Below are 57,240 nucleotides of genomic sequence, written 5' to 3' on the forward strand. Positions count from 1 at the left end.
CTCACCTGCTCCCTTGTAATGCTTTAATTATACAAAAAAAAAGGTACATCCTCCTCATTTTATGAGTGAATGTACCTTTCTTGCCTCAAGGGGACTTTTTCAGTGGCCTCGCAAATTGCTGTTGCTTTTGTCCGTAATGGATTCGGATACATCGCCAAAGAGCTGGGGCTTCCTGACACCATATACCTGTTTCGCAGCAGTAATGATCAAGGTTTACATAGGCGGACGACCGGTGAACGGGTTCGCTCATTCCTAGAGGATCTGGGACCTACCTTCGTGAAGCTAGGCCAGATAGCCAGTATACGCCCAGACTTAATTCCGTCTGATATTATTGCCGAGTTGGAGCATCTTCAGGATCAGGTTATGCCATTCTCCTATCAGGAAGCTGCCTTGATTATAGAAGAAGAGCTGGGAGCACCTCCCGAGGCATTATTCGCTGAATTTAGCGAGCATCCACTGGCCTCTGCATCGATAGGGCAAGTATATCGCGCTAAGCTTCATGACGGCACAATAGTAGCAGTGAAGGTGCAGCGTCCGTCCATTCAGACGATGATTGATACGGATCTGGAGCTATTGTCTGAGCTTGCAAGAGTAGCGGAAGGCAAGCTGGAGTGGGCACGCAGCTATCGGCTCCGCGATATGATTGAAGAATTGGCCAAGGCGCTTCGTGCCGAGCTTGATTATGGTCTTGAGGCGCGTCATACAGAGAAATTCGCAGGGTTATCGAAGAAGCTTGAAGGCATCCATATTCCAGCTATTTATTGGGATTACTCCACGAGGCGGATGATCACGATGGAATTCATCGAAGGTATTAAGGTGTCCGATCGCGAGAGGCTGGATGAAGCTGGAATGGATCGCAAAGCGATTGCTGAGCGGTATGCTGGGACTATTTTTCATCAGGTGCTAATAGATGGCTTCTTCCATGGAGATCCTCATCCAGGCAATGTGCTGGCACTCGCAGATGGAAGCTTGGCCTTCTTGGATTTCGGAATGGAGGGCAGGCTGTCGGCGGAAATGAAGAAGCATTTTGCATCCTTTGTCATTGCTCTGCGGAATCAGAGTACGAACGGGGTTATTAGAGCGATATCGGGCATGGGCTTCATCCCGGACGAGACCGATAGAAAGCTATTGCGTGCGGATGTAGATGAAATGAGGGAGAAATATTATCAGGTTCCGCTTAGTGAAGTGAGCTTCGGGGATGCCATTCATGATCTATTAGCGCTGGCTTTTCGTCATCAGATCCGAATTCCTTCAGAGCTTACGCTGCTCGGCAAAACCTTCCTGATGATGGAAAGCGTAGTTACCACACTCGATCCTTCCTTCCGTGTATTCGATGTGGCGGAGCCAATCGGACGCAAGTTGATGCTGGAGCGATTCGATCTGAGGCGTATTATTCATCAATGGCGGGAGGATGCTCCTGAGTATGTTGGACTTCTGACGGAGCTGCCGCTGAGCTTGAAAAGCTTGATGAGCGCACTTCGAAAAGGGAAATTCGGATTCGAAATAACCGTACCTGAGCTTGGCGCTTTTCTGAATAAGATGGATCAAATTAGCAATCGGTTATCCCTTAGCATAGTGCTGCTGTCATTCAGCATCATTATGGTAGGCCTAATCATCGGTTCATCGATGGGGCATCAGAGTACGATTTTATGGCGGATTCCGGCTATTGAGATTGGGTTCAGCATCGCTGCGCTTCTGTTTCTATGGATTATATATGCGATCGTTCGATCAGGTCGATACTGAAATTTGGACAAGAGGTTGACAAAAGCTTGAGTTGTAACTATTATAGTTACAGGAAGAGAAACTCAACTAAATGGAGGTTATCATCATGAAAATAGCAGTTATTGGAGCAAGCGGCAAAGCAGGAAGCAATATCGTTAAAGAAGCACTAGATAGAGGTCATGAGGTTACAGCGATCGTAAGAGATGCAGCGAAGGTAGAGGGCAGCGGTGCCGCTGTGCTGGAGAAGGATGTATTCAGCGTTACTGCGGATGACCTTAAGGCGTTCGATGTTGTTGTCAATGCTTTTGGCGCACCATTCGGTTCTGAGCATCTGCATGTAGATGCAGGCAATGTCCTTATTCATGCTCTTACTGGCAGTGACACACGCTTAATCGTCGTTGGTGGAGCGGGCAGCCTCTACGTAGATCCGGAGAAAACAACTCGTGTCATCGATACGCCAGGATTCCCTGACTTCGTTAAGCCGACAGCTTCGAACCAAGGCAAGAACCTGGAGACTCTGCGTGAGTCTAGCAACCTCAAATGGACCTTCGTCAGCCCTTCAGCTGAGTTTGCACTTGGCAAGCGGACAGGCACTTACATTAAAGGTACGGAATTCCTGCTTGTGAACAGCAAAGGCGATAGCTATGTCAGCTACGAGGATTATGCGATTGCTATTGTGGATGAGATCGAGAACCCACAGCATGTTAACGAGCGCTTCACAGTAGCATCGGAGAAAGAGTAAGCTGCGGGACTGCTGCGCACTATGGATGTATAGGGGCTCGCACATTGCTGATGCTGCACAAAAGTCAGGATTAAGGGCTTCCGAGCTCTAGGAGTCCGGATAATGCTGCATAAAAGTCAGGATTAAGGGCTTCCGAGCTCTAGGAATCTGGATAATGCTGCACAAAAGTCAGGATTAAGGGCTATCGAGCTCTAGGAATCCAGATAATGCTGCACATAAGTCAGGAATGCCGTTGTCATTATTTTTATGTATATAAACAAAAGCAGTTCGACCGTTAATTCTGGTCGGACTGCTTTTGTGTGATTTTATAATCTCTTACGCTTATAGAAAGCGATGAATAGGCAAGCTAGTAGTAGAATGACGATTGAAACGCCTGCAGCAATAGCTTCGCTGGTGCTGCCTTGCGGCTGCTGAGTGCCTTGACCATCTGGTCCGCCGAATCCGAATCCGCCGCCACCCATACCGCCAGGCATGCCGCCACCGTCAAATCCACCGCCACCCATACCACCAGGGCCACCTTGCATGCCGCCCTGACCGCCTTGCGCATTGGTGCCAGCATCAGCGCCATCCGTTGGAGGCTGCTGGGCTTGACCGCCTTGCGCATTGGCGCCAGTATCAGTGCCATCCGTTGGAGGCTGCTGAGCCTGACCGCCTTGCGCAATAGCAGCAGCGTCAGTCTGATTACCCATCGCTGGGCGATCGCCGCCACCACCGAAGCCGCCCATGCCGCCCATGCCGCTCATATCGTTGCCGCTGCCGGAACCGTCTCCTGAGGAAGCGATTGTTCCATCAAGCTGCTGCGTATAGTTCTCGACAGTTGAGGCGTTGTACGATACTAACGAAGGAATAGCTGCTTCATATTCCTCATAGGTGTAGAATGACGATGGGTCAGCCTCCACATAAGGAGAGATCAGCTCTTGCAGCTCCTGTACCCGCGCTGCGAATACATCCTCTGACAAGTAGCCATTAAGGGCTTCAGCAATGATAGAATGGTACAGCTCCTTGTACTCATCAACAGCGAGCAGCTTAGCGATGAGTGGACGTTCAGCTAAAGCGCCTTGCGTTGGTTCATCAATGAGCAGGCTTGTTTTGCCTAGACCGCCGAAGGCCATGTTGTAGTCCCAGGGCAGAATAGAGAATACGCCGTCATCCTCATACAAATAATAATTTTGCTTATTGGATCCAAGGTAACTGTCTGTATTAGTCGCCGTTACATTAAGAGCAATGTATCCAAGCGCATCCTCAACATTAATGTATTTCCCGTAATCGGTGCCACTGTTCAGCTCATCCAGCATATCAATCAGAATATCGTCATTGGATTTCTCTGATTTCATTTCAAGTCCAGGATAAGAATCGGTATTGTCGTCTATCCACAGGAGATCGCTTCCTGTACTCATAATGCCTTTGTACAGCGCTCCATAGGAATTATCGAAATTACGCTCTAAGTAAGCTTCGCCTATTTGTTCTACAGCCAGATAAAAGCCGTACAACTCGTCGTTCACATAAACATTGACGAAGGAATACTTAGGGGTAGGCAGTCCCATTGATTCTGCTAACTCGTAGGTTAGAAATTCACGCATATAGCTGGCGTCGCTATAATTGTTGTTCAGATTGATTTTGCTAATGCCGCCGAGTGTCTGATTGACATATTCATCGAATGACAGCTTGAGGCTGTATCGATCCGAATCCTCCATGCTTACGACACTGCGCAGGCTTAGATTGCCTTTGGTCCGAACGCCGATATTGTCGAAGTGCTCTCCGTTGTAATCAACGGAAGCCATCTTGATCTCTTCAGCACTCGCATTATCCATCATGTCCTGAAAGTCTTCCTCGGCAAGCGTAATTTTGACATCGACTACTTTATCTTTGGGGAATACCGTTTCATCTATGAATTGCTCATCTTCCGAGGCAGCCGCCGTAGCCGCTGTGTCTCCATTCCCGGAGGAGGTGGAGTTTCCTGCGCATCCTGTCAGCCCTACGATCAGGACAATGGAGCAAAGGCATAGAAGAATGGCGGATAACTTCGCTTTCATCTTCAACACCATCCGATCGTTAAGATACATAATCTCCGCTGTAGCTGATTAGGACCGCATTTTTAACCCCTGCAATTCCTGATAGTTGATTAACGAACTTGCCTTCCTGGTCCTTCAAGCGTACTTCAAGCGTGATCTCAATATTGCCGGTCGTTACGGTTTTTTGCTTCACATTATAACGCTTCACAATAGCGCCCATTTGGTTGTGTACAGCTTGCTCGCTTGCATCTCCATCGCAGTTCACAACTAGCAGGTACGGCGTTTCAATGGAGCCGCCTTTGACGAAGAAGAACATGATCAGTCCAACGATAACCGAGCCGATGACAGCTAATGTGAAGAAGCCTGCGCCTGTCACGATACCTGCTGCTGCTGCCCAGAAGAGGAAGATCAGATCGGTTGGATCTTTGATCGGTGTTCTGAACCGTACGATGGAGAGTGCGCCGACCATACCGAGTGACAATACAAGGTTGGAATTGATCGCAATGATGACCATCGCTGTTACCATCGTCATACCGATTAGTGAAATGTTGAAGCTTTTGGAATACAGCACGCCGCTGAAGATTCGTTTGTACAGCGTGTAGATGAACAAGCCTACTACAAAAGCGACTGCGAATGTAATTAATATTTTGGAGATCGAGATGTCCGAGCTGAAATTGCCAATTACCGAGTCTTTCAGAATATCTGTGAAATTAGTGGCCGTATCTTCGGCTGCTGTCGTTGTTGGTGTCGTTTCCATCGTCTAAAAATCCTCCCAAGTGTTGAATTTAAGAAATTTACGGCAAATAACATACTTTGAAGCGGATTGCCGGTTCAAGCCTTCGAGCTGCAACGCAGTTTGAATATAGCCAGGGATATACTCATCGTATTTCACCTCAAGGATGATCAGATTGTTATCGATGGCGCGAACCGGTTCCAAATTCGGGTCGAAAATATCAACAGAATGAAGTCCTGTACGAAGCTCCTTGTCGAAGGTAATGCGCACATTGCCGTTGTGGCATACATAAGGCTCGCGAACGTAATCGACAATGACCTTCGGACGGAGCAGGTTGTGATTCATTTCGTTATACAATTCCATCATTAAGGGCTTGTCTGGCACATTAAGCACCTCGTAGTCGCCAGCCATGATTTTATCGTACATATCGCGGGTTAGAGAGAATTTCACCTTGGCAATATAATCTCGGAATTTGATTTTTTTCTCAAAATGAATGACCTTGTCCGAGACATTGTATACCCGAATACGATATTTCGACCGGTCGCGAATACCGCCTAGCTTCTCATGAAGTGCTTTGTTATTAATATCATCGAAGTACAAGCTTCGAATATGGTACTCACCTGTCGGCCCTACATTCTCATCCTGCTTCATCAAGTTTTTCAAGCGCTGCCGAATGGTGAAATATTGATGCTGGTTAATAAAAAACTTAAGCTCATGCCGATATTTCAAATTAGTAGTCATGTTACACCCCATTTCCAATTCAGAATGCTGCATTCGTGTTAATACTGCGTTTACAAATCGTTAACAATCGGTTTACAAATGCTATTGTATCTGTAATTACTGATACTTAAATTAATGCTGGCTGAAAGTACGCTGAATGCATTTGACTTCTATCGCAAGGGAGCTTTATCGTAATAAGCAAGACAGGAGGTTGTCAGGCATGATTAGAAAACGCAGAGATATTCTGTTGATAGCTGCCTTATGCGCAGTCATGATAGGTGTAGTGTTGGGGATAGAGTGGTTACAGGCAGATAGCGCGGACAAGCCGCAATCCTTGGTTACGACCTTCAAGGGAGATGCGCATACGAGCCGTGCTTTTACATGGCATACGAAGAACACGACCGCGAGCACTATTGTGCAATTGGTCGAGGGCCACCAAGGAGATGCAACTGTTTTTGACGGAGCGGAAGTTAAGACTACCGAGGGTGATTCTTCCATTGTGGATATAGGCAGCGGCAGCAAGCAAGGCGTTCATAAAGCGGAGGCGACTGGGCTTGAGCCGGGTACCACTTATTCTTATCGGGTAGGAAGCGGCAAGGATAAGGAATGGAGTGATATTGCGACGTTCAAGACCGAGGCGATCGGGACGGATCAATTCTCATTCATTAATGTAACGGATTCTCAAGGGGTCACCGAGCAAGACTTTGAGCTGTGGGGGAATACGCTGAGCCAAGCATTCAAGACATTCCCTAATGCCAGCTTTATCGTTCATAACGGAGACTTCACAGAGGAGCCGGGCGATGAGCTGGCATGGTACCATTTGTTCACGAAAGCACAAGCTTTTGTAACGACAATGCCTCTCATGCCTGTTACAGGCAACCATGATGAGGTGGACGGCAACACTGACCAGTATGTGTCCCACTTCAATGTACCGGATAATGGGGCGAAGGATTCCATCTCAGGAACCTCCTATTCATTCGATTACGGTACGGCTCATATTGTCGTTCTGAATACCGAATCGAATATTAAGGGGCAGACCAAGTGGCTCCAAGAGGATCTGGCAAATACGGATCAGCCGTGGCTGATTGCAGCTATTCATCGTCCCGCTTACGGAGGTAATTCATATAAGAAGATTGATGATTGGGTAGAGGTATTCGACGAGTATGGTGTTGATCTAGTGCTGCAGGGACATAACCATGAATATGCGCGATCTTATCCGATGGTAGACGGGGGAATTGCCGAGGATGGGAAGGGGACTGTATACGTGGTGACGAATACGGCAGGACCTAAATTCAATGACAAGAAGGAGGATCAGTTCTATCATGCGGTCCACTTCCAGAATGAGAAGCAGATGTACGCAGGGATTAGCGTGAAGGGTGATACGTTGACCTACGAGGCGTATGATGTGGATGGCAGCAAGCTCGATGAGTTCGTCATTCAGCATTAGCACAAGTGGGTAAGCAGTTTGGGTAAAAGAAAGGGATACTCTAGAAGCCAGGGTGGAAATCTGCTTCTGAAGTATCCCTTTTTGCTGCTAAGAGTCATCTCCGTCATTATTGGAGATGGCTTGCTGCATATCCTGCGAATCCTGTCTAAGAGGCAGCTGGACTAGGAATGTACTGCCGATTCCAATTTGGCTAATAATTTCAATCTGTCCTTCATGTGCGTCAATGATAGATTTCGTAATAGCGAGACCAAGCCCGGCACCCCCAGATTTGCGTGTCCGTGAGGATTCACTGCGATAGAATCGTTCGAACAGATGAGGGATATGCTCCTCCCTAATACCGCTGCCGTTATCCCTCACGACTAATTTGGCATAGTCGCCATCTGAACGGAGAGATAAGGTAATAGCGCCTTTGTCTGGATCCGTATGCTGAACAGCGTTGAGGAACAAATTCAAGATGACCTGCTTCATCTGGTCAGGCTGACATAGCACGGATACACGAGACACAATGTCGATATGGATCGTCCGGCTTCCTGCCAGCATATGAAGCTGAGCATCCATCTCATGGAGCAGCCTATCCAGCCGAGTTGGGCTGAGCGGCGCAGACGGGGCTTGATCCAGCTTCGCTAGCAGCAACAAATGCTCAACAAGCTTATTAATGCGCTTCGATTCCAGCTGCATGCTCGTTAAAGCGCGGTGCAGCTGTTCCGGATTGGCAGCAGCGGCACCACGCAGGAGCACCTCAAGAAAGCCTTGAATGGAGGTTAGCGGTGTGCGAAGCTCATGAGAGGCATCAGCGATGAAGCGCCGCATCTGCTCGGTTGTTCGGCGCTCGGTTTCGAATGAAGAATCCAGCCGCTCCAGCATGCTGTTGAATGCCTCAGATAACCGATCGATTTCAAGCTGCCCTTGATTAATAGGCAGGCGATCGGTCAGATTGCCTGCATCTGTCTGTCCAACAGCTTGAACGGTGCGTGATAGTGGCTGCAGCGTTCTGCGAAGGAGAGGGAGATACAGAGACAGTCCTCCTGTCAGAGCTAGGATGGATAAACCGATGAAGATAGCGAGCTGGGTCATCAACACGGTCTGCAGGGCAGAGGTTTCAGTGCCTGCTTGAACTAAACCATAAGAGCTGCCCGGAGGGCCAAGCAGCCGGAACACGAGAAGCTGCTCAACGCCATTACTGTCATGAGCAATTAGGTAACCTATTGGCCTATACTCGCTGAGCTCCAGCTTTATTTGCTCGTACTGCTGCTGTGGGAGCTGAGGGGACAGCATTTCATTGCCTGTCGTCATATCGGTGAAGCTGCTTCCGTCCGTATCCATAACAGCGAATGATAAGCCAGGCTGATAGAATATAGGGGATTGCGGAGGCATGCGTTCTGGCATTCCGCCGCTGCTGCTTGCCGTATCCTCATGTGGACGCCAGTCCTCCATCGCTTTGTTGAACCAATTAGGGGGCAATGATGAGAGCTGGGCCTCAAGCGCCTCGGCCTTATTGTTATAGAGGAAGTCCTTCATCAATACGTATTGGAGAATGCCAATCATAAGGAGCAGTACAGCCATCACAAGCAGTGTTCGCTGCAGCAGCTGATAGCGAAGCGACTTTGGCCTAAGGAAATAGCTTATCCGCTGGGCAATCGTCATTGTCATGGCATATCCATACGATAGCCCGCTCCGCGCAATGTACGGATCAGTCTATGGTCTTTGTCTCCGAGCTTATCGCGTAGAGAGCGGATATAGACCTCGACAATATTTTCTTCACCGCCGAATTGATAGCCCCATACCTTGTCCAGAATTAATGACTTGCTTAGAACGACACCGTTATTCATCACGATGAATTTGAGCAGCTCATACTCCGTAGGGGATAGCTCAAGCACGGTATCTCTATAAATAAGCTCTTTGCGCCGATCGTCGATTCGAAAAGGACCATAGGTCGCTTCGCTGAGAAGGGCTGGGAATTGGTTGCGCAGTCGTGCTTGAATACGTGCGAGCAGCTCATCGAAGCTGAACGGTTTAACGACATAATCATCAGCGCCAAGCGTAAGTCCCTTTACCCGATCCTCAACATCATCTTTGGCTGTGAGCATGATGACGGCAATGTTATCTCCCGTTTCTTTGAGCGCATGACATACCTCGAAGCCATTCAGCTCAGGCATCATAACGTCAAGTATGACAACTTGTGGCTTGAAAGTCCGGGCTTGCTGCAGCGCTGCCATGCCATCGGAGGCGGTGCTAATCTCAAAGCCTTCATTTATCAATCCAAGCTCAAGAAATTGCACAATATGAGGTTCATCATCAGCTATTAATATTCGTATGCCTTTCATTGCTGTCACTGTTCGAGCCTCCTTCACTTGCCTTGCTATCTCATTATCAGCTTTTTCGATGGAAGTTGCATCTATTATACCTGCTTATTCAGCAAACTTTCAGTATTCCTTCAGCCTATCCGCTGTCCTAAGCAGGTACAGCTATAATGAGAAACAGCAGTTCCTTGTGAATAGGAGGAACTGCTGTTTCTGAGTATCTAGCTTCTCTTAAATTGCACGAACTGCCACCGTGAAGCGGCTGTCTTTATTGCATTCCTGCCGTCAAGTGGATACGGATGCCGGAAGGATCGGTTGCGAATATAGCTCCATCTTGTCGGGCAGCAGCAGGCGTTCCAGCTGTCTCGAGCCGCTCAAGTGCAATACGAAGCTCTTCTTGATTAGGATATACAATAGTGAAATAGTCGAGCCCGGTTGATTGAGGAGATGGAGCGGGGGCTCCGATTCCAGCCCAGATATTCAATCCGATATGATGATGGTATCCTCCGGCGGATATGAATAGTGCTCTCATAGCCGTGTAATCCCCAACAATATCAAAGCCTAATAGGGTATGGTAAAAGGCACGGGATTCCGGTAGGCCGACGGTATGCAGATGAACATGCCCAATATTCGTACCTGCTGGCATACTGGCCACTAGCTGATCATCGGCTTGCTCCAGCAGATCTTCCCAATCCAGAGGATCAGTCGCCATCACATAGTCGCCGCTCGCTTCCCGCTTCCAAGTGGAGCGCGGACGATCAGCATAAATCTCGATACCATTGTTATCTGGATCTGAGATGTATAGTGCTTCACTTACCAGATGATCGGCTTGCCCAATGTGAATGTTTGAGGCAATCAGTCTTTTCAGAGCTGCGCCGAGAGATTGACGGCTTGGGAGCAGAATAGCGAAATGATACAATCCGCTCGTACTTCTTGGCTTAGCCACAATTGCATTAGGGATTTGCTCCAGCAGGACCAGTGGAGTTGCTCCGTCTGCTGTCAGGGCTGCTGTTGTGGCATCTTGCGTCAGTACCTTTAAGCCAACGACCTCCTCATAGAACTGGATGGAACGTGTTAATTGGCTTATTTTAAGCTTTACCGGTCCAAGGACGGTATCTGCGTGAATGGAATAAGTCATTGCAACAATCTCCTTTGGTTACTTTTTGTAATCAAATATAGATAATATATTGATGATTGTCAAGCTGATTACCAGTCAGGATATGTCACGGAATAACGGCTCTCTGCCATTTTGCAACAAATCGATTATTCCATCCGTCCGTTATAAGAATACATGCTGCTATTAGATACCTACCAGAAGGAGGATTCCATGCGAGTCAGATATAAGGTTCTTATTACTGTTCTTATAGCAGTTGTTATCCTCATAGCTGTACCTATTGTGCTCAGCTATTCGAATTATCAACATTATAAAGTAAACAATGACCATAGATCAGAGTTTGTGGACAGGCTCGATGAAGTGATTCAAGAGAAGGATACGTTCGAGATGACGGATCTTGCGCCATTCGAATGGGACAGGATGTATATGTTCCAGCCTTATACACCAAGAGAAAGTATGGAGCAGGCCGTTCAGAGCAAATGGCATACGAATGAATCTTATGTGGGATATTTGATTGATCAGGCTAGCTTAGGTGATCATCCACTCAGTGATGATAGTCTGCATAAGCTTGTTTTTGTCAAAGACGATAAGGTCGTTCTTGACGTCACATTGGATCGTTATAAGATAGACTTTACGTCCAGCAAGGCGATCACTGAACGCGGCCACTCTGGATATGTGGTTGATAGGACGGTGGAGAATACGATAATGGCCAGAAACGGAAACGGAGAGAGTTAACTGGAATGTATGGACGATTTGTCGAGGAGCTGCGTGGGATTGAAGATTAAAGGACAAACTGTCGGAGCAATTGCAAAGGCTATAGGCAGACAGGCTACAGCTTATAATGTTCGAACATCTTGGCTACATGCCGCTGCAGCTCAGCAAGCAATTCAGGAGAACCACTGACAGTAACATTACTGCTATAGCTTAGAATGGTCTGAATCGCACGTTCCATGGATGAATAATTCGCTGTTACAGATATAGACTTATCTGGATGTTCGTTTAAAGAGTCGTATCCGAATTCATCTCGCACTCTAGTTTTAACCGAAGGATCAAAGTGCAGCACGGCACTTACCCTGGCGAAATCCGCTTGACTCATGAATCTCTCCTCGACATCCTCAAAGTTCGAATGATCTGGCATTAGAGCAGTAGTTCTATCCATCAGATGATCAATATCTGAATGACTGTTGCGGAACGAGCCCCGCGTAATGCGGAACAAATGGAAGAGAAATCATCCATCGATAACATTTGTTTGTCTAACCGATAGCCAGGCATAATCTCATAACCTCCGTCGAATCCAGGGAATGACACGATTGGAATGCTAGCTAAATTAATCGCATCCATATCTCTGTAGATGGTTCGCAGAGAGACCTCGAATCGTTCAGCAAGATCAGTAGCACTTACCCTTGTCTGATTAAGCAATGTCATAGTAATCGCAAGCAGTCGATCCAGCTTCATGTGGAAGCCCTCCTTGTCCGTAGTCCGAAGATCCAACCTTTAACGGTGTAAGATAATAGTTCTACGTCGACTAATTAACGACCTTCTTGCTTACTTGATTGTTGGTGAAAATGAAGCTAGTCAGCACCTTGTTCATCTGAATACGATGTCATGGTCACTAGCATCAGCTGCGGCAAATTGCAGCAATCGAGTTCCTTCCTCTGCTAGAGCAGTCTGCTCCTGCTCGGAAAGTGCCGTGAAGGGCTCAATATACAATACGGCTCTGGAGCTTTCACGCTTGATGGACCATATTCCGGAGACGAAGCCATCAACAAGAATGGTAGGCTTGATTATACCGTTCACTGTAAATACCCGTTTATAGTAGCTCTTATCGAGAATACGCGTCCGATCTTCGTAGGATAACAGCATGTTGTCGAACTCGCCAAGGAATCTCGGTGGAGAGGGAGTATTCTCATCGGGGCGAGGAGCATCATGTAGATCGAATAACTCCGTACCGTGCTCATCCAAGAAAGTGACCAATCTGGGACGCAGTCGATCGATCACTTCCCGCAGACGAGTCATGCCCGACCATACCCGCATGTCTTTGATGGACGCTGGTCCGAATGCTCTCAGATATCGTACAAGGATTTGCTCAGCGTCAGCATTCAGCATGGCAGAACATGAATGACCTAACCAAGCTTCTATTGATGTATGGGAAGCTAGGCCGCTCTCGCCCCAAAGCCCGCGTGGTGGAATTTGGACGAGAGGTACCTCTGTTCGAATAGCCGCTGCCAGCGCAGCAGGATCACGATCCGGCCACTGCTCCTGCAGCTGCTTGCCGAGTTCACTGAAGGTAAGCGGAGCAGCTTCGACCAGACTGCGACCTGCTGCACGAAGCGCCTCAGCATTAATGCCAGCCAGAAGCTTTCCGAAGGTGCCCTTTAGGCTGCGTTCAAGAGCGGGCTGAAGCCAAGGTCGAAATTGCAGACAATCTTGTGCGGATACCAGATGTATAGTTGAACGCATCAATGCGATACGAACAGCCTTTCTCTCTTGCAGGAGGGAAGAAAGCTCAGCCTGCTTGAATCCTTCTATTCGTGTCCACAGAAAATAATAGGGAGCATTAGGAGCTTGTGCCTGTAGGCCAGCCAGCCGTTCAATGACTTCTAATGCTGGAAGCTGTAAGCGCCTTAACAGCATTTGCCTGGCTAGAAGAGCTCTATTTAACGCTCGAGGTCCAAGAACGGTAACGGGGGTGTTCTCACGAAGGGCTGTCTGGTCATTGCTCATAACTGAATTCTCCTCTAGTCTAGGGTATGGAGCCACCTATTTGAAGCGGCGGAAGAAGGCTTGAATATCGGCTGCAATTAATTCCGGTGCATCTAATGCTCCGAAGTGGGTACCACGATCGAACTCTGACCAGTGGACAATATTCGAGTTGTCACGCTCAGCGAAGCGTCGGATGGATTGGAAATCATAGGCGCATACGGCAACGCCAGTTACTGTCGTATTCGGACCTTGAGACGCTGATTGCTGCTTATGCGCTTCTTCATAATATAGACGTGCGGAAGATTCGAAGGTATTCGTTAACCAATAGAGAGAGACATTAGTTAGAAAAGCATCGCGATCAATGAAGTCGACATGATCACCGAAGCCGCAGAACAAATCAGCAATCCACGCTAGCTGACCTGTCGGGGAATCGGCTATTCCATAGGAGAGAGTTTGCGGACGAGTCTGCTGGATCGCATTATAGCCTGCTCGTTCATGGAAGCCTGCTAGAAACTGCAGTCTCTTCTGGTCATCCTCGGACAGATCCACCATCTCTGACGGATCACCAGAGGGGAAGGAGAACAGCTGCAGTACATGAATGCCGAGTAGTCCTTCTGGCTTCTGAATGCCTAATTCACGGGAGACAAGCGCTCCGCAATCACTGCCATGAGAACCATATTGCTCATAGCCCAATCGTTTCATTATTACATCCCAAGCTCTGGCAATACGAGAAATGTCCCAGCTGCTGTCAAGCGCCGGTCCAGAGAATCCAAAGCCAGGCAAAGATGGAATGACGACATGGAAGGCATTGGCTGGATCACCACCGTGAGACTTGGGATCCGTAAGCGGGCCAATGATGTCCCAGAACTCTACGATCGAGCTCGGCCATGCATGTGTCAGAATTAGCGGCATGGCATGGGGCTCTGGTGAACGGACATGCAGGAAGTGAATAGAGGCTCCGTCAATCATAGTCGTAAACTGTGGATACTCATTGAGCCTCGCTTCATGCTTACGCCACTCATATCCATTATTCCAATATTCCGCCAGTTCTTTCACATAATCTAGAGCAACGCCATATTTCCAGCCTGCATTCGCATGAGCTTCTGGCCAACGCGTATGAAATAGTCGGTAATGGAGATTATCCAGACTTGACTGCGGAATGGAAATGTGAAAAGGTACGATCTCTGTGCTTGCGCTTGAAGCATTGGAAGTCTGAAGCGATTGGTTAGACATGGTCATTAGGTTAGCCTCCTCTAATTTGTACTGCACTTGTTCTTCTCTACACTTCCTATGATAAACAATGTACCCTGACAGCATTATGTCAGGGTACATTGTTTATTATTGAAATTTATATTTGTACAGTCTTCGGTCCGAATGATGAGTGGCCATGCAAGCAATTGAAGCAGGAGGATCGTGTCTGCATGGTGAATTAACGATAATGGAGGCTCGTGCAGCAGTATTGCCGCTTATGCGGCTGGTCGTGCTGTCGATCAAGCTGCCGCTTGCGCTGTCTCGTGCAGCCGTCATGCTGCAGCAACCGCACATGTAGTTGGACATGGCGTTCACGCAGCTACCTATGCTGCCTGTTCAGACGATTAGGAATATTAGGAGGCGATCATGAATGGATTTAGGATTGCAAGGCAAGATAGCATTAATTACGGGTGGAAGTAAAGGGATCGGGCTGGCTACAGCCATTCAGATGGCTCAAGAGGGTGCACAGGTTGCTATCGTGGCTAGAGGCGAGGAGCAGCTTAAGGAGGCTGCTGCACTTGTGTTAGAGCAGACGGGGCAGGAGCTTTTGTACATCATCGCGGACGTATCGTCACAGGAACAATGCGAGCGAGCCGTTCAACGAACCGTTGAGCACTATGGACGACTTGATGTCTTGGTGAATAATGCGGGAACATCGGCAGCTAAGCCGTTCGAGCAGGTCGAGACAGAGGCATGGCTGTCTGATCTGGATCTGAAGGTATTCGGAGCTGTTCATATGGCGCGAGCTGCACTTCCTCATATGCGCAAAGCTGGAGGCGGGGCAATCGTTAATGTGACAGCAGTTGCGGGTAAAACACCATCGGCATCCTCACTTCCTACATCCGTTAGCCGTGCAGCAGGGCTGGCATTAACGAAAGCAATGAGCAAGGATCTGGCTTCCGATCAGATTAGGGTCAATGCGGTATGTATTGGATTAATCCGCAGTGATCAGATTGAGAAGAGCTGGAAGGCACTTCATCCAGAGCTGACATGGGAGCAATTCGCCGCCCATCCTCGCCATGATATACCGCTCGGAAGAATCGGACAAGCGGATGAAGCGGCGAAGGTGATAACCTTCTTAGCATCAGAGGCAGCCTCCTATGTGAGCGGTACTTCAGTAAATATTGACGGAGGCAAAGCAGCGGTTCTGTAGCATCCCAGTCCATAATGAATAAAGAATAGCCTGTGCGGTAAGCACAGGCTATTATTAAGTATGCCATATTCTACTTAATCAGCCCGGCATAGCGCAGGCCGTTGCGGATTCCGCCTTCATCCACATGAGTGGTAATATAATCTGCGAATGGCTTAAGCTCCTCATGAGAGTTGCCCATTGCAACCCCGAGCCCAACGACCTCAAGCATTTCCTTATCGTTCAATCCATCCCCGAAAGCGATCGCTTCTTCAGGCTTAATATCGACAAGCTTCAGCAGCGCTTCAATCCCTAGCGCCTTGGAGCCATCGCTCAAGAGCACATCCATTGCAGACTTATGCCAGCGGATTAGTCGAAGATCGGGTATAGCTTGACCATACAAATGCTCTTCCTCTGCTTCGCAGTGAAGGAATACTTGATAGACATCCTCCTTCTTCCAGAAGTCTGGATCATAGCCCGGCTGATCAACTCGCAGCGAAGAAACCGAATCGAATATATGGGGATGAGCTTCGCTATTCGCGAAGAAGGCAGCATGGCCTTCGAATACGAGGGAGTGATTGTTGGTCGCAGCATGATTCACCAGAGCTTCAAGGCTCGTGCGAGGTATCGGACGCTGGAAGATTGGTTTGCCTTTGTAGACCACATAAGCGCCATTAAGGCTGACGAATGAATCGATGCCGAGCTGTGCAGCAATTGGAGCGAAGAAATAGGGTGCTCTGCCGGTTGCAATAACCGCTTCAACACCATTCTCCTGAAGCTCGCGGATGGCATCAATCGTGTCCTGTGGAATCTGTTTCTCTTCATTAAGTAGAGTGCCGTCAATATCAAAAAAAGCAATTTTATAAGCCATTTGTACGTTCTCCTATCCTGTACGCTGTGCCGACCTGTATACGGCAAAGCCGATTATGCTTGATTGTGGTAATATACCACTCGTTCCGTCCATTAGGCAAGCTGTCTATCCGTTCAAAAAGATGACAATTTCAATTATTCTCTGTAAAGGAATAGGAACAACCTTGATAATGCGATATAATCTTTTTTGGGAAGCAACTTTATGGCGGAGACCCGCCAAATATTATAGGAATAAGGTGGATGTACGATGGAAAAAACGTTTATTTTCGGGCACAAAAATCCGGATACAGATACAATCTGTTCGGCGATTGCCTATGCTGAATTGAAATCAAAACTAGGTTTCGATGTTGAACCTGTCCGTCTAGGTGATGTGAACGGCGAGACTCAATATGCGCTTGACTATTTCAAGACAGAAGCTCCTAGATTGGTTGAATCCGTATCGAACGAAGTAAACAACGTTATTCTCGTTGACCATAACGAACGTCAGCAAAGTGCTTCTGATATTGACAAGGTTACTGTCGTAGAAGTAATCGATCACCACCGTATTGCTAACTTTGAGACAAGCGCTCCGCTCTACTTCCGCGCTGAGCCTGTTGGTTGTACAGCGACGATCCTTAACAAAATCTACAAAGAAAAAGGCGTAGAAATCCGTAAAGAAATTGCTGGTCTCATGCTGTCTGCAATTATCTCTGATTCCTTGTTGTTCAAATCACCAACCTGCACAGACGAAGACGTAGCAGCCGCTCGTGAGCTTGCTGAAACCGCTGGCGTTAACGCAGAAACATATGGTCTGGAGATGCTCAAAGCAGGAGCTGATCTGAGAGACAAAACGATCGAGCAGCTGATCTCCCTTGATGCAAAAGAATTCTCCATGGGCAGCTACAAAGTAGAAATCGCTCAAGTGAACGCGGTTGATACGAATGATGTTCTAGTACGCCAACCTGAGCTTGAAGCAGCTCTTAACCATATCATCGCAGAAAAAGGATTGGATCTGTTCGTATTCGTCGTAACGGACATCCTTAACAGTGATTCCGTAGCGCTGTCACTTGGCAGCGTAGCGAATGCAGTAGAGCAAGCTTACAACGTAAAGCTTGAAGATAACAAAGCGGTACTTAAAGGTGTTGTATCCCGCAAATCGCAGATCGTTCCTGTTCTAACAGAGACGCTTAGCAAGCTGTAGGATATACGGACAACCGTAATAACGAACAAGACCATCAAGTTTTCTCGAATAGAGAAGCTTGATGGTCTTGTTCGTTATAGAATAATGTCTATGTTCCATATTATAAATTTAAGAAGATACCGAATTCCGATGTCGCCGTGGATCTCGATCCAGATGAAGAAGTTCAGCTCGTTCCTGAAGCTGGAGGCGAAGGACGGCGACGTTGGTGCCTTCCCAATTGAACAGGTGAGGGCGATGATGGGATGGCCGAATCTGGACATCACCATACGAATTTACACCCCGAATGTCAGCGGAAAACCGTACATGGCGGTAAGACTTACGAAGGTTGAAACGAACTACGAATGAAAGAGAACGCCAATTTAGTTTCTGCAGGAGAATTGCTTCAAACGGGACTCTCATAAATTCGAAAGATTTGGTGAAACTATAAATTATACCAAAACACAAGATCTGGAGATGAGTATGGAGAATAAACCGATTCCCCTCGTAGGCTTCTTAGAACTTCATTTCGACCAAAGCGATGATTTCGTGAGCGAGAAGATGGAGACGAACGCCGGCCCATTGACTCTCTGTTATTTGAAAAGTTTGGCGGATGCCTCTAAAACTTCTGATTTAATGAGAAGGATTCGCGAGCTGAGCACGAACGAGGATTGGAACGAAGCCGCGTTGCAGCTAGAGGCCGAGAGCGATTTATCTGAACAAGAGGTGTTGGATGCAATCCTCTCTGGACGATTGATGTTAATTCACCGGACTGGCAACCTTTCTCTGAAACCGGCTTCCCGCTCTTTGCAGAGATCCATTGATACACCCCAAAGCGAAACCTCCATACAAGGAGCGTCGGATGCCTTCACGGAAAGTCTGGACTCAAATATCGGAATCTTAAGGATACATTTGCGTTCACAGAGACTTGCCGTCCGCCGGATAGAAATGGGAACAGCTAGAAAGCGGGCGATCGCGGTTTGTCACATGCAAAGTGAAACAAGCAGCACTATAGCGAGACGCATCGAGTCCCTGCTTGAGGAGCATAGGCGATCGGATGCCGGAAGTATTCAGGATCTCGCGCGAATATTGGGGCAGCGGAGGTGGAGTCCTGTCCCCTTATTTTACACGTCGGAATTGCCCGAGCAGGCAGCCGCGCTCCTATTGAGAGGGCGAGTTCTGCTGCTGCAGGATCAATTGCCTTACGCGCTGTTGGCTCCTCCGAAAATTTCGGACATATGGAATATTTACACCGATCGGAATATGCCGGGATCCGTAGCGCTCTTTCTTCAAGGGATGCGGATTCTGGGCCTGTTTGTGGCCCTTCTTCTCCCGGGACTCTATGTGGCGCTCGTCAGTGTTAATCCGGAATTATTCCGAATCGACATGGCCTTGTCCGTGGCCAAGAGCAGGGAAGGTGTGCCGTATCCGGCAGTCCTTGAAATACTACTCATGCTGGTCATCATCGAAATGATCGTCGAAGCAAGCGTGCGGCTTCCGAAAAGCATCGGGCCGACCATAACGATGGTCGGCGGCATTATCTTAGGACAAGCCGCCGTTCAGGCACAATTAGTAAGTAATCTCCTATTGATTGTCATATCCGCGTCGATCATCGCCAACTTTACGTTCGTCGGATTGCAGAATGCGTTAATGATTCGGTTGTTCAAATACGTGATCGTCATCCTTGGCTCGATTTTTGGAGTCATGGGGGTCTTCTCCGGCCTGGTTTGGCTGCTTTTTTATTTGTCATGCATCACGACGTTCCAGGTGCCTTATCTTAGCTTGAATCTAAACCCGGAGGATGGTCATGAGTAAAAACTGGAGTATAGCGATCACTTTTTTCGCGGTTCATCTCAGTTTGATTTTCTACCTGTATCCGGAGAACATGATTGAAATCGCACATTTTGGACAATGGGCTTACATCTTGACGGGTTTTGCTCTTGAGCTCCTCTTGCTTCGTATCTATTTGGCAGGACTCGCCGCCTTTCCCGGTGAAGACTTGACGGACATCGTTCGTAAATGCGGCATTTGGACCGCAAGGATATTGCTGCTGCCCCTCGTCGTTTATTTCTTTATGAGCTGTGTACTCTTAAATCGAAGCCATGCGGAAATGGTTACGGTCGTTTTCCTGCCAAAGACGCCGATTTGGGCGATACTGCTCGTTCTGATCGGAATCCCTCTTCAAGCGGCACTGCATGGCTTTAATGCCATACTGCGGGGGACAGTCATACTTATGGCTGTCGTCATGCCTCTCATCTTATTTTCCTTGATGGTCTGTTTTCAAAATACGAACTTGAACTTTATTTTTCCGATGGACGCCGACCCGTTCTTCTGGAGGAAGGGGAGTTTCCTGACGGGTCTGCTTGCGCACTCGGCTTTTTTGTTTCTTGGCATGACGACGGCGAGTTGCGATTTTTCTTCGGCACGCGTTCGACGGATGCTGTTTATTGCAATGGGGTTTTTGCTGCCTTTCTATTTTCTTGCGGTTTACATTCCTTTGATGTTGTATGCCCCTGGGACGATCGCTAGGTTCCCTTATCCGCTTCCGAATGCCATGGACACGATTAATTTAGAATGGCTTTTCGTCGACAGAATCACGATGTTTTATGTGGTGTCGACCTTATCCTTTATCTTTATCTATACCTCGATTTTAGTACGGATGACCGCATTGATGCTCGTCAAGCTGTATGCTCCGTACTCCATAAAAGTTCTCTGCTGGGTGGTAGCTTTGGCGGCGTATGTTGTCTGCGTATGGATTCCAGATTGGGAGACAATCGAACGGTTTATCTTATTGGACACTCCTTTACGGTTGTATAGCATCGGGTTTATTCCATTGCTGATCTATGTCGTTGGCATGACGAAGGGGAGGAGGGTTCGGACTTGAAACGTTGGGTGATGACCGTTCTCGCGGTTAGCGCGTTTCTCTTTGCATTAACCGGTTGTTGGGATTCAAAGTCAATCGATAAACGCTTGCTGCCCATCATATTGGGCATCGATCTGGGTGAAGACAAGAAGACTTATATCGTCAGCCTGAGAATTCCAGATCCGCAAAGCGGCAAGTTTTATGCTATTCATGCCGAGGCGCATACGATTAGTGAAGCACTGGACCGTATGCGAAAGGATGAGGAACGAAGCATCGATTTGCTCCACCTCTCGCTCATCCTGGTCAGTGAATCTTTCGCCAAGGAGGGAGTCGGCGACTTGTTCGATTACATCCTGCGGGCACGCGAAATTAAACCGAAGGCAGCGTTTGCCGTTGTAAAAGGCACGGTCAACGAATTGATAAGCGATCAGAGAAGTATGCGCAAAGAAAGCGGCACGGAGATGCTCGATCTATTTAATACGAGCGCGGGATGGACCCCTAACATTGCGCTTACTTACGCTTGGGAGGCGTTCCGGGATATTCATTCCACCACAGCGGATATGGCGGTGCCTATCATCAAGAAAGGCACCGAAAGCATGTTTCATATCGAAGGTTCGGCATTGTTTCACAATGATCGAATGGTCGGCACCATATCCACGGATGAAACGTTAATTTATAACCTGTTTCGCGGCCGATATATTAGCGGTATCGTCGAGGTCACGGAATCCGCCAGCCTGCAGATCGTGGAAGCACACATCAAACATCGGATTTCATGGGAGAACGGGTCGCCGAGAATGAAAAGCACGATGTATCTGAAAGCCATCGTTTTGGAAGCCAAAGAGGCAAGCGGATTGAATACGGAAGTCTTGAAGCGCGAGTTGGAGCAGCTTCTCGAGGAGCGGTTTCAACAGTTTTATGTAAAAGTAAGTCAAGGACGTTCGGACATTATGATGAGCGGCGTCATTTTTCGCAGAAAGCTCTCTCCCGAGCAAGTGAACGATTGGGAATCCATTCTATTTCCGAAGCTGGTCATTGATTTTCAGGCGGTTGCGGACATCCGGAATACAGGCAATTTAAAAATGGGGAAATAAGATCATGCCACAGGGGCGTACTACAAGGGTTTTCGTATGCTAACCATGGGCTGGACGGATGGACATTCCTTTGTTCCGGTTGGCTCGATAGCTGGTTTACCCAAGCGCCGTTGATTCAAGAGATGCGTGATTGTAATTACACGTCCTTGGCATGGTCAAAATGATAAAAAGCGATATCTGGTAGATGGGCGACGCATTGCCTGAATTCTAGTTGAGTTATAAATCCATCTATATCTCGCAGAAAGGGTACCATCCTTCCCTAGGATGGTACCCTTTCTGTTTATAATTCAATGAAGTTAATTCAGTACACGGCGTGCTGTTACGTAGTTTTTGCTCCAATAAGAGGAGGTCATGTCTGATACGGTAACGCCCTTGCTGCTTGAGCTGTGCAGAATTTTGTTCGAGCCAGCGTAAATCGCTACGTGGCTGATGCTTTTTCCATTTGTTTTGAAGAACACGAGATCGCCCATGCTCAGTTCCGTTTTTGGAACCTTTACGCCTTTGGATGCTTGTGCGCTAGCCGTGCGCGGCAGCGATACATCGAGGCCGTTGAACATATATTGAGTGAAGGACGAGCAGTCAAATGCATATGTAACACCGACTGGAGCACCATATTTATAAGGTACGCCTAGATAGTTTTTGCCAGTAGAGATAAGAGCTACTGTCTCTGGAGTTGCAGCTTCTGCTTTGTGAGTTACAGCGCCTAGAGTAAAGGCAGTTAGGCCAACGGCCGTACATAAAGTTATTTTGATTAGTTTTTTGAAAGAGTTAAGTTTTTTCATGGGTGTATGGTATCCTTTCGCATTCCATTTCATTCGAATTTGAGGTGTGCCATCTCGACAAAACTTACTATAACACATCCAAAAAGGGCTAAAATACCATCATGAGAGCAGAAAAGCTTCTTATTATGAGGGTTTTACCCTTTATGAGAATTAAATGAGAATCTCTTCATAAATGTTTCAAACATGGTGGAGTGGATTTGACGACACATATTTGCACCGATTATACTATTAGATAGGTTGCCTATTATTTGTCTACTGAATTAATTAATCTCCTATCTAAAGTGAAGAAATGATTAACAAAGGGGTGATCAAATGGAAAGCAGTGAGAAAGAAGCTGCAGCAAAAGAGCTTCTTCAGGCTTTTATGCTTTTCAACAAACAAAACTGGCGACATCATCGAACGAGCAGCGGTAAATTTAGCGAAATGCAAGTGTTAATGTGTGTAAGATTCAAGTCCAAGCCAGACTCGCAGGGGCTGAAGGTGTCAGAAATAAGCCGCCACCTGAAGGTGACTTCGCCGACAGTCACTCAACTGATTAATGGGCTCGAAGCGGGAGGCATGGTTGCCAGGAACGAGGACCCAGAGGATCGCAGAGCTGTTCGGATTACTTTAACCGATGAAGGCGAGAAGGCTGCGAAGCGGGAAATCGATGCTTTTACCGATCGAATGACAGGCTTGGTGAACTATTTGGGCGATGAAGAAAGCGCACAATTAACGCAGTTGTTGAAAAAGGCTGGCATGTACTTTAAGAACTTGAATGAATCCGAATCCGGTGGAGATGATCATACATGTTGAAATTGTTTCGCTTCTTGAAGCGTTACCGGTTATTTATAGGCTTAGTTCTAGTGTTTGTTTTTCTACAGACGCTCTCGGATCTCTATCTCCCAACGTTGATGGCTGACATTGTCGATGTGGGAATCGTGAATGGAGATAATGCTTATATTTGGAAGGTCGGAGGTTGGATGCTGGCTGTAGCGGCAGCGGGTGGGATATGCTCGGTTGCTGCGAGTTATTATTCATCCAAAGCAGCCGTAGGCTTCGGCAGAATTGTTCGTGGCAAAGTATTCTCGCATGTCGGGAATTTCTCTCTCCAAGAGTTCGATAAGATCGGAACGGCATCACTTATAACACGCACGACGAACGACATTACGCAAGTTCAGCAAGTGCTTATTATGATATTGCGAATGATGGTTATGGCTCCAATGATGTGTGTGGGCGGTATTATTATGGCGGTGTCGCAGGATGCGAAGCTGTCGCTCGTATTAGTCGTTGTATTGCCTATATTGGTAGGTACGATCTTCGCAGTCGTAAGAAAAGGAATTCCTCTATTCAAAGCAATGCAGCTGAAGATTGATAAGCTAAACCTTGTCCTCCGAGAGGGGCTGACGGGTATTCGGGTCATTCGTTCCTTCGACCGAATCAAGCATGAGAATGACAAATTCGATCAGGCCAATGAGGACTTAACGGCTACTGCGATTAAGGTTAACAAAATTATGGCGGTATTAATGCCGCTGATGATGCTCGTCATGAATTTATCTACCGTCGCTATTATTGCGATTGGAGGTCTGCGAATCGATAATGGCGATATGCAGGTCGGCTCACTCATGGCTTTCATTCAATACGCTATGCAAATTATGTTCTCCTTACTGATGGTATCGATGATGTTGGTCATGATTCCAAGAGCTCAGGCATCGGCCATTCGTATTAATGAAGTGCTGGACATGGTTCCAGATCTGAAGGACAAGGAGCAGGTAACCGCGCCTAATGCGCAGCATGGATACTTGGAATTCGATCAAGTCTCCTTCAGCTATCCTGGTGCGGAGCAGCCCGCTATATCGAATATTTCATTCCGCGCAGGCCCAGGTGAGATTACGGCGATCATAGGCGGTACGGGCTCGGGCAAGTCAACTCTGGTCAGCCTAATTCCGCGGTTCTATGACGTGGATGCTGGGCGGATACTAGTCGACGGCGTAGACATAAGAGATTTATCACAGAGCAGCCTGCGTCAGAAAATCGGCTTCGTTCCGCAAAAGGCCGTTCTATTCACAGGCACGGTTGCGGATAATATTCGGTACGGCAAAGAAGAAGCATCTATTGACGAAGTGAAGCATGCGGCTGAGGTGGCGCAGGCAGCAGATTTTATTTCCTCGATGGAGCAAGGGTATGATTCCGAAATAGCGCAGGGCGGCAATAATGTATCAGGCGGACAGAAGCAGCGCTTGTCGATTGCACGTGCCTTGGTTAGAAAACCGGAGATTTATGTATTCGATGACAGCTTCTCTGCGCTTGACTTCAAGACAGATGCGAAGCTCCGGGCAGCGCTGAAGTCAGAGACGACTGAATCTACGGTGCTTCTGGTCGCGCAGCGAGTCAGTACCGTTATGGATGCGGATCGTATTATTGTGCTGGATGAGGGAAGAATAGCCGGCATTGGCAATCATAAGGAGCTTATGCAATCTAGTGAGGTATATAGAGAGATCGTATCTTCACAGCTGTCAGAGGAGGAGATCGCATGAGTGAACACGAGAATCGGCAGCAGCCTCCCAAAGGTCCAGCGAAAGGCCCTGGCATGGGACCACCAGGGATGGGCGGCATGGGCATGCCTGTTGAGAAAGCGAAGAACTTCAAAGGAACGCTATCCAGACTTACGGGCTATCTCAAGCCGCATCGCTACAAGCTTCTTCTTGTATTGCTGACAGCAGTCCTCAGTACGGTGTTCAGCATTGTCAGTCCCAAAATTATGGGGCAAGCAACGACTAAGCTGTTCGAAGGCATAATGGGCAAAATGAATGATGTGCAGGGTGCGAGGATTGATTTTGACGCGATTAACCAGATTCTTCTGACATTGGTCATTCTCTATTTCATAAGTGCAGTATTCGGATACATTCAGCAGTATTTGATGGCTGGCGTTGCTCAGCGGACCGTCTATGATCTGCGCAAAGAGGTTAATGCAAAATTCGAGAAGCTTCCGCTTAAATTTTTTGATTCGAAGACGAACGGCGAAATTCTAAGCCGTGCAGTCAATGATGTTGACAACATCAGCAATACGCTTCAACAGAGTCTGACGCAATTCATAACATCGGTCATAACGCTGGTCGGCGTCATCGTGATGATGCTTACGATTAGTCCTCTAATGACACTTATAGTGTTCCTGACAATTCCTCTAAGCCTTATAGCAACGGCAGCGATCGCCAAGCGCTCGCAGCGTTATTTCGTTATGCAGCAGGCAGAGCTGGGCAGATTGAACGGGCATGTAGAGGAAATGTATACCGGACACAAGATTGTAAAAGCGTTCGGGCATGAGCAGAAATCACTTGATGAATTCAACGAAATGAACGAGAAGCTGTACGAATCAGGCTGGAAAGCACAATTCATATCCGGCATTATTATGCCGATCATGAGCTTCATCGGCAATATCGGCTATGTGCTTGTAAGCATTGTCGGTGGACTGCTCGTTACGAAGAAAGCGATTGAGCTCGGTGATATCCAGGCTTTTATCCAATACACGAGACAATTCACGATGCCGATCACACAGCTTGCCAATATTTCGAACGTTGTTCAATCTACGATTGCTTCCGCTGAACGTGTATTCGAGCTGCTCGATGAGGAAGAGGAGATTCCAGAGCTGGCGAATGCCAAGACTATTCAGCGGCCGGACGGTGCTGTTGGGTTCGATCATGTGAAGTTCGGCTACAAGCCGGAGAAGAGTCTGATTGATGATATGAATCTCGATGTGCTGCCTGGACAGACAGTTGCCATTGTCGGTCCGACTGGAGCAGGCAAGACGACTATGATCAATCTGCTTATGCGGTTCTATGAGCTTCAAGGCGGCAAGATTACGATAGACGGTATTAATATAACGGATATGAAGCGAAGCAGCCTGCGCAGTCTATTCGGGATGGTGCTTCAAGATACCTGGCTGTTCAATGGCACGATCCGCGACAATATCGGATATGGGCGTGAAGGCGCGACAGAAGAGGAAATTATACAAGCTGCGAAGGCGGCTCATGCCGATCATTTTATCCGGACGCTTCCTGATGGCTATGATACGCTGCTCAATGAAGAGGCTTCTAATATTTCACAAGGCCAGAAGCAGCTTCTTACGATTGCCCGTGCGATATTGGCCAATCCATCGATCCTCATTCTGGATGAAGCGACCAGCAGTGTCGATACGCGTACAGAAGTGTACATTCAGAAGGCGATGGGGGAGCTCATGAAGGGCAGAACAAGCTTCGTTATCGCACATCGGCTATCTACGATTCGTGATGCTAATCTTATTCTTGTAATGAATCAAGGGACCATCATTGAGCAAGGGACGCATGAGGGGCTGCTCGCTAAGGGTGATTTCTATGCAGACTTGTACAATAGCCAGTTCACTGGGAAGGCTGTCACGAGTGAGGTAGTCTAGCAGAATAGAGTAGATGAGAAGGCGAGTTCCCCAATAGGAACTCGTCTTTTTATTCTTATTAGATTCATATTTACATTAATCCATTCAGTAATTTTAAAGTTGATTAATCATTTGATTTCCATTACTATTGAATTAAATTAATGTTATTGAACATTGATTAATAATACTATTAATTTAATTTAGCTGGAGGGTTATCTGAATGGCTAACAAAATTACAATTAATGCTGACATTGCCAAAGGTACAATTAATCGCAATATTTACGGTCATTTTTCCGAGCATTTGGGCCGCTGCATTTATGAAGGGTTCTGGGTAGGGGAAGATTCAGTTATTCCAAATACGAACGGTATTCGCAACGATGTTGTGGAAGCGCTCAAAAAAATCAAGATTCCCGTTCTGCGCTGGCCAGGCGGCTGCTTCGCTGATGAGTACCACTGGAAGGACGGGATTGGTCCTAAAGAAAATCGCAAACGGATGATCAATACACATTGGGGCGGCGTTGTGGAGAACAACCATTTCGGTACCCACGAGTTTCTAATGTTATGTGAAATGCTCGAGTGCGAGCCTTACATATCGGGTAATGTGGGCAGCGGGACGGTTCAGGAAATGTCTGAATGGGTGGAGTATATGACATTCGATGGCGTATCCCCGATGGCCGAGCTGCGCAGAGCGAATGGGCAGGAGAAGGCGTGGAAAGTGAAATATTTTGGCGTCGGCAATGAGAACTGGGGCTGTGGCGGCAATATGCGTCCAGAATACTACGCTGATCTGTACCGCCAATATCAAACCTATGTGCGCAATTATGGCGATAACAAAATCCACAAAATTGCCTGTGGTCCAAATGTAGACGATTATGCGTGGATGGAGACAGTCATGCGGGAAGCGCATAGGCATATGGATGCGATTAGCCTTCATTACTATACGGTTCCGGGTGCAACTTGGGAAGACAAGGGCTCGGCGCTTGATTTCACCGAGGATGAGTGGTTTGCAACGATGAGAAAAACGCTCAAGATGGATGAGTTAATTAAGAAGCATTCCACTATTATGGACAAATACGACCCTGACAAGCGGGTTGGTCTTATCGTAGATGAGTGGGGAACTTGGTATAATGTTGAGCCGGGTACGAATCCGGGCTTCCTCTATCAACAGAACACGGTTCGCGACGCACTGGTTGCAGGCATTACATTGAACATTTTCAATGAGCACTGTGATCGGGTTGAAATGGCTAATCTCGCACAGATCGTTAACGTGCTGCAATCGGTTATTCTAACTGAGGGTGAGCAAATGGTACTTACGCCAACCTATCATATTTTTGATATGTATAAGGTGCATCAGGATGCTACTCTGCTTCAGACCAGCTATGACGCTGGCAGCTATGAGCAAGGTGACCAGCAGCTTCCACAAATTTCTGTATCCGCATCCAAAGACAGCGAAGGCAAGATTCATGTCAGCCTATGTAATCTTGACCATCAGTCTGCTGCAGAAGTCAGCATCGAGCTTCGTGGTCTGGCAGGCGCTGGTATTCAAATTACGGGTACAACACTAACTTCGGAAACGCTAAGCGGACATAACACATTCGAGCAGCCAGATGCGGTACAGCCAGCTGAATTCCAGGCCTTTACCTTGCAGGGTACGACTGTTGCGGCTACTCTTGCTCCAATGTCTGTAACCGTACTGGAATTCATTGCGGAATAGCAGGCGCGGAAGATGGACAATCCAAGAGGCTGCAAAGGCTGCAGTGACAGCTATAAGGTAACGGATGAGCAGATTAAGAGAATTCTGTCTGCTCCTATGTTCCAATATCCCATCAGCGTTCCGGATGATGTCTATGAGGAGCGTCTAAGCTCATGCGCGGCATGTCCGAGGCTAATGCCAGATCGATCGACCTGCTCGCTATGCGGTTGTATTGTACAGGTTGCAGCGAAGTATAGGAATAGAAGCTGTCCAAGTCCAGATGATAGACGTTGGTCTGCCATTGAACAATATTCAGCAGGATGAGCGGTTGTGTAAATGAATGTAGGAGTGATCAGCATGAAAGCACCTTTGTTTCGTGATCCCATCTTCGATGGTGCTGCGGACCCCGTCGTCATCTGGAATCGCCAAGCGCAGGAATGGTGGATCATCTATACGAACAGACGAGCAGCAGCTGAAGGGCCTAAGTTCGCTTGGGTACATGGCACCGATCTAGGCGTAGCTTCATCATCCGATGGCGGTCAGAGCTGGAAGTATAGAGGTACTCTAACAGGACTGGATATCGAGTGGGGACGCAACACGTTCTGGGCACCGGAATTGATATGGCATAATGGGCTTTATCATATGTATGTCAGCTATATTCAGGGAGTACCTGATGATTGGGCGGGTCACAAACGCGAAATATTCCATTATACAAGCCCGGACTTATTGAATTGGACCTTCATCTCGAATGTGGTACTTAGCTCGAGCCGTGTCATTGATGCTTGTATCTATGAGCTGCCGGAAGGCCGCTTCCGAATGTGGTATAAGGATGAGGACAACCATTCGCATACTTATGCGGCGGAGAGCGATGATCTATACTCATGGCAAGTGACTGGTCCTGTTATTACAGGCCGCGCCCACGAAGGACCTAATGTATTCCGCTTCAAGGATTTCTATTGGATGATCGTAGATGAATGGAGAGGACAAGGCGTGTACCGATCGGAGGATCTGGAATCGTGGGAGTGGAATGGTCTTATCCTGGATCAACCGGGCTCACGGGAGGATGATGGAACGATCGGACTGCATGCGGATGTAGTGGTGCAAGACGACCAAGCTTATATTTTCTATTTCACCCACCCGGATCGGCGGGGTGCGCTCGATCAAGGCAATCAGGAGCAAAACTATGCAACGCGTCGTTCTTCCTTACAGGTCGCTAAGCTTGATGTGAAGGACGGTCTACTCGTATGCGATAGAGATGAGCCCTTCGAGCTTAAGCTTCAGCCAGACAATTAAACGGTCTTACAATTAAGAGCAGCGGCATAGTGCCGCTGCTCTTATTCTAACTGTAAGGTGGAATTATAAAAGCCTAGCTCAGAACGAGTACCCCGTATCGTTCTAGCGTTATTGTCCCGTTAAGCTCTCTGCCGGTAAGAAGATCGACTTTCTCTTCTTTGAGAGTCAGCTCAACCGTTTCTTCACTGTAATTGAGCAGGAATGATAGCGGTCCGGACTCGCCTTCACGAATGACGAGCTCTACCTGCTTAGGCAGCTCCAGCCATTGTGCAGCTGGGGAAGTTAACTCAAGCTGCTCAAGAATGCGGCCAGCTGCATCCTCGTTGAACACCGCACCGTAATACCAAGCGAAGCCTTGGCCGAATGCATTGCGGGTAACGGAAGGCTTGCCAGCATAATAGTCGGAAGCATATTCCGCCATAACTTGAACGGTGCTGCTCTGAGCCGCTAACACATCATTGAAATCATCGGCCTGTGTCAGCTCCGAACGGCCATCCTTCCAGCTCATGAAGGTAGCTTGGCGAGTACCTTTTACATGAGTGAACTCCTCGACTGAGATACCGCATAGATTAGCGGCGGCACCTGGGAATGGACGCATATAGCAGTGGCCATCCTCATTCTTATAGCCTGTCCGGCACCCGAAGATAATGGTTCCGCCCTCACTCACATATTGCTCTAGAATAGCAGCTGTCTCATCACGCAGAATGGCAGGATGCGGATAGATAAGGACGCTATATTTCTTCAGATCCTCAACCGTTGTATTGCTGCGCATGTACAATACATCGCTTGGAATATGCCGCTGCTGCAGCGCTTTGAACCACTCTTTGCCGCTCTTCCAAGCGAATGGTCCATGCCAAATATCGTATTCGCCATCCCATTCGTTATCATAGTCGCGCATAATCGCAACATTTGCTTTATTCTTCGTGCCGACAATTCGGCTGCCTGCCAAAGCGAGCTCAGAACCGATCTGACCTGCTTCGCGTACTCGGCGGTTAGGCTGGTTGTGGTAGTCATTCAATCCATGCCAATAAATCTCGTTGCCAACCGTTGCGGTTCTCCAGCGGAAGTAGAGCACCATATCAGCTCCATGTGCGATGGATTGATAAGTCCAGAGTCTCATCTGGCCGGGCTTGGGAGATGGCATATCCATTCGGTTCACCCAACCGCCTGGACCGGATTGCTGCTCCATAATGCAGAAGTTAGGAGAGATCGAGCGCACCGCTCCTAATGATAAGCTCCAGCCGCGATCCAGAAGCGGATTGTTCTCTGCTTGATCATAATAGATCGAAGAGAACTGCGGATAGGAATCATAGCTGAAAAAGTCAAGCAGCTCGTCAGTCATCCGATGACTATCCAGATGCCCGAATAGTCCATTCGTCGTAACCCAGTGATTCGGTGCTATTTCACGTATAATATCGGCTTGTACCTTAGCATATGAAATCGTGTTGTCGGAGATGAAGCGTTTCTCATCCAGCGCCTGATGCGGGTTTGGCTGGCGATCAGCTGGTGTCGGCCGTGGAAGATACACCTGTGACCAGTCCGAGTAGGTCTGGTTCCAGAACACGGCTCCCCATGCGTGATTCAGCTTCTCAAGCGTGCCATATTTATTCTGCAGCCATTGCCTGAAGGCGAGATGGTCTGCCGGTGAATAAAATTCACTAATTTCACAGTTGAACTCATTATCGATCTGCCAGCCTATTACAGCTGGATGATCATGATAATGCTCAGCCATCGCTCGTGCAATCTTGCCTGACAGCTCCCGATATTTCGGGCTGCTGTAATTCGTATGGCGGCGCAGGCCATGCTGCAGCGTGACACCTTCAAAGGTCACATTCAGTACTTCCGGATACTTCTCTGTAAGCCAGGCTGGAGGAGTAGCTGTAGGTGTTCCGATAATGACTTGTATCCCATATTGATGTGCAAGATTAAGTACACGGTCGAATAGATCGAATTCGAACACGCCTTCTTCCGGCTCGAAGATCGACCATGCAAATTCAGCAACACGAATGACGGAGAAGCCGAGCTCCTTCATGCGGCGCAGATCATCCTCCCATAGCTCTTCCTTCCAATGCTCCGGATAGTAGCAAGCACCTAGATTAAACTGATCAGTGGCTGGTTGCATGATGTTGTCCTCCCGTTTGTTTATGATAATATATTGCTATTGTATGTCTATTTAGTTATTGTAAAATCAATAAAGATATTCGTAAATAATAGATTATTGCTCTCAATGTGAATATATTGCTTAATTATCGTGCAAGGCAGGGAAAGAGGCGAGAGGATGCGAACGAACTATTTTTTGCCGGAGCCGGCTGTCAGTAAATATGCCTGTTATCCCGAATCACTCGGAAGATATAATCAATTCCCACAGCATGAAGAGCGCCGAGCAGAGGGGATGATTGCCTATTATAATCTGCATATCGTGTGCGGTGGGAAAGGCTTCGTACATCATAATGGCCGCCCGATGATTCTGAAGGAGGGGGATGGGTTTTTGTTCCCTCAAGGGGCGTACCAGCATTATGGGGCTGACCCGGACGATCCATGGGATATCCGCTGGATTCATTTTGCCGCTATACCTGCCCTTCCCATGCTGCGAGATGTGGATGCCTCTGGCTTGTGGCTGTTTATGGTGTCGGATGCCGCTCGCATTGCGGAGCTGACGGAGCAGATGTATACGCTGTGCGAGCCCTATGAAACAAAAAGCGAGCCTAGAATGTCGGCGCTTCTGTATGAGCTGCTGGCGGAGCTCGTCCATAATACAGAGAGGCTGGAACAGGATTCGATCCCGTCTTACAAGAAAGACTCCATACGAAGAGTGGCCGATCAGATTCGAAGCCGCTGCGGCGATCCATGGACATTATCTGCGATGGCTGAGCTATCCGGCTACAGCCCCTATTATTTTCTCCGATTATTTCAAGAGATCATTGGGAAAACACCGAATCATTATTTGACCGATTGTCGAATAGCGGCAGCCAAAGGCCTTCTAGTGACGACGAATCTGCCAATTGGAGAAGTAGCAGCTCGAACGGGCTTCGCGCAAGCAAGTTATTTTATCCGAGTATTCAAAAAAGCAGAGGGCTTGTCACCGAAGGTATACAGGGAAATTTACGGCTAGGGCAGCCTCTGCAATTAGGGTGCCAAAGACAGCAAATAGTTGGTGTATTTACCGATTTCATTCGAAACTTGACACAGAAAAAGCCGGCAAATCAAGGTGCCGGCTTCTTCTGCGTTGCTATATATATAAATAATGGGGTTGATAGTTATTATGATGGCTGAACCTTAAGAAAAGCTGAATTTCGGATAACAATAGCATTAAAAATGAGCAGATAGGCTGGCAATAATTTGAGGGGAGATTTTTTACTGCAAAAAAATATTTCGCCAAAAAAAGACGTTTCATTCTGTTTCACGACCTTAAAAGTGAGAGGAAAGTTGAAAAATACGAGCGTTTTCATTGTAGAAGATAGTCGTTTTATGTAGGAATATCTCTATATTTGTAATCTAATTGGAGAAAATAGAAATATTTACAAATTTAAGAATCCATACTATGATGGAAAAGCAGGAAATACAACCTGAGGGCTATGCTTTCTAGCACATGTGAATGTGATAGGACAACCCCGTTTCTCCGCTTAGGCGAGAACGGGGTTGTTTTGTGTACATTCATACTCAGCATGCTTATTCTCAGATTTCAGGAGGTGAAGGGAGGGATATCGCGTATTGATCAAAGGCAGGGAGGAGATTATCCATGTCATTACAATCTAGTATCTTGGTCATTGATGGCTTTCGTGCAAGTAAATTAAACAACGAAAGAAAGTTGTTCGTGTACTTGCCTCCCAGCTATGAAGGGAGCGTATCTTACAATTACCCGGTCTTATACATGCATGCAGGGCAGCGAGCCTTCGATCCATTACAGCCTGGCACCGAGTCATGGCGCATTCATCATGCCGCTGATCGGCTCATCAGAGAAGGCGCTATGGACGAGATTATTATCGTTGCCATTGCACATGTCCGTCCAGTTCACTCTAATGAATATTATCATTTCACTGCACCAGTTGCTGAAGCCGAGAGCATCGCATGCTCGGGTCTAGATTACGAGGACTTCATCATTAACGAGGTTAAGCCATATATTGATTCAGAATTTCGGACGCTTCAGGGTCCGGAGAATACGGGCCTTATCGGTTCATCTGCAGGTGGATTAGCCACGTATCACATGGGTTTTAGACATCCAGATGTATTCGGCAAGCTGATCATGCTCTCGCCTTATTTTATCAAAGCGCAGCTGAATGATGAGTCCGAGACAGGGCTGTACGAGGAAGTGCTGTACCGATCGTATGCATTGCAAGGCAAGCGTCCGCTTAAGGTATGGATGGATATCGGGGATTCTGAGGGCTTATTCCTGCCCAGACATGTTCGTGATGTTGCATCCAGCTTAATGGATCAAGGGTTCCGATATGGTGAGGAGCTCGGTTATCTGGAGCAGCTGGATGCTGCGCATCAGGAGACGGATTGGGGAGACAGAGTTCATATTCCCTTGCTGTTCATGTTCGGCCGGATCGGGACGCCAGTATCTCTGGCATTCAACGGCAGGAATCAAGTCGGCTTGTCAGGCGGTATGAGCGTCTATATTAATCCTATCCTCCGTTATGACAGCGGGTTTGCTCTTAGTGTCCTGAATGGGACCTATTATGTGGACAATCCTGATGTGCTCGAGGTTCGCCCAGACGGCCAGCTAATACCGAAAGGTCTAGGGAAGACGAATGTAACACTTACAGCAGGAGGTCTAGTTGTTTCTGGTACTTATACGGTTATACAGGAGCTGTCGGATTGTGTATCGGTCAGTTTCCATGTAGAGGTGCCAACAGAGGCTTCCCCAGTTCCAGAAATATTCGGAGGAATGGGTATGAGGCTGAGCCGCACGGATAGCAATCTATTCACAGGCCAGTTCAAGGTGCCAAGAGATAGTGGTTACCGCTTCCGCTTCACGAAGGGGTTCCGGAATTTTGAATCAAATATCGAAGGCCATGTCATTCCAAATCGTGTCTTTCGTGCATCCATTGATATGGTTCTTCATTATAAAGTCGAGAATTGGGAAAGAAACGTAATCCCATCGGCGGAGAGGAGGAGCCATGCAAGCCCAACCTTTTAATCCCACTATGGATATACCTTATTATTATCCCTGTAATTTGCCCCTCATCCACGAAACGCTGAAGCAGCAAGGCTCGTTCAGTAGTCTCGGTCTTATTGCAAATTCTAGAATGTACGGCTTGCCTGCATGCTCAAGTGCAGGGCTCATTAAGACTTATTTCCATAAGCTGGATTATGAAGACCCGATCTGGACTATGAAAGGAAGAATTGAATATTCCGGGCTTGAGGAAGGGCTTATTCAGATAAAACAGCGTGTTGACGAAGGAGAACTGCTGCTTGCAACTGGAACAAGCTACTATCTGCCTTACTGTGAGGATTATCTAAGTAGCAAGTACATTGAGAAGCTGGTAGAGCCAACTTCACGGTTGTATCTGGCTGACCATTGGTTAGCTGTATATGGCATGGACGGTGACCATGTAATGGTATACGATCCGGTGCCATCCCGCTATCAAGGCCCTATATCGCTGAAGTCATTCGATGATTTCTGGAAGGGCAATAAGAACATTCCTGAACTCGCTGGAGCCAAAGTCAAGGAAGAGCTGCATGCGTATTGTGTGATTGATATTGGGGCGCAAGAGAAGCTGACGCTAGCCTCTTACAAGGAGGTGCTGCAGCGGACACTCGCTACTCAGGCTCATGAGTATTTGTCTGCTCAGGAGGTAAGAGAAGGAGATCGCATCTATTATTTTGGCCATGCGGTTTCTCTGCAGCTGCTCAAGACCCTGCACCATGGCTTAGCAGAAGGAAAGACTGCTGCGAACGCCATTTCAGGATTTCTATTCGATATGAGATGGAGCAGATATTTTTTCCGAGATCTGTTAGTTGAGCTAGCTGCCGTCATGGGTTCACCATACTCTGCATACGTCTCTGAATTCAGTGAGATTATTGCGGAATGGGAAGGAGCTCACAAGCTGCTGCAAGGACGTGCTGCAATGAATCAACCAGCAGAACGGGCTATGCAGCTGAGTACACAGCTGGAGAAGCTTCTGAAGAGAGAACAGCAATTCTACGAATCGGTCTGGGCAGCACATCGTACCGTCGGATTGTTCCAGAAAAGGGATAGCCATATTGGAGAAACCGGTTTCTCTAAAAAGGAGACGCTGCTGCGAATCGTTCTGGATAGCTGCAAGGAGCTTAATTTGTTTCACAACGGCACCATTGCCTTAGAGCTTGGGTCACAAGCTCCGCTCTACGGACGCAATGGCAATCTGGATTCACTCGGACTCGTCTCCTTGCTGGCGTCTGTTGAACAGGGAATTGAAGAAGAGCTGGGAGTCGGTCTAGCTTTATCAGCCGAACCATCATCTACGCTGACTGATAGTCCATACCGTACCGTTGATAGCCTGGTTGGGTATCTCTACTCCCATTTGGATAAGGCTGTTTGAGAAGGGGGAATGTTGGATGATTGCCAGTTTCCTTATGGATCGATTCGCAAAGTTTGATTCACAACCATCGTTCGTCTGGCAAGACAAGGCGTATTCTTATGCATGGCTGGTCCAACAGGCTGCGCAGATGAAGCTTCAATTGCAGCAGGAAGGGATTGCCGGCAATGTTGTCTCATTAGAAGAGGATTATTCTCCTTACGCTGTAGCAGCCATGCTTGCATTGTTCGAGCAGGATTGCATCGTCTTACCGATAGACAAGAGGCTAGTCGAAGCCAAGAAGCTGGAGTATCTAGATATTGGGGAAGCTGAGAAGCGAATTCAAGCTGGAGAGAATGGTCTTCAGATCCGCTCGCATAGAGAAAGACCGCCGGAGCATCCCTTGCTGATCTCTTTGCTGCAGGAGGAAGTTGGAGGGTTAGTTATTTTCTCATCGGGCTCGACTGGGAAGAGCAAGGCTGCTGTTCATCGGCTTGATCGGCTGCTTCACAAATTTCAAACAGAAGGCCGAGCGAAGCGAACGATCCCATTCATGATGTTCGATCATATTGGGGGAATGAATACACTGCTTCAGACGCTGGCGAACGGGGGCTGTCTGTATATTCTGGAAGACCGATCCCCGGCGGAGGTATGCAAGACGATCGAGCAATACCGAGTTGAAGCGCTGCCCGTATCGCCAACCTTTCTTAATTTATTACTGCTAAGCGGGGTGTATCAGGACTTCGATTTATCCAGTCTAGAGGTCGTCTCTTATGGCTCTGAGGTGATGCCCGAAAATACGCTGACGGCATGGAATGCGCAGTTCCCAACAGTGAGAACTGTGCAAGCGTATGGCATGTCCGAGCTAGGCATTCTCCAGACCAAATCCAAAGGCTCCGACTCGCTCATGTTCTCCCTGAAGAACGATGAAGTACAGTTCCGAATCGTAGATGGGATGCTTGAGGTGAAGGCAGCGACAGCAATGGTTGGGTATCTGAACAGACCTGACCCGTTCACAGAGGATGGCTGGCTTCGGACAGGGGATGAAGTCGTTGCTGAAGGCGAATATATCCGGATTCTTGGTCGACGTTCTGAAATTATAAATGTAGGCGGAGAGAAGGTATATCCTGCCGAGGTTGAGAGTGTGCTGCAGCTCATTAGCGCTATCGAAGAGGTTGTTGTTAGTGCGGAGCCAAGCGGGATAACCGGACAGCTCGTCAAGGCGACGGTGAAGCTGCGAACGGAACGCGAGCATAGCCTGAGTGAGCTTAGACGCGAGATTTGGGATTTCTGTCGAGACAAGCTGCCTGCTCACAAAATCCCGCAAAAGATTGTCATTACAAGTGAGTCATTGGTGAGTGAGCGAATGAAAAAAATCAGGATGCCTCAGCAAGATGCTGCGAGCTACGAAAAAACCATTTGAGGAGTGGATTATATTATGCCAGTAACTACACAACGTTTTGCGAAAGAGCTCGAGCAGCTTCATCAAGATGGGTATGTATTGTTCAAAAACGTACTTAGCCCGCAGGAAGTGGCACTTGTTAAGGCCGGCATTCAGCAAGCGTTCGAGGGCAAAGACAGCACCGTTATGCTTCAAGGTCCAATGTTCGAGAAGGGTGAGGTGTTCGAGAACATCGTAGATCATCCTATCATCAGCGAATTTATCGAAGAGATTCTTGGACCGGACTGTCAGCTTAGCAGCATGAATGGCATGCGGACCTTGAAGAACACCGGCGTTAGCAAATGGCATGTGGATGAAGCCCTGTTCTTCCCGCTTCCCGTTGGCGTTGAGCTTGATCCTCGCATTCAAGTGCCAGTCTATTTAATGAACGGCCTGTATTATTTGGATGATATTACGGAGGATCTGGGTCCTACACAAGTAGTGCCTGGCTCCCACCGTGCAGGCAAGCATCTGGATTTCACGGAGGAAATCGAGTCTTACAAAGGACAAGAAGCAGTGTCTGTACTGGCAGAGGCCGGAGACTGCCTCGTATTCAACAGCCAAATATGGCATAGAGGCGCCAAGAACCAGAGTGATAGCCCTAGATATGTGCAGCAGATTATTTATCGCAAGAAATTCATTGTTCCCCACATGACTTATGACAATAACAGCTATTATCAAGTTCCAGATGAGATTGCACAGCGTGCGAATCCGCGCCGCAAGCGTCTAATGGGCTATAACGAAACGATCTTTTAAATTAATAATTCAGGTTTAGAACAAGGACAACAGGAGGTCTCGATCACAATCGGGATCTCCTGTTCTACAAGTGCTGATCCCCTAATATGCCGGTGCAATCGTTTCAATTCAAATAACGGAGGCGATTATGGTGTCTTTATTGATGAGGAAGCGTTATAGAGTTTCAACTTCTGTAAGTGGTGAGTCTCTATGTTGAACTCGAGCTGCTGCATTTATCAAATCGTAACCGACCGTTTCTATAATGGCGACAGTACAACGAACCCAGAAGGTCATTTGTTTAGTCCGGACGGCTCTAACTTGCGCAAATATTTGGGTGGCGATTGGCAAGGAACAATTCATCACATACAGGAGGGTTATTTCGCTGAGCTGGGTATTGGAGCGATACTCATCTCCCAGCCTGTCGAGAATGTGGCTACAAGCCTGCCAGATGAGCTTGGTACGACCTCTTATCATGGCTATTGGCCGAGGGACTTCTTGAAGCCTAATCCTTACTTCGGTACGATTGAACAATTCGATGAGCTAATTCGTGTGGCACACGCCAATCATATAAAAGTGCTAATTGATTTCACCCCTAATCACACTTCTCCTGCCCTAGAGACCGTATTGGACTATATGGAGAACGGTGTGCTGTACCATAATGGCGAGAAGCTGGCTTCCTATACAGGTGATACGGATCGTGTATTTCTGCATAATGGCGGCACTGATTTCCTTAGCTATGAGAATTCGGTCTATCGTAACTTGTATGACTTAGCCAGCTTTAATCATTTGAATCCACTCGTTGATCGTGTGCTGCGAGAGGGAATTGCCTTCTGGATTAACCGCGGGATAGACGGCATACGAATAGATGCTGCTAAGCATGTTCCACCAGGCTGGCTGAAATCCTTGACAGGCTATATCCATTCTATTAAACCAGTCTTTATATTCGGAGAATGGTTCTTGCTCGAGAAGGAAAGTCCTGCAGAGAATGCCAGCTTCGCCAATAGGAGCGGTATGAGCCTGCTGAACTTTCCCTTTTGCCATGCGGTTCGGCAAGCGCTGAATGGTGCTGAGGGCTTGCAATCACTTGCAGCTGTGTGGGAGGCGACCCAGAACCACTATACTTGGACTGATGATCAAGTGCTGTTCGTAGATAACCATGATATGTCAAGATTCACTGTAGAAGATACAAGACTGACTGACCTCGCGCTTGTCCTGCTGCTTACCTCCCAAGGAACGCCGATGATCTATTATGGGACGGAGCAGTACATGACAGGAGAGAGTGATCCAGAAAATCGCAGCATGATGATTTCCTTCGATCGAACGACTCCCGCCTTCCGGATTATTGCAAGATTAAGCAGGCTGAGGAGCAGCAATACGGCAGCTGCCTATGGAACCGTAAAAGTTCTTTATTGTGAGGAGAAGATAATCATATATGAGAAGCAGCAATCATCTGATATCCTCGTTGTTATGATTAATCTGAATGAAACTGCTGTGAATTCGATTGCTGTCGCTACAGCTCTTCCGGAGGGGGTGTATACAAGCGAGCTTGCCGAGGTATGGGCTTCCGGCGAGCTTAGGGTGGATGCGAGCGGGACGGCAATCGCTGCCATCCCGCCAAGCAGCGCATCGGTATATGCGATGACAAGCGTGAGCAGACCGGCGGAGCTATTCAGCTTTTATCCACGGATGACGGCATCTGGCAATACACTCCACCTCTATGGGAAAGGGCTTGGAGAAGCAGCCGGTCATGTCGTTATAGGTGGGAAATCAGCTAAGCTTATCTCGTGGGCAGCTGATACGATTACGGTAGAAATTCCAGTGTTAGCTGCGGGCTATCAGTCCATTCTTGTGACAACGAATAGGGGAGAGTGCTGCAGCTTAGCGTCCGATCTGGAGGTGTTAACGGATGTGCCGGTAACGGTCCGGTTTGTCGTAATGAATGCCCGCACGAATTATGGAGAGGATCTCTTCATGTCCGGCAATTTGTTCGAGCTGGGGGAATGGCAGCCTGATCGCTCGACAGGTCCTTTTTTTAACAACATTATGTATACCTACCCGACTTGGTATTACGATATTAGTCTTCCGGTTGGGAAGGAGATCGAGTTTAAGTTTTTCCGGAGAGATCGCTCTGGCAGAGTCATCTGGCAGGAAGGGGACAAACACAGCTTCACAGCCCCGATCGCGGGAACGAGTGAGGTTATTGTGCAGTGGTAACAGCTGCGGGTAGCGGCTAGCGATAGATCTAGCCGCTATCCTTTTTGTATTTTTCGATAATCGGTAGGCGAGCAGCCCAGCAATTTTTTGAACATTCTCGAGAAATAATACGGGTCATCGAGCCCAACCAAGCTCCCAATTTCTCTGATGCTTAGGTCAGAGAGGTCGAGCAATTGACTGGCACGCTGCATTTTCATCCGTAGAAAATAATCGATTGGCGGATACCCGGTAGCTTCATTAAATAAATGAATCAGATGCTGCTTGGATATGCCCGTATGCTTCGCGAGCTCAGGCAAAGTAATCGCGCCATCCACATGCTCAGCCATATACCCGATCGCTTGCTCCATGTATTGCTCTCGTCTCTCCTCCTTATGCGTCCGACTGGCGGATAACCCAATGACACTGATTAAATACCGCATCGTCTGTGCGATCTGGATGTGATGCGGAAGCGAGTAAGCTTTGGCGGTCAGCAGGTCATAGCATTGATCGAATAGCTCCGTAAACTTCATATAGCTGTTAAGCGGAATTTGCAGGGCAGCTGAGCCTAGGCTGAAGCTGTGAATGAATGCGGCAGCATCCTCTCCATTGAAGTGGAACCAATAGATGCTCCATGGATTGTCTGCTGCAGCTCCATAACGATGAGGTGTTCCTGCCGGGATGACGAAGAGCGAATGGGCCTTAAGCTGCACCTGCTTCTCGTTGTCCAGCTCAATATAGCCTTCTCCCTTCGAGCAATAGATCAGGATGAAGGAGTCACAGCCTTCAGCTCGTTCTCTATAATGATTGTAGGCAGTCGGGTAATAGCCGATGTCCGTCACATAGAAGGAGCGAATAAGTGGATGCGCGGTTAGTTCATTCACAACGTATTCGGGCACAATAAACAGCTTCTCTGCTTCCAATCGATCCTGTTTTTTGAATGCTGCCATTTGAGCCTACCCCCTGGTATATATCAATATATACATAAACGCTTGCTTGTCCAAAAATTGTCCAACATAATTCGGCTTACGTCAATCTCCATCTAATTGCAATGCCGTTGTAGAGCCTACCCTTCTCAAGCAGCCCATTTCATAGAATGTGTCATGTTCTGTGCCTTTGCGCGGACAACCTCGACCCTTGCTGCATATGATAGATTACAACTTGAGGAAAGAGGGGTGACGGGTGTTGCCGTCAGTCATATACTGCGCTGTATGTGCCTTTTTTGGCTCGATTATCACATTTGCTTTTGGAGGATGGATGGAATCTTTAACTCTATTAATAGTCGCAATGGGAATTGATTATGTGTCTGGTGTAGCCGCATCGATTAAAGAAGGCAGAGGTTTGAACAGCATGTTCGGTGCATGGGGATTAGCGCGCAAGGGACTGATGCTGCTCGTCATTCTGCTCGCTCACCGGGTCGATATTCTGTTGGGAACAGACAATGTCACGATGGGGGCAGCTATTTACTTCTATCTGGCTAATGAGTTTATTTCCATAACGGAAAACTACGGGAGACTCGGCCTGCCGATGCCGGAGAGCTTGCGCAAAATTATTCAAGTGTTAAAAGACAAGAAATAAGAGGTATGGCAGTTGCATAAAAGTGAGGTTCTTCGTTATAATAGGAACAAATGTTCTTATTCTGGAGGGGTTCGCAATGGCCACGAGTATCAAAGAAAATAAGGGCAATGCTTATACAGCTGTTCATCCACCTGTACAAACAGAGGAAGAGCTTGAGCTAGTTAAGCATTATGTGCTGCTCGGAATTGTAATGCGAATTCTGGATCATGACATACGTGTGATGGGGACAGCATCCATCAAGCTGCCTCGTTTGTATGAGTCCATGCTTAGAGCGGTCCAAGACCGTGTACTGCTCGATCTGGCTGATATCCGCCAACGATTCAGAGAGGCTGGCATTAAGCTGCCGGAGGAGCAGCGGGATAAGGAAGGTCTGCGTGCTTCCTATAGCTGCCGAGGTCGCTCGCATCAATTTGTTAGCGGATGGGGATTTCTGAAATCTGAATCAGAGCGTGTGCTTAAGCAATATTTACAGGGTTAACCAATAAAAGTTCATTGTTTTGCCATAATCTCCAAAAAAGTTTTCTCCATTCCAAAGTTTAAGGTTGAGAACTTCGGACGATCTTATGTAATATAAGAAGTAAACATTAAGATCGTAAAGGGGAGCACGTAGCAATGCACAAATGGATTATGTTCGTATTATTTACAGCGGCATCTCTTCTCGGGGTCTATTTGCTGACATTCGGCCTTCCGGAGAAGCCGGTTGATGAGACTGCATCGTTGCCACCAGGTACCGTAATGGTGAAGGTAGAAGCTAACAGCGATTTCACGTTCGGCGAGGAAGAATACAAAGTAAAAGTAGGAGATAAGGTTATTCTGAAGCTTCAGAATAAAACCGGTATCCACGGCATCAAAATTGACGAGCTTGGCGTAGATTTGAGCGGAGACAATCTCCAGACGGATCTCGAGTTCGACAAGCCAGGCGAGTATGAGATTCATTGCTCCATTCCTTGCGGAGCGGGTCATGCCGAAATGGTAACGAAGCTGATTGTTGAAGCAGCTTAAGAGCTTTAGAATAAGGAAAGAGGAGCCTTGCGGCTCCTCTTTCCTTATTCTAGCTTGTCTCAGAATCACGGCTGCGGCTTCGAGCAATAAGAATATCGGCGATGTAGCCGAGCAGCGCCCAGGATGCCACGGTTAATACATACATAAGCATGACACTAACGTCATGCACATTGACGAACATATCGACGAACCAAGCTGGAATGCTGAACATAAAGAACACGAAATTGTGCGGGTCATAGCCTGTTGAATTGAACAGACAGAGTGCCAGCCCGATAATCGCGGCTGCGATCGTAACCGGATAGCGCATAACGTACCGATCCTTTCTCAACTAGACATTGCCGTAATACGACTGCTTGGGTTATTATGTGACAAAAGGATAATTGCCATTCGAAGAAGGGAGCAACACCATAATGCTTACACATATCGTGTTTTTCAAATTAAAAGATGGAAGCGCAGAGAGCGTTGAGCGTACTGCCCAAGTACTAAGAAACATGGAAGGCCAGATCGAGGAGCTGAAGTCCATTGAGGTAGGTGTGGACGTGGTTCATTCGGAGCGCTCTTATCATATTGCACTCATCACGAAATTCGATTCGCTGGAAGGACTAGACGCTTACCAGGTTCATCCGGTACATAAAAAAGTGATCGAGCACATGTCTCAGGTGCGCGAGGCTTCTGTAAGCGTGGATTTTGAAAGCTAAAAAAGGGGCGTTAGCAATCCATGGGTGACGTATATCAGATGATGACCTATTTGCTCGTCATCATTGTGAGCAGCATTGTGATGGTGGCATGGCTCAAAATGAAAGCGAAGAACAAAAACAAAAAGCAAGGCTGAAAGCGGGTTGAACATTGATGTATTATGTGAATCGCGAACAGATTTCTGTCAGGCTGCAAGTCATACCTGATATTGCAGCAGCATTACAAGCACTAAGTCAGGATTGGCAAGGAAGCTTGCTGCAAGGCCTCGCTCAGGAGCGGGCACTGCATCTGGCAATAGAGACAGTAACAGATGTTGGAAGCTATCTTATTGATGGCTTCATATTGCGTGATGCGAGCAGCTACGAAGACATTATCGAGATTACTGGCGAGGCTGAAGCGTTCCCTAAGGAGCTCACTGTCCCCTTGATCGAGCTCGTGAAGCTTCGGAAGCCGCTGGTTCAAGATTATTTCACGTGGGCAAGGGAAGAGCTTCATCCAGCCGTTCGAGAGCTGCCTGAGCAGCTGCTTACCTTCAAGTCGGCAGTGGAGCAATATTTGGTACAGGAGCTAGGACAATAGTCGTTATAGATTTACGAAAACATCGAAATACGGTAAAATGGCCCTAATAAGCCTGCAAGGGTGGTGATGGGTTTGAAGCTGAATAAACAACGAACGGCAGGAATGGAGCCGGAAACACGAAGCGTCGATGGTTCTACTCGCCAGCGTATCATGCTTCTGCTCAAAACAAATGGCCGAATGGTTGCAGGGCAGCTATCCAGCGAGATCGGCTTAACCGAAATGGCGATAAGAAGACATATGTACGCGCTTGAGCGCGATGGCGTCGTTAACGTCGTATCAGTGAAGCAGCCAATGGGCAGACCGCTGCACGCTTTTGAATTGACGGAGCAGTCGGATGACCGTTTTCCCAAAAATTATGGGCTTCTAGCACTTGATTTGCTTGATGAGTTAGCTGAGGACCCGGATACGGTGAATCTTATCAATCGAATGTTCGAGGGTCGTAAGCAAAAGCTGCTTAAGCGGTACCAGCCGAGGATGGCAGATAAAACGTTAGAGCAGAAAGTGACTGAGCTTGCTGCTATACAGAATGCCGGTGGTTATATGGCAGCTATAGAGCGCGAAGAAGAAGGTCATTATATATTGAATGAATATAATTGTCCGATCGCACAGGTCGCTGGTCAATATCAACAGGCGTGCCATTGTGAGCTGTCACTGTTCCAATCTCTTCTGCAGACGCAGGTGGAGCGAACAGAATGTCTCGCCAAAGGCGGGAGCAAGTGCAGCTATCGGATCGGCAGTGCTTAAACCTCATAGCATAACGGGATAGCCAATGCACGAAATGTAGGGATAGGATCTCCTTACAATTCGTGCATTGGTTTTTTTTGTGCCCCTTGTGTCAAGACGAGCCCATGCTGCTTATAATGGCATTATGAAATGGGCATTCGCCCTTATTCGCTCGGAGGTGGCATCATGACGGCAATGGAATGGAGTACGCTGGCAGCAACTCTGGCGTTCATCGTATTGGTGAGCGGCTTGCTGCTCGGCATACGAGTGGCGCTAGCCCGGTTAGCCGCTATGCAGGTAACAGCAGAAGCCCTTCAACAGGACTTGAAGGCAGTAACCGTTAAGCTCAGCGGCTTGGCAGTGGAAGCGGAGCAGACAATTCACACGGCCCATGAGCAGCTTCAATCAGCCAATCGGTTGTTCGAAGCGGCAAGGCACATCGGAGATTCAATCGCGCATACGACTTCTGCAGTCAAGCGTGTTTCGGGGGTGTTAGCACAATCTGCAGAACAGCATGCAGAACGAGCGACAACCAAGCGCCAGATCGGCGAGGCACTTGAATGGGCGGAGGTTGGTATGGCAGCATGGCAGCTTTGGCAAACTAATCGAAAGCGCCATAATGAATCTGAGCAAGCGCAGAAGGGCGAAGGGTACCATAACAATGAAGGGAGCGAATAAGATGTCAACTCACAAACAAACGAAGGGCTTTCTAATTGGGGCACTGGCAGGTGGTGTTGTAGGTTCGATAACAGCCTTACTGCTAGCGCCAAAAGCTGGCAAGGAGCTTCGCCAGGATATAGCGGTTGGAGCAACGAAGGTACAGGAGACTACGGTAAAGGTAGCTGGTCAAGTAGGTGAAACGACTGGCCGCATTGCGAAGCAAATCGGAGATCAAGCGATTCAAGCAGCAGATAAGGCTAAGCATGCGGCTGGCAATGTCGTAGCCAGTGTGAAAAATTGGCGTCATGACGAGGCTGAGGATGTAATCATTACAGCTGGAGACAGCAGCGATGAAGCCGAGACAGCTGGGACGGTTACAGAGGAAGAGCAGCAATTGCAGACAATTAGCTAGTGTTCACGACTAAAGCCGGAATCTCACCCCCCTGAGATTCCGGCTTTTTACATAGCTGCTGGCATATCCGTAGTTCTCAAGGCGACACTTTAGCGAGCTTCCTTGAACCTTGTCCTTTTTTGCGTTAAGATGTAGGTACGTTTTTGTGCCTGTATTCATATGCTATTGAAGTCTTACGTCACAACAAACGACAATTCAGCTTAAGAAAGCGGTGTGTTTGTGCAGCAACCGATTGCGATACTAGACTCAGGCGTAGGCGGCTTAACCGTCGCGAGAGAGGTCATGCGCCAACTGCCGCGTGAGAAAATCATTTATTTTGGAGATACGGCTAGAGCACCATATGGTCCGAGACCTGCGGAGGAAGTCGTTCGTTTCACTCGTGAAATCGTTGATTATCTCATTCAATTTCGTCCTAAAATGATCGTTATAGCATGTAATACGGGTACGGCTTTTGCTCTGGAGGACATTCGCTCAAGAGTTAACATCCCTGTTGTAGGTGTGATTAATCCAGGTGCTAGAGCTGCTATCGGACGTACGGTAACCGGCTGTATCGGTGTTATTGGAACGGAAGGCACGATTAAGAGCGGTGCATACGAGCAAGCCCTTCGCGCGCTGTCTCCGAATGTGCATGTGATTAGTGAAGCTTGTCCGCTATTCGTTCCGCTTGTCGAGCAAGGGAATTTCCGCTCAACGGAAACCTATGATACGATCCGTAAGTCGATCGGACATCTGCGCCAGTATTCGATGGATAGCCTTATTCTGGGCTGCACCCATTATCCATTCCTCGCTGAAATGATTCAGGAGGTCATGGGCACGGGGATTAACCTAATCAGCTCAGCAGACGAGACTGCCCGTGAAGTGAGCACCATTCTTCATGACCAAGGAAAGCTGTCTCGTGGCGAAGAGCTGCCGATTCATCAGTTTTTCTGCAGTGGTGATCCCCGAATGTTCAAATCGATTGCTCAGCAGTGGCTGGGAGAACAAATTGAGCTTACACCAATCGTATGGCAAGTTCCCAAAATTGGATAATGAGCTGAAGGACTGCCTCAATGTCATGAGAATGACTAGGCAGTCTTTTTTTAATGGTTGCGAGCAGGCTAACGGATGATGGAATGACCCGCTTTTCTCCTGAATAGCATGTAAAGATGTGATTCTATGAGGAGCCGAGGTGCTGGAATGAGCGATAACGATAGAAGGTTCGAACGATATGGCTATGATGAAATGGCAGCGGATTGTGGGAGGCTTATGCAAGCTTATCCATTCATACGCGGACATGTCATCGGGCATAGTGTTCTTGGGAAGCCTATATTAGCCTTGCAGCTGGGTAATGGATCTAGAAAGGTACATATGAATGGATCATTCCATGCGAATGAATGGATAACCTCGGCCCTGCTTGTGAGATTCGCATATGATTATGCAAGTCGCTATCAATCGGACGGGGCGCTTAACGGTGAGCAGGCCAGCACTCTATTCAGCGAGGCTACCCTATGGCTTGTTCCCATGGTGAATCCAGACGGCGTGCAGCTGGCGCTTGACGGGCTCGGGGCTAGGCATCCATTCGAAGCTCAGCTGCTAGAGTGGAATGGGGGCTCACAGCAATTCGATCAGTGGAAGGCGAACGTGAGAGGCGTTGATCTTAATGATCAGTTCCCTGCCCATTGGGAGGAGGAAAGGCTGCGCCGAGGAACAGCTGGGCCAGGACCTCGCGATTATCCGGGACCATATCCGCTGAGTGAGCCGGAGGCAGCGGCTATGGCGAGATTAACCGAAAGACTACAATTCGACACAGTTATTGCTCTGCATACACAGGGAGAAGAAATCTATTGGAATTATCGGGGCTATGAGCCCTCTTATTCAGAGCAGCTCGCGAATCGGCTTGGCATAGCTAGCGGCTACAAGCCAGTTAAGCTAACAGGCAGTGATGCCGGCTATAAAGATTGGTTTATTGAACGGTTCAGACGGGCGGGGTTTACGGTAGAGGCTGGCCTTGGGGCTAATCCCCTTCCGGTAGAACAGTTCGAATCTATCTATGCGTCTATTCAGCCGCTGCTGGCCTTGGCGCTGCGCCTGCATCGGCAGAGCCAAGACGAGTAGGGAAAGGCTTAGATGCTTCAGCCGCACGGATATGGTATAATCAGGGGAAAAGGCGGTGTGGCTGATGCGTAAATTATTGTCGCTGAGACATTGGAGAAATACATTTGTGCGCATTTTTTATTTGCTGAAGTCCAAGGATGTCTCTTGGACGGATAAGCTGCTTTTTTCCGTACCTGTCCTCCTGTACTGGGTGCTGCCGGATGTTATGCCGTTCATGCCTATCGATGATATCGCTGTAACCATGCTGGCTGCAGAGTGGTTTGCTCGCAGAATGGAGAACAAGTATAATAGATAAATAAATTATGCCAAGACAGGCATTGTAAATGAAGAGGAGTGTATCAAGCATGAACTGCAAAATCACACGTAATGCTGCGAAAGTATTGAAGCTAGAGCTGGACAAGCCTGAGAATGAGGGCAAGCTGCTTCGTGTATATGTAACGCATGCGCATGGAGATCACGCGCATTATGGAATGGCAATTGATGAGCCGACAGATAAGGATATTGTCGTATCTACGGATAAAGATATTGATGTTATATTGGAGAAAGACAACGAGTTTTTGGACGGCGTTCGTGTAGATTATTTCTACGTGCCTGAAGAGGGTTTTGCTGTAACGAATCCATCCAAAGGGAATAATGGTGAGCACTAAGCCAAGTCCCGAGGCGGAGCAGAACAGGAAGAATAGTGATGGCTAACGATATTCGCGTATGCGACAAATGCAAACATATAGCATTGAAGACGGTTGTCCCTAAGCTGCAAAAGCTGGCACCTGATGCGGAGATTCGTGTCGGGTGCAAGTCCTACTGCGGGCCATGTGCCCGTTATGCATTCATATTTATTAATGGCCGCTATTTGAAGGCGGCAACGGAAGATGAAGCTATTGAGAAGGCGAAGCCATTCATTAAATAACACGAATGCGAGCCTAGCCTTGGCCTTGCTCATATAGAAACGGTGCTGTACGATGATAAGGTTAACAACCTGATTCGACAGCATCGTTTTTTTGCGTAGCTGCAATAAAGTAACCTTTATTGAGGTATTGAGGAGCAGGATGAGTATGAAACGAGGTATTCGATTATATTTTGCAGGTATAGTAGTATCGCTATTGTTCGTCGTATTTGCCCAGCTTATCTGGCTGCCTGCATCTATAGATCCTTCATCGGATGGCAAGCAGTGGATCGATCGGATTGATGGCTTGCTCTATGGGTTTGCTGTCATTCCACTTATATGGGGGGCAGGAGCGTGGGTCCGTAATAGAAGCTTGAATCAGGGTCAAGCGGGTGCCGCTGTACCTAGAGGCGGGGTTATGCTCTTCGCACTCAGGTACATAATCCTGGCACTGAGTACAGCTGCTGTCTTGTTGGTTGTTAGTAAGCCTGATCAAGTTATTGTTGTGCTAGGACTGATTATCGTTGACTTGTTGCTCGTGTTTGTCGATATGCTGTGGAGTGAAGCGGTAAGTGATCGTAAGAGTATTAGGCTTCCCAAACGAAGCTTACTGGGGCTTGTGCTGACAACTATCGTATTCGGGCTGTTGCTGTATCCAACTCCTTACAGGGTCACATACCCGGCTATGACGATGCCCATGAGTCGGTATGCGCAAGTAGAAGGAGGCTCGGCCAAAGGCAGCATTAGTGGTGTTCTCGTCTTTGAACGAGCAGCTTTCCCCGTTGATTTCTTGTATAGCCGGCTATTGCCTGAATATACATTCGAGCATATGGGCGAAGATGAGCCTCCGCTCACTGAGGCGTACACGCAGGTTGTTACGATGAAGACTAATGCAAATGATGTTGCAAGTGCTATTGCGATGCACAGGGCAGGGCTCGGCGGGGGTATCACGACGACGGGAGTGCGAGTGGTCTCACTAAGCTCAGATAGTGCTGCGGAGGGCTCGCTAGCTGCTGGAGATGTGATTAAGCAAATGAATGGTCACGTTGTCACCAATGTCGATCAACTTACAGCTTATATGATTGAGTCTGTGGGGCCAGGCAGTAAGGTGAATGTCGTGCTTATGCGAGGCAATGATCAGCTCGCTATTGAGGTGCCGACAATGCTGGCAGAAGCAACGGATACTATGCCCGAACGGCCTGTGTTCGGCATAGCGGTGGAGAATGAGCTCCACTTGGATATTCCGAAACATGTGGCATACAGACACTATATCGCTCATATTGGTGGCCCTTCGCATGGTGCTATGCTTACACTCGCGTTAATAGATCAGCTGACGCCTGGAGGAGTTACGCATGGCGTGCAAGTAGCAGGTACAGGGACAATTGAGCCTGATGGTTATGTTGGTCTAGTGGGGGGGATTCCACAGAAGGCTTATGCGGTGAGTCGAACGAATGCCGATGTCTTCTTCGTCCCGGCTGAATCGCTGCAGGCTGCGCAGAAGGCTGCGCCGGATTTACTCATCGTGCCCGTACAAACCATAGACGATATTACCGAGTGGCTGGCAGAGCATCCGAAAGAATAGAAGTCGAGCACATAGAAAACAAAGCCTGGCCCTTCCACCGCATGGTTATGCAGCAGGAAGAGTCAGGCTTGTTTTATGGGGAGGAGCCGAACGTATCGACTGCCTCTGTCTGGTTCCCTGAGTTAGCTTCAACAGCTCGCAGGCTTGAGAAGGAAGCGATGAGATCATGTACGACAATCTGATCCGACATCATAAGCTCTGAACGTGCATCGTCGACAGCACTAAGACAAGGGGCAAGATCGCCTACGGCATTCTCTGCAATATTCCAGCATGCTCCGTTCGCTGCTACCCCATCGCTAGATGGGACATAGTAGATTGTACCGTCTGTAAAGGCCCCGCTTCGCTGAACGACAAGCTTCTTGCCCACCTGCTCATGAGCGGTTATTAATGGAGTCCCAATAAGCGTCTGGTCTGCTGTAGATATGCCAAGCAAGTGCATAATGGTCGGTGTAATGTCGATTTGACCGCCTACATTGGAGTGAGTGCCTGCATAGGCGCCATCGGGCAAGTGCAGGATGAAAGGCACCTGCTTCAGCACCATTTGCCGCTCCAGCTCGCTCAGTGGCTTACCGAGGAAAGTCTCGAACATGCTCCAATCCTTAATGGAGTTATCATGATCGCCATACAGGGCGAATATGGTGTTATTCCACAATCCTTCCGCTTTCAATCGCTCAATTAGAGCTCCTAATGATTGATCCAGGTAGTGAATGGATTGCAAGTAATCACCCATGATTGTGCCCTCTAGCTCGCCAAGCATTAGCTTCTGCTCATCCTTCGGGATCGTATAAGGGTGGTGACTAGACAATGTAATAAGGAAGGAATAAAAAGGCTGCTGCTGCTCCCCCAATACATCCATCGATTGCCGGAGGAAGGACTGATCGCCTAGTGACCATCCGATTGGCTCATCTATGTTGAAATGCTTCTTGCTGTAGAAGGTATCGTAATTCATATTCGCATACATCGTATTCCGATTCCAGAAGCCGCCTTCATAAGCGTGGAAGACAGAAGTCGTGTAGCCCTGATCCTTCAGCGTTTGTGGCATGCAATTGAAGCTATGGTTAGCGTACTGAATAAATACAGAGCCATTGGTGACTGGCTGCAGCGAGCAATTGCTTAGAAAATCCGCATCAGAGGTGCGGCCTTGAGCGGTCTGATGATAGAACTGATTGAAATAAGCACTTTCTTTCATGAGCTTATTCATAATCGGCGTAACTTCCTGACCGCCAATAGAACGGCCTATCATGAAATTCTGCAAGGCTTCAGCCTGAATCATAATGACATTGCTGCCCTTATAAGCCCCGAAGGCAGGGTCCTCCTCCAGCCGTTTGCGGATGTCGCCCTTCGCCCCAGTCCATGCCAGAGCCTCTGCCGTAGCCTCGGCAGATACCACTTCTGACTCAAGCCAATGCTGCTTCGCATAGCGATACATGTCATAGCCATGGAAGCCAACAATTCCTGTCACGTTATAGAGAGATACATTCCACCAGTTGCCGTCGAATAGTCCGATTGCCCAAGTGCGCTTGGCTTCGCTGATATTCGTAATGGAGAGCGAGAAGCCCAGTGTGAATATAAGGATACTTAATATGCCGCGAATGGCTGCTTGCCGCCACATTGGGGTGCGACGTGGTATTCCGAACGTATCCTGAAGATCAGAGCGGCCTCTCCAGATTGTATATGCTGCGAATGGCAGTATGAGCAGCCAGTCCGCGAACAGCCATAGATCCTTCATATGCAGCAATGTGCCGATGCTCTCGCCAAGCGAGTCAACTTGACTTGCCTGCATAAGAACAGGGACAGATATAAAGTCTTGGAAATAGCGGAAATATATCAGATCCGCATAAATGACAAGTGTTAATAGGATACTGATGCTCATGAGAGCGATGACTCGTCCCCTGGTAGGAAGCCAGATTGTCCAGAAGCTGAGTAGCATCAGAGTGCCAACTGCTACAGTTGCATCATACACATCCATCCTCATATTCGGCACCCTAATGATCCCGTCGAACACAAACAGCTTGATCAGCATCCCTATAAAAAACAACAAGACGTCGATGGCCTTCAGACGCTCGAAGGTCTCGAGCGTCTTCCGCATCACACGTCGTGCAATATGTTGCTCTGCAACAGCATTCATACAACAAGTATTCCTTTCATCAAGCAGAAATTCGATTAACGGCGAGGAGGCAGTGGACCAAAGAACTGATAGAAGTCACATTGGATGCGGCCATTATAGAGCTTGCGCTTCTTGTCCGCAGGCCGAGTGAAATAATGCTCGACTGTCGTTGATGGGCTGATTGCAAAAAATGACCATGTCGGAAGATGAAGCGAAGACAGTCCGAATTGCCTTAGGGCTGCTTCTGCAGATTGGTCATCTCCGAGTCTTTCACCATACGGCGGATTCGTGATGATTACGCCATAATCACCTTCAGGCTTGATCTTGGCAACCGGAAGAACGTTAAGCTTGATGTCTTTGGCGAAGCCGGCTTTCTTGACAGCAGCTTGAGCGATCTCGATAGCATAAGGATCAATATCAGAGCCTGCAATCTGCAGTGGAATGGAATCCTTCACCGCATCGAAGGCTTCTTCGCGTGCTTGCTCCCACAGCTTATTAGGGACAAGCGGCCAGCCTTCGCTATTGAAGGTGCGGCGAAGTCCAGGGGCGATATTCCATGCGATCATCGCTGCTTCAATAAGAATGGTGCCGGAGCCGCAGAACGGATCGTACAACGGACGTTCAGGACGCCAGCGGCTAAGCTGAACGAGTGCTGCTGCCATCGTCTCCCGAATAGGCGCTTCTGTTGACGAAGTACGGTAGCCGCGCTGGTGCAGGCCTGCGCCTGTTGTATCGAGCGTAAGCATTGCTCGGTCATTCATCAGCGTGACTTCAATAACGTAACGGCCAGCATCCTCATGGAACCACTCGACGCCGTAACGCTCCTTCATTTTCTCAACAACCGCTTTTTTTACGATGCTCTGGCAAGCGGGTACGCTAGTTAGCTGTGATTTCTGTGAGCGCCCGTCAACGGGGAACTCACCATCCTCTGGAATCCATTCCGGCCAGTCCAATGCTTTCGTTCCTTCGAACAGCTCATCGAAGGTAGTAGCATGAAATTCGCCCATGTTGACCAGTATACGCCCAGCAGAACGAAGCCATAAGTTCGTACGGCAAATATCGATCGGCTCACCAGTGAAGCGGACGCGTCCATTCTCCACCTGAAGATCGGTATAACCAAGCTCTTTGAGTTCTCTGGCGACAACCGCCTCGAGGCCCATAGGCGCGGTTGCAATCAGCTTTAATGTTGTCATAAGTGTCTATTCTCTCCTTAATTGTGAAAACGCAGTTGTATCCTCACGGTCAAAATCATACAATCAAGTATAGGACAAAGCAGGTGGCTTTTACAAACTGTAATATTGGAGCGAGTACAATTATGGTAACAGATGAGCAATATGTGGACGGGCTTTATGGCGAAGATACGGATCTGATCCGAACAAAAGAAGGAATTGCAGCTAACGGTTTGCCGGATATTTCGATATCAGACGGCTATGGAAGGCTGTTAACGATGCTGGTTGCCATGTCGGGCGCTAAGCAGGCGCTGGAGATAGGAGCACTTGGTGGCTATAGCGGCATATGCATAGCAAGAGGGCTAGGCAAGGGGGGGCGGTTAACCTCCCTTGAATTGAAGGCCGATTATGCGGAGCTGGCGCTTAAGCATATGGGGGAAGCGGGCTTCGGTGAAGCAGTCGAATATAAGGTAGGGGATGCGCGTAACAGCCTTGCTGAGCTGGCCCAGGAGGGACGCAAATTCGACTTCTTCTTCATCGATGCGGACAAGGAAGGCTACCCCATCTACTTGAATTATGCGATTGAGCTGGCGAATCCCGGTGCCGTCATTGTTGGAGACAATATTCTGCTGAGAGGGCGCACAACGGATCCTGCAAAAGCGGGTCCTGCGGTTAAGGCTGTACGTGCCTTTAATGAAACGATTGCCTCAGATGAACGTCTGCTCAGTACAGTGCTTCCTGGCTATGACGGACTTGCGATTGCGATTGTGAAGTAAAGACGTCTTGTATTATGTATGGGTTGGTATGGGTTGACGCTTGCATACAGCCTCTACTATAATGAAATGGAAATTCATTAACGTAAGTGCGAGAGGAACAGGTGTCCGAGGAACATGGAACATTAATCTTATTATTCAGACGCTTAATTGAAACGATGTGTTGGTTTCTTTTCTGAAGATAGGATTATTATGCCCATTTCTGGATGTCTACGTCTTGTTGCCGCTTACAGTGCTAACGAGTATGTTTATTAGGGCTTGCCGCTAATGGCTAATAATCCTCTTCAGATCGATTGATTTTAATTCGACTGAGGAGGTTTTTTGTTTATGACAACATTACTAACGGCGAATCATCTGAAAATAACGAACGGCGATCAACTATTATGCGCTTTGGAGGGGACTTGGCAGCTCGGCAGGCGGGAGAGGGTCGGTATTATTGGCCTTAATGGCGTAGGCAAGTCGACACTTCTCGCTGTATTAGCCGGACGTCTTGAGCCCGAGGAAGGAAGCGTACAGCGCTTCTGCTCACTGGCTGAGATGAAACAAGCTGCTGGTGCGCGAGGGACAACGCTCGAGGTGAACACATGGCATGGGGCTATCGGAGGAGATGCGGCAAAACGCTGGAGAGCGCTAGAGCCTGAAGAAGCAGCTGCTCATGGTAGTGGAGGCGAGCGAACGAGATTGGCTATTGCGGAGCTGTTCGCGAGCGGGGCCGAGCTGCTCCTCGCCGATGAACCGACAAGCCATTTGGACGAGACGGGCATCAAGCAGCTTGAGGCAGCCTTCCAAGCCTATGAGGGCTCGATCCTCTTCGTGTCTCACGACCGGCAGCTGCTGGATTCCGTGTGCACTTCCATTATTGCGCTCGAAGATGGGCGGATGATGATCTATAGAGGGAACTATTCAGACTATCGCAAAGAGCATGAAGCACGGCGTGAACGGGCGATATACGAATATGAGCAGTATGCAGATGAGAAGGAGAGGCTGGAGCGGGCGCTCAATGCAGTTCGCCAATCATCGAAGTCGATGAAGAAAAAGCCCTCCCGCATGAGCCACAAAGAAGCGAACTTGGGTAAAGCAGGCGCTCGTTCGAAGCAGGCTAAGATCGACAGCGCTGCAAGAACTATCCAGAGCCGTATCGACAAGCTGGAAGTGAAGCATAAGCCAAGGGAAGCAGACATTCCTCTATTCGATGCTGCTGTACATGAGCCCTGTCGCAGCAAGCACGTCCTGAGGCTGGAGGAGCTGACCTTCACACTGCCTGAGCGCAAGCTCTTTGAGCGTTTAAGTCTGGAGGTGCGGCCAGGTATGCGTATAGCGATTACGGGAGTTAACGGAGCAGGCAAAACAACACTTCTGCGACTTATTCATGAGGGGGCTGCAGGAGTCGTGAAGGCGCCTGCCTGCCGAATCGGTTATTTTCGTCAGGATCTGTCGCTGCTCGATGAGTCCAAGAGCATTCTAGACAATGTGCTGTCTACCTCTATCTATAGTGATACGCATGTCCGAACGGTGCTGGCCCGAACGCTGTTCAAAGGCGAGGATGTGTTCAAGCCTGCTGGTATGCTAAGTGGTGGTGAGCGGGTGAAGGCTGCTCTTGCCAAGCTGTTCCTCGGTCCCTACAATACTCTTCTAATCGATGAGCCTACGAATTACTTGGATATCTATGCAAGAGAGCAGCTCGAGGAGACGCTTCGTGAATACCCAGGAACGATACTATTCGCTTCACATGACCGAAGGCTCACTCAGGTGAGCGCTACGCATACACTCATGCTAGGTGGAGGCGGGGAGTGGAGAATAAGTGAAGGAGGCAGAGCTGGCTCTGGAGTCGGTGAAGCACAAGCAGAGTCGGAGAACGACCAAGATTATGCCATGCAGCTGCTGCGATTGGAGTACGAGCTCGCAGAAACCATCGGCAGGCTCTCCATTCCTTCTTCTAATGACGATAAGGAGCAGCTGGAGCGAAGATTCCAAGAGCTGCTGACCCAGAAGCGCGAATGGCTACAGAAATAAATGGAGTTATATATAGAAAACGTGGTGGAGCAGCCATAGATGCTCCACCACGTTTTCTTTGTTTGCTATTCATTCTTTAACCTAGCTGCCTTGGG

Annotated in this window: 56 protein-coding genes and 1 pseudogene (1 of these 57 only partly in view); 39 read left to right on the forward strand and 18 right to left on the reverse strand. The window is 48.2% G+C overall.

Annotated features, from left to right (window positions below; translation table 11 throughout):
• The first annotated feature begins 102 nt into the window (after positions 1-102).
• Positions 103-1,743, forward strand: a complete 1,641-nt coding sequence (locus AC6ESP_RS20895) for an ABC1 kinase family protein (protein WP_497098679.1) — start codon at positions 103-105, stop codon at positions 1,741-1,743.
• Between the two features lie 85 nt (positions 1,744-1,828).
• On the forward strand, positions 1,829-2,464 hold the full coding sequence (locus tag AC6ESP_RS20900) for an NAD(P)-dependent oxidoreductase (RefSeq protein ID WP_497098680.1): 636 nt from the start codon (positions 1,829-1,831) through the stop codon (positions 2,462-2,464).
• Between the two features lie 305 nt (positions 2,465-2,769).
• Here AC6ESP_RS20900 and AC6ESP_RS20905 read toward each other — a convergent pair whose 3' ends face one another.
• The 3 genes from AC6ESP_RS20905 to AC6ESP_RS20915 are packed head-to-tail and all read right to left on the reverse strand — an operon-like array spanning position 2,770 to position 5,950.
• A complete protein-coding gene (locus AC6ESP_RS20905; protein ID WP_497098681.1) occupies positions 2,770-4,497 on the reverse strand; it encodes a CotH kinase family protein in 1,728 nt (575 codons plus the stop codon).
• Between the two features lie 19 nt (positions 4,498-4,516).
• Positions 4,517-5,233: a DUF4956 domain-containing protein gene (locus tag AC6ESP_RS20910; protein ID WP_497098682.1), complete on the reverse strand. Its 717-nt coding sequence runs from the start codon at positions 5,231-5,233 to the stop codon at positions 4,517-4,519.
• A gap of 3 nt (positions 5,234-5,236) precedes the next feature.
• Positions 5,237-5,950 (reverse strand): polyphosphate polymerase domain-containing protein, encoded by a 714-nt coding sequence (locus AC6ESP_RS20915; protein ID WP_497098683.1) that lies wholly within the window; start codon positions 5,948-5,950, stop codon positions 5,237-5,239.
• Between the two features lie 199 nt (positions 5,951-6,149).
• Here AC6ESP_RS20915 and AC6ESP_RS20920 point away from each other — a divergent pair, with 199 nt between their 5' ends.
• Positions 6,150-7,376, forward strand: a complete 1,227-nt coding sequence (locus tag AC6ESP_RS20920) for a purple acid phosphatase family protein (protein ID WP_497098684.1) — start codon at positions 6,150-6,152, stop codon at positions 7,374-7,376.
• A gap of 87 nt (positions 7,377-7,463) precedes the next feature.
• On the opposite strand, the gene AC6ESP_RS20925 is transcribed toward AC6ESP_RS20920, so the two are convergent.
• The 3 genes from AC6ESP_RS20925 to AC6ESP_RS20935 all read right to left on the reverse strand — a co-directional run bounded on the left by AC6ESP_RS20925 (position 7,464) and on the right by AC6ESP_RS20935 (position 10,814).
• The gene (locus AC6ESP_RS20925) at positions 7,464-9,020 is read right to left on the reverse strand and encodes a sensor histidine kinase (protein ID WP_497098788.1); all 1,557 of its coding nucleotides are present in this window, start codon (positions 9,018-9,020) and stop codon (positions 7,464-7,466) included.
• 2 nt (positions 9,021-9,022) lie between these two features.
• Positions 9,023-9,700, reverse strand: a complete 678-nt coding sequence (locus tag AC6ESP_RS20930; RefSeq protein WP_497098789.1) for a response regulator transcription factor — start codon at positions 9,698-9,700, stop codon at positions 9,023-9,025.
• Positions 9,701-9,944: 244 nt separating this feature from the next.
• Positions 9,945-10,814, reverse strand: coding sequence for a VOC family protein (locus AC6ESP_RS20935; protein ID WP_497098685.1), 870 nt, complete (start codon positions 10,812-10,814; stop codon positions 9,945-9,947).
• A 189-nt stretch (positions 10,815-11,003) separates the two neighbouring features.
• Between AC6ESP_RS20935 and AC6ESP_RS20940 the strand changes: the two genes are divergently transcribed.
• Positions 11,004-11,525, forward strand: coding sequence for a hypothetical protein (locus AC6ESP_RS20940; protein WP_497098686.1), 522 nt, complete (start codon positions 11,004-11,006; stop codon positions 11,523-11,525).
• A gap of 94 nt (positions 11,526-11,619) precedes the next feature.
• On the opposite strand, the gene AC6ESP_RS20945 is transcribed toward AC6ESP_RS20940, so the two are convergent.
• The 4 genes from AC6ESP_RS20945 to AC6ESP_RS20960 form a co-directional block, all read right to left on the reverse strand.
• Complete coding sequence (locus AC6ESP_RS20945) at positions 11,620-11,886, reverse strand: WCX domain-containing protein (protein ID WP_497098687.1); 267 nt, start codon at positions 11,884-11,886, stop codon at positions 11,620-11,622.
• Positions 11,887-11,948: 62 nt separating this feature from the next.
• The gene (locus tag AC6ESP_RS20950; protein WP_497098688.1) at positions 11,949-12,245 is read right to left on the reverse strand and encodes a helix-turn-helix transcriptional regulator; all 297 of its coding nucleotides are present in this window, start codon (positions 12,243-12,245) and stop codon (positions 11,949-11,951) included.
• A gap of 132 nt (positions 12,246-12,377) precedes the next feature.
• On the reverse strand, positions 12,378-13,514 hold the full coding sequence (locus AC6ESP_RS20955) for a winged helix DNA-binding domain-containing protein (protein ID WP_497098689.1): 1,137 nt from the start codon (positions 13,512-13,514) through the stop codon (positions 12,378-12,380).
• Between the two features lie 36 nt (positions 13,515-13,550).
• On the reverse strand, positions 13,551-14,732 hold the full coding sequence (locus tag AC6ESP_RS20960) for an epoxide hydrolase family protein (protein ID WP_497098690.1): 1,182 nt from the start codon (positions 14,730-14,732) through the stop codon (positions 13,551-13,553).
• Positions 14,733-14,874: 142 nt separating this feature from the next.
• Between AC6ESP_RS20960 and AC6ESP_RS20965 the strand changes: the two genes are divergently transcribed.
• Together AC6ESP_RS20965 and AC6ESP_RS20970 are read left to right on the forward strand one after the other, a co-directional pair.
• Positions 14,875-15,042: a hypothetical protein gene (locus AC6ESP_RS20965; protein WP_497098691.1), complete on the forward strand. Its 168-nt coding sequence runs from the start codon at positions 14,875-14,877 to the stop codon at positions 15,040-15,042.
• A gap of 72 nt (positions 15,043-15,114) precedes the next feature.
• Entirely contained in the window at positions 15,115-15,897 is a 783-nt protein-coding gene (locus AC6ESP_RS20970; RefSeq protein ID WP_497098692.1) for an SDR family NAD(P)-dependent oxidoreductase, read from the forward strand.
• Positions 15,898-15,967: 70 nt separating this feature from the next.
• Here the strand turns inward: AC6ESP_RS20970 and AC6ESP_RS20975 are convergent, their stop codons facing one another.
• Entirely contained in the window at positions 15,968-16,744 is a 777-nt protein-coding gene (locus tag AC6ESP_RS20975; RefSeq protein ID WP_497098693.1) for a Cof-type HAD-IIB family hydrolase, read from the reverse strand.
• A 246-nt stretch (positions 16,745-16,990) separates the two neighbouring features.
• Here AC6ESP_RS20975 and AC6ESP_RS20980 point away from each other — a divergent pair, with 246 nt between their 5' ends.
• The 5 genes from AC6ESP_RS20980 to AC6ESP_RS21000 all read left to right on the forward strand — a co-directional run bounded on the left by AC6ESP_RS20980 (position 16,991) and on the right by AC6ESP_RS21000 (position 21,853).
• Positions 16,991-17,923 carry a manganese-dependent inorganic pyrophosphatase gene (locus tag AC6ESP_RS20980; protein ID WP_497098694.1) on the forward strand — a complete coding sequence of 311 codons (933 nt, stop codon included), beginning with the start codon at positions 16,991-16,993 and terminating at the stop codon, positions 17,921-17,923.
• Positions 17,924-18,007: 84 nt separating this feature from the next.
• Positions 18,008-18,268 (forward strand): hypothetical protein, encoded by a 261-nt coding sequence (locus tag AC6ESP_RS20985; RefSeq protein WP_497098695.1) that lies wholly within the window; start codon positions 18,008-18,010, stop codon positions 18,266-18,268.
• Positions 18,269-18,382: 114 nt separating this feature from the next.
• On the forward strand, positions 18,383-19,714 hold the full coding sequence (locus AC6ESP_RS20990; protein ID WP_497098696.1) for a spore germination protein: 1,332 nt from the start codon (positions 18,383-18,385) through the stop codon (positions 19,712-19,714).
• The gene (locus AC6ESP_RS20995; RefSeq protein ID WP_497098697.1) at positions 19,707-20,783 is read left to right on the forward strand and encodes a GerAB/ArcD/ProY family transporter; all 1,077 of its coding nucleotides are present in this window, start codon (positions 19,707-19,709) and stop codon (positions 20,781-20,783) included. The genes AC6ESP_RS20990 and AC6ESP_RS20995 overlap by 8 nt, the downstream gene beginning before the upstream one ends.
• Entirely contained in the window at positions 20,780-21,853 is a 1,074-nt protein-coding gene (locus AC6ESP_RS21000) for a Ger(x)C family spore germination protein (protein WP_497098698.1), read from the forward strand. The genes AC6ESP_RS20995 and AC6ESP_RS21000 overlap by 4 nt, the downstream gene beginning before the upstream one ends.
• 296 nt (positions 21,854-22,149) lie before the next feature.
• On the opposite strand, the gene AC6ESP_RS21005 is transcribed toward AC6ESP_RS21000, so the two are convergent.
• On the reverse strand, positions 22,150-22,635 hold the full coding sequence (locus AC6ESP_RS21005) for a C40 family peptidase (protein ID WP_497098699.1): 486 nt from the start codon (positions 22,633-22,635) through the stop codon (positions 22,150-22,152).
• A 312-nt stretch (positions 22,636-22,947) separates the two neighbouring features.
• Between AC6ESP_RS21005 and AC6ESP_RS21010 the strand changes: the two genes are divergently transcribed.
• From AC6ESP_RS21010 to AC6ESP_RS21035, 6 genes are all read left to right on the forward strand, one after another.
• Positions 22,948-23,430, forward strand: a complete 483-nt coding sequence (locus AC6ESP_RS21010) for a MarR family winged helix-turn-helix transcriptional regulator (protein WP_497098700.1) — start codon at positions 22,948-22,950, stop codon at positions 23,428-23,430.
• Complete coding sequence (locus AC6ESP_RS21015) at positions 23,424-25,151, forward strand: ABC transporter ATP-binding protein (protein ID WP_497098701.1); 1,728 nt, start codon at positions 23,424-23,426, stop codon at positions 25,149-25,151. Before AC6ESP_RS21010 ends, AC6ESP_RS21015 begins: the two co-directional genes overlap by 7 nt.
• On the forward strand, positions 25,148-27,043 hold the full coding sequence (locus AC6ESP_RS21020) for an ABC transporter ATP-binding protein (RefSeq protein WP_497098702.1): 1,896 nt from the start codon (positions 25,148-25,150) through the stop codon (positions 27,041-27,043). Before AC6ESP_RS21015 ends, AC6ESP_RS21020 begins: the two co-directional genes overlap by 4 nt.
• 199 nt (positions 27,044-27,242) lie before the next feature.
• Positions 27,243-28,736, forward strand: coding sequence for an alpha-N-arabinofuranosidase (locus tag AC6ESP_RS21025; RefSeq protein WP_497098703.1), 1,494 nt, complete (start codon positions 27,243-27,245; stop codon positions 28,734-28,736).
• Positions 28,737-28,748: 12 nt separating this feature from the next.
• Complete coding sequence (locus AC6ESP_RS21030; RefSeq protein WP_497098704.1) at positions 28,749-29,039, forward strand: hypothetical protein; 291 nt, start codon at positions 28,749-28,751, stop codon at positions 29,037-29,039.
• A 33-nt stretch (positions 29,040-29,072) separates the two neighbouring features.
• Complete coding sequence (locus AC6ESP_RS21035; protein WP_497098705.1) at positions 29,073-30,008, forward strand: family 43 glycosylhydrolase; 936 nt, start codon at positions 29,073-29,075, stop codon at positions 30,006-30,008.
• A 73-nt stretch (positions 30,009-30,081) separates the two neighbouring features.
• On the opposite strand, the gene AC6ESP_RS21040 is transcribed toward AC6ESP_RS21035, so the two are convergent.
• Positions 30,082-32,130: a beta-galactosidase gene (locus AC6ESP_RS21040; protein WP_497098706.1), complete on the reverse strand. Its 2,049-nt coding sequence runs from the start codon at positions 32,128-32,130 to the stop codon at positions 30,082-30,084.
• Positions 32,131-32,286: 156 nt separating this feature from the next.
• Here AC6ESP_RS21040 and AC6ESP_RS21045 point away from each other — a divergent pair, with 156 nt between their 5' ends.
• The 6 genes from AC6ESP_RS21045 (at position 32,287) to AC6ESP_RS21070 (ending at position 40,898) form a co-directional block, all read left to right on the forward strand.
• The gene (locus AC6ESP_RS21045) at positions 32,287-33,120 is read left to right on the forward strand and encodes a helix-turn-helix transcriptional regulator (RefSeq protein WP_497098707.1); all 834 of its coding nucleotides are present in this window, start codon (positions 32,287-32,289) and stop codon (positions 33,118-33,120) included.
• Positions 33,121-33,747: 627 nt separating this feature from the next.
• A complete protein-coding gene (locus AC6ESP_RS21050; RefSeq protein WP_497098708.1) occupies positions 33,748-35,148 on the forward strand; it encodes an alpha/beta hydrolase in 1,401 nt (466 codons plus the stop codon).
• A gap of 7 nt (positions 35,149-35,155) precedes the next feature.
• Positions 35,156-36,532, forward strand: a complete 1,377-nt coding sequence (locus AC6ESP_RS21055; protein WP_497098709.1) for a cysteine peptidase family C39 domain-containing protein — start codon at positions 35,156-35,158, stop codon at positions 36,530-36,532.
• A 16-nt stretch (positions 36,533-36,548) separates the two neighbouring features.
• Positions 36,549-37,931 carry an ANL family adenylate-forming protein gene (locus tag AC6ESP_RS21060; RefSeq protein WP_497098710.1) on the forward strand — a complete coding sequence of 461 codons (1,383 nt, stop codon included), beginning with the start codon at positions 36,549-36,551 and terminating at the stop codon, positions 37,929-37,931.
• 15 nt (positions 37,932-37,946) lie between these two features.
• The gene (locus AC6ESP_RS21065) at positions 37,947-38,705 is read left to right on the forward strand and encodes a phytanoyl-CoA dioxygenase family protein (protein ID WP_497098711.1); all 759 of its coding nucleotides are present in this window, start codon (positions 37,947-37,949) and stop codon (positions 38,703-38,705) included.
• A gap of 189 nt (positions 38,706-38,894) precedes the next feature.
• Positions 38,895-40,898 carry an alpha-amylase family glycosyl hydrolase gene (locus AC6ESP_RS21070; protein WP_497098712.1) on the forward strand — a complete coding sequence of 668 codons (2,004 nt, stop codon included), beginning with the start codon at positions 38,895-38,897 and terminating at the stop codon, positions 40,896-40,898.
• A 35-nt stretch (positions 40,899-40,933) separates the two neighbouring features.
• Here AC6ESP_RS21070 and AC6ESP_RS21075 read toward each other — a convergent pair whose 3' ends face one another.
• On the reverse strand, positions 40,934-41,824 hold the full coding sequence (locus AC6ESP_RS21075; protein ID WP_497098713.1) for a helix-turn-helix domain-containing protein: 891 nt from the start codon (positions 41,822-41,824) through the stop codon (positions 40,934-40,936).
• Between the two features lie 235 nt (positions 41,825-42,059).
• Here AC6ESP_RS21075 and AC6ESP_RS21080 point away from each other — a divergent pair, with 235 nt between their 5' ends.
• The 3 genes from AC6ESP_RS21080 to AC6ESP_RS21090 all read left to right on the forward strand — a co-directional run bounded on the left by AC6ESP_RS21080 (position 42,060) and on the right by AC6ESP_RS21090 (position 43,454).
• Positions 42,060-42,452 carry a phage holin family protein gene (locus AC6ESP_RS21080; RefSeq protein ID WP_497098714.1) on the forward strand — a complete coding sequence of 131 codons (393 nt, stop codon included), beginning with the start codon at positions 42,060-42,062 and terminating at the stop codon, positions 42,450-42,452.
• A 76-nt stretch (positions 42,453-42,528) separates the two neighbouring features.
• A complete protein-coding gene (locus tag AC6ESP_RS21085; RefSeq protein WP_497098715.1) occupies positions 42,529-42,930 on the forward strand; it encodes a YhjD family protein in 402 nt (133 codons plus the stop codon).
• Between the two features lie 134 nt (positions 42,931-43,064).
• Positions 43,065-43,454: a cupredoxin domain-containing protein gene (locus tag AC6ESP_RS21090; RefSeq protein ID WP_497098716.1), complete on the forward strand. Its 390-nt coding sequence runs from the start codon at positions 43,065-43,067 to the stop codon at positions 43,452-43,454.
• Positions 43,455-43,503: 49 nt separating this feature from the next.
• On the opposite strand, the gene AC6ESP_RS21095 is transcribed toward AC6ESP_RS21090, so the two are convergent.
• Positions 43,504-43,782: a hypothetical protein gene (locus AC6ESP_RS21095; protein ID WP_497098717.1), complete on the reverse strand. Its 279-nt coding sequence runs from the start codon at positions 43,780-43,782 to the stop codon at positions 43,504-43,506.
• Between the two features lie 82 nt (positions 43,783-43,864).
• Here AC6ESP_RS21095 and AC6ESP_RS21100 point away from each other — a divergent pair, with 82 nt between their 5' ends.
• From AC6ESP_RS21100 to AC6ESP_RS21150, 11 genes are all read left to right on the forward strand, one after another.
• On the forward strand, positions 43,865-44,152 hold the full coding sequence (locus tag AC6ESP_RS21100; protein WP_497098718.1) for a Dabb family protein: 288 nt from the start codon (positions 43,865-43,867) through the stop codon (positions 44,150-44,152).
• A 151-nt stretch (positions 44,153-44,303) separates the two neighbouring features.
• A complete protein-coding gene (locus AC6ESP_RS21105) occupies positions 44,304-44,729 on the forward strand; it encodes a DUF86 domain-containing protein (RefSeq protein WP_497098719.1) in 426 nt (141 codons plus the stop codon).
• Positions 44,730-44,795: 66 nt separating this feature from the next.
• Positions 44,796-45,473 (forward strand): helix-turn-helix transcriptional regulator, encoded by a 678-nt coding sequence (locus AC6ESP_RS21110; protein WP_497098720.1) that lies wholly within the window; start codon positions 44,796-44,798, stop codon positions 45,471-45,473.
• A gap of 165 nt (positions 45,474-45,638) precedes the next feature.
• On the forward strand, positions 45,639-46,130 hold the full coding sequence (locus tag AC6ESP_RS21115; RefSeq protein ID WP_497098721.1) for a hypothetical protein: 492 nt from the start codon (positions 45,639-45,641) through the stop codon (positions 46,128-46,130).
• Between the two features lies 1 nt (position 46,131).
• Positions 46,132-46,524: a YtxH domain-containing protein gene (locus AC6ESP_RS21120; protein ID WP_497098722.1), complete on the forward strand. Its 393-nt coding sequence runs from the start codon at positions 46,132-46,134 to the stop codon at positions 46,522-46,524.
• A 219-nt stretch (positions 46,525-46,743) separates the two neighbouring features.
• Entirely contained in the window at positions 46,744-47,553 is an 810-nt protein-coding gene (gene racE / locus AC6ESP_RS21125; RefSeq protein ID WP_497098723.1) for a glutamate racemase, read from the forward strand.
• A 147-nt stretch (positions 47,554-47,700) separates the two neighbouring features.
• Positions 47,701-48,618 carry a M14 family metallopeptidase gene (locus AC6ESP_RS21130; protein WP_497098724.1) on the forward strand — a complete coding sequence of 306 codons (918 nt, stop codon included), beginning with the start codon at positions 47,701-47,703 and terminating at the stop codon, positions 48,616-48,618.
• A 64-nt stretch (positions 48,619-48,682) separates the two neighbouring features.
• Entirely contained in the window at positions 48,683-48,913 is a 231-nt protein-coding gene (locus AC6ESP_RS21135) for a hypothetical protein (RefSeq protein WP_497098725.1), read from the forward strand.
• 49 nt (positions 48,914-48,962) lie between these two features.
• On the forward strand, positions 48,963-49,265 hold the full coding sequence (locus AC6ESP_RS21140; protein ID WP_497098726.1) for an iron-sulfur cluster assembly accessory protein: 303 nt from the start codon (positions 48,963-48,965) through the stop codon (positions 49,263-49,265).
• Between the two features lie 38 nt (positions 49,266-49,303).
• Complete coding sequence (locus AC6ESP_RS21145) at positions 49,304-49,525, forward strand: YuzB family protein (protein ID WP_497098727.1); 222 nt, start codon at positions 49,304-49,306, stop codon at positions 49,523-49,525.
• 145 nt (positions 49,526-49,670) lie between these two features.
• Positions 49,671-51,083, forward strand: a complete 1,413-nt coding sequence (locus AC6ESP_RS21150) for a PDZ domain-containing protein (RefSeq protein WP_497098728.1) — start codon at positions 49,671-49,673, stop codon at positions 51,081-51,083.
• A 73-nt stretch (positions 51,084-51,156) separates the two neighbouring features.
• On the opposite strand, the gene AC6ESP_RS21155 is transcribed toward AC6ESP_RS21150, so the two are convergent.
• Together AC6ESP_RS21155 and AC6ESP_RS21160 are read right to left on the reverse strand one after the other, a co-directional pair.
• Positions 51,157-53,211, reverse strand: coding sequence for an LTA synthase family protein (locus AC6ESP_RS21155; RefSeq protein ID WP_497098729.1), 2,055 nt, complete (start codon positions 53,209-53,211; stop codon positions 51,157-51,159).
• Positions 53,212-53,246: 35 nt separating this feature from the next.
• Positions 53,247-54,383: a THUMP domain-containing class I SAM-dependent RNA methyltransferase gene (locus AC6ESP_RS21160; RefSeq protein ID WP_497098730.1), complete on the reverse strand. Its 1,137-nt coding sequence runs from the start codon at positions 54,381-54,383 to the stop codon at positions 53,247-53,249.
• A 122-nt stretch (positions 54,384-54,505) separates the two neighbouring features.
• Here AC6ESP_RS21160 and AC6ESP_RS21165 point away from each other — a divergent pair, with 122 nt between their 5' ends.
• Positions 54,506-55,135 (forward strand): O-methyltransferase, encoded by a 630-nt coding sequence (locus tag AC6ESP_RS21165; RefSeq protein ID WP_497098731.1) that lies wholly within the window; start codon positions 54,506-54,508, stop codon positions 55,133-55,135.
• A 324-nt stretch (positions 55,136-55,459) separates the two neighbouring features.
• Positions 55,460-57,145, forward strand: coding sequence for a ribosomal protection-like ABC-F family protein (abc-f, locus tag AC6ESP_RS21170; protein ID WP_497098732.1), 1,686 nt, complete (start codon positions 55,460-55,462; stop codon positions 57,143-57,145).
• Positions 57,146-57,210: 65 nt separating this feature from the next.
• Here the strand turns inward: abc-f and AC6ESP_RS21175 are convergent.
• Positions 57,211-57,240 (reverse strand): annotated as a pseudogene (locus tag AC6ESP_RS21175) (MFS transporter); its annotated part runs 954 nt beyond the window's last position; the annotation flags it as partial.

The sequence above is a fragment of the Paenibacillus xinjiangensis genome (assembly GCF_059686975.1).

Bases quoted from the DNA above. Each gene is read 5' to 3' on its own strand.
- AC6ESP_RS21135 (WP_497098725.1), top strand. From the start codon at position 48,683: ATGCGTAAATTATTGTCGCTGAGACATTGGAGAAATACATTTGTGCGC.
- AC6ESP_RS21110 (WP_497098720.1), top strand. From the start codon at position 44,796: ATGGGTTTGAAGCTGAATAAACAACGAACGGCAGGAATGGAGCCGGAA.
- AC6ESP_RS21065 (WP_497098711.1), top strand. From the start codon at position 37,947: ATGCCAGTAACTACACAACGTTTTGCGAAAGAGCTCGAGCAGCTTCAT.
- AC6ESP_RS21150 (WP_497098728.1), top strand. From the start codon at position 49,671: ATGAAACGAGGTATTCGATTATATTTTGCAGGTATAGTAGTATCGCTA.
- AC6ESP_RS21040 (WP_497098706.1), bottom strand. From the start codon at position 32,130: ATGCAACCAGCCACTGATCAGTTTAATCTAGGTGCTTGCTACTATCCG.
- AC6ESP_RS20925 (WP_497098788.1), bottom strand. From the start codon at position 9,020: ATGACGATTGCCCAGCGGATAAGCTATTTCCTTAGGCCAAAGTCGCTT.
- AC6ESP_RS21165 (WP_497098731.1), top strand. From the start codon at position 54,506: ATGGTAACAGATGAGCAATATGTGGACGGGCTTTATGGCGAAGATACG.
- AC6ESP_RS20985 (WP_497098695.1), top strand. From the start codon at position 18,008: ATGTCTATGTTCCATATTATAAATTTAAGAAGATACCGAATTCCGATG.
- AC6ESP_RS21140 (WP_497098726.1), top strand. From the start codon at position 48,963: ATGAACTGCAAAATCACACGTAATGCTGCGAAAGTATTGAAGCTAGAG.
- AC6ESP_RS20915 (WP_497098683.1), bottom strand. From the start codon at position 5,950: ATGACTACTAATTTGAAATATCGGCATGAGCTTAAGTTTTTTATTAAC.
- AC6ESP_RS20995 (WP_497098697.1), top strand. From the start codon at position 19,707: ATGAGTAAAAACTGGAGTATAGCGATCACTTTTTTCGCGGTTCATCTC.
- AC6ESP_RS21120 (WP_497098722.1), top strand. From the start codon at position 46,132: ATGTCAACTCACAAACAAACGAAGGGCTTTCTAATTGGGGCACTGGCA.
- AC6ESP_RS21160 (WP_497098730.1), bottom strand. From the start codon at position 54,383: ATGACAACATTAAAGCTGATTGCAACCGCGCCTATGGGCCTCGAGGCG.
- AC6ESP_RS21035 (WP_497098705.1), top strand. From the start codon at position 29,073: ATGAAAGCACCTTTGTTTCGTGATCCCATCTTCGATGGTGCTGCGGAC.
- AC6ESP_RS20935 (WP_497098685.1), bottom strand. From the start codon at position 10,814: ATGACTTATTCCATTCACGCAGATACCGTCCTTGGACCGGTAAAGCTT.
- AC6ESP_RS20950 (WP_497098688.1), bottom strand. From the start codon at position 12,245: ATGAAGCTGGATCGACTGCTTGCGATTACTATGACATTGCTTAATCAG.
- AC6ESP_RS20910 (WP_497098682.1), bottom strand. From the start codon at position 5,233: ATGGAAACGACACCAACAACGACAGCAGCCGAAGATACGGCCACTAAT.
- AC6ESP_RS21045 (WP_497098707.1), top strand. From the start codon at position 32,287: ATGCGAACGAACTATTTTTTGCCGGAGCCGGCTGTCAGTAAATATGCC.
- abc-f (WP_497098732.1), top strand. From the start codon at position 55,460: ATGACAACATTACTAACGGCGAATCATCTGAAAATAACGAACGGCGAT.
- AC6ESP_RS20945 (WP_497098687.1), bottom strand. From the start codon at position 11,886: ATGAGTCAAGCGGATTTCGCCAGGGTAAGTGCCGTGCTGCACTTTGAT.
- AC6ESP_RS21005 (WP_497098699.1), bottom strand. From the start codon at position 22,635: ATGAAAAAACTTAACTCTTTCAAAAAACTAATCAAAATAACTTTATGT.
- AC6ESP_RS21115 (WP_497098721.1), top strand. From the start codon at position 45,639: ATGACGGCAATGGAATGGAGTACGCTGGCAGCAACTCTGGCGTTCATC.
- AC6ESP_RS21145 (WP_497098727.1), top strand. From the start codon at position 49,304: ATGGCTAACGATATTCGCGTATGCGACAAATGCAAACATATAGCATTG.
- AC6ESP_RS20905 (WP_497098681.1), bottom strand. From the start codon at position 4,497: ATGAAAGCGAAGTTATCCGCCATTCTTCTATGCCTTTGCTCCATTGTC.
- AC6ESP_RS21010 (WP_497098700.1), top strand. From the start codon at position 22,948: ATGGAAAGCAGTGAGAAAGAAGCTGCAGCAAAAGAGCTTCTTCAGGCT.
- AC6ESP_RS20955 (WP_497098689.1), bottom strand. From the start codon at position 13,514: ATGAGCAATGACCAGACAGCCCTTCGTGAGAACACCCCCGTTACCGTT.
- AC6ESP_RS20975 (WP_497098693.1), bottom strand. From the start codon at position 16,744: ATGGCTTATAAAATTGCTTTTTTTGATATTGACGGCACTCTACTTAAT.
- AC6ESP_RS21130 (WP_497098724.1), top strand. From the start codon at position 47,701: ATGAGCGATAACGATAGAAGGTTCGAACGATATGGCTATGATGAAATG.
- AC6ESP_RS21060 (WP_497098710.1), top strand. From the start codon at position 36,549: ATGATTGCCAGTTTCCTTATGGATCGATTCGCAAAGTTTGATTCACAA.
- AC6ESP_RS21055 (WP_497098709.1), top strand. From the start codon at position 35,156: ATGGATATACCTTATTATTATCCCTGTAATTTGCCCCTCATCCACGAA.
- AC6ESP_RS20960 (WP_497098690.1), bottom strand. From the start codon at position 14,732: ATGACCATGTCTAACCAATCGCTTCAGACTTCCAATGCTTCAAGCGCA.
- AC6ESP_RS20930 (WP_497098789.1), bottom strand. From the start codon at position 9,700: ATGAAAGGCATACGAATATTAATAGCTGATGATGAACCTCATATTGTG.
- AC6ESP_RS21105 (WP_497098719.1), top strand. From the start codon at position 44,304: ATGTATTATGTGAATCGCGAACAGATTTCTGTCAGGCTGCAAGTCATA.
- AC6ESP_RS21075 (WP_497098713.1), bottom strand. From the start codon at position 41,824: ATGGCAGCATTCAAAAAACAGGATCGATTGGAAGCAGAGAAGCTGTTT.
- AC6ESP_RS20940 (WP_497098686.1), top strand. From the start codon at position 11,004: ATGCGAGTCAGATATAAGGTTCTTATTACTGTTCTTATAGCAGTTGTT.
- AC6ESP_RS21030 (WP_497098704.1), top strand. From the start codon at position 28,749: ATGGACAATCCAAGAGGCTGCAAAGGCTGCAGTGACAGCTATAAGGTA.
- AC6ESP_RS20970 (WP_497098692.1), top strand. From the start codon at position 15,115: ATGGATTTAGGATTGCAAGGCAAGATAGCATTAATTACGGGTGGAAGT.
- AC6ESP_RS21020 (WP_497098702.1), top strand. From the start codon at position 25,148: ATGAGTGAACACGAGAATCGGCAGCAGCCTCCCAAAGGTCCAGCGAAA.
- AC6ESP_RS21070 (WP_497098712.1), top strand. From the start codon at position 38,895: ATGTTGAACTCGAGCTGCTGCATTTATCAAATCGTAACCGACCGTTTC.
- AC6ESP_RS20900 (WP_497098680.1), top strand. From the start codon at position 1,829: ATGAAAATAGCAGTTATTGGAGCAAGCGGCAAAGCAGGAAGCAATATC.
- AC6ESP_RS21090 (WP_497098716.1), top strand. From the start codon at position 43,065: ATGCACAAATGGATTATGTTCGTATTATTTACAGCGGCATCTCTTCTC.
- AC6ESP_RS20990 (WP_497098696.1), top strand. From the start codon at position 18,383: ATGGAGAATAAACCGATTCCCCTCGTAGGCTTCTTAGAACTTCATTTC.
- AC6ESP_RS21025 (WP_497098703.1), top strand. From the start codon at position 27,243: ATGGCTAACAAAATTACAATTAATGCTGACATTGCCAAAGGTACAATT.
- AC6ESP_RS21155 (WP_497098729.1), bottom strand. From the start codon at position 53,211: ATGAATGCTGTTGCAGAGCAACATATTGCACGACGTGTGATGCGGAAG.
- AC6ESP_RS21050 (WP_497098708.1), top strand. From the start codon at position 33,748: ATGTCATTACAATCTAGTATCTTGGTCATTGATGGCTTTCGTGCAAGT.
- AC6ESP_RS21100 (WP_497098718.1), top strand. From the start codon at position 43,865: ATGCTTACACATATCGTGTTTTTCAAATTAAAAGATGGAAGCGCAGAG.
- AC6ESP_RS20920 (WP_497098684.1), top strand. From the start codon at position 6,150: ATGATTAGAAAACGCAGAGATATTCTGTTGATAGCTGCCTTATGCGCA.
- AC6ESP_RS20980 (WP_497098694.1), top strand. From the start codon at position 16,991: ATGGAAAAAACGTTTATTTTCGGGCACAAAAATCCGGATACAGATACA.
- AC6ESP_RS21015 (WP_497098701.1), top strand. From the start codon at position 23,424: ATGTTGAAATTGTTTCGCTTCTTGAAGCGTTACCGGTTATTTATAGGC.
- AC6ESP_RS21085 (WP_497098715.1), top strand. From the start codon at position 42,529: ATGGCCACGAGTATCAAAGAAAATAAGGGCAATGCTTATACAGCTGTT.